Genomic DNA, 43861 nt, shown 5'->3' with positions numbered 1-43861 from the left:
GCAAATGCCTTTTGTAGCTATTAATTGCAGCAGCTTTACCGGCGAATTGTTGGAAAGCGAATTGTTTGGATACAAAGCAGGTGCCTTTACCGGAGCTGTAAAAGACAAAAAAGGGTTATTTGAGGAAGCTCATCACGGCAGCATATTTTTAGATGAGATAGGCGAGATGAGCCTGGAGCTTCAAGCCAAACTTTTGCGCGTGCTGGAAAGTAAAACATTCATTAAACTGGGCGATACACAAACCACCAAGGTGAACATTCGCATTATGGCCGCCACCAATCGTAATCTTCAAAAGGATGCCGAAGAAGGGAGGTTCAGGCTGGATCTGTTTTACCGTTTATCAGTTTTCACTATCAACCTCCCCTCTTTAAATGAACGTAAAGATGATATTGAACTTCTGGCCAAATACTATCTTAAATTCTTTGCAGACAAGGCAGGCAAAGTTGTTAATATGCCCCATGAGTTTTTAAACTTGCTTGAAAGGCATCAATGGAAAGGCAATATCCGTGAGTTGAAAAACGTAATGGAGCGTGCAGTAATATTGGCTGATGATACCCTTACCCGCGATACATTGCCCCAGCAGTTTAACAATCAAAATGCTGACAGTAACGCTTTTGACCTGCAAAGCATCGAGAAACAGCATATAAGTAAAGTACTAAATTATACCAAAGGCAATAAAACCGAAGCTGCACGATTATTAGGAATTGGCTTAACTACCCTTTATCGTAAAATAGACGAGTATGGCTTGTAGGTAACTTTCTCTTAGTCGTATCCATATTAGATATTTAACAGCTATCTTTTCATATTGATAATTGACCATTTCATTTTGGATTGTTTTTTTGTTTCAGGGTTATTGCATCCAGGCTTGGTCACAATTTAATAAACTCATAAACAAATACTTAAGCAATCATTCAAAAAATTGGCATCTGTATAGCTATTACTAAATAAAAAATAAGAAGTGGGACATATTTGCATAGGCAAGCCGCACTCAAATTATGACAGGTGATATTTAGAACAGCTATATTTAACGGGTTGCAGAACAATATTGCAAAAACAGAAACTGATTTAATGATATAATCATGAAAGTAAGAACAAAGCTCCGGCTGGGATTTGGCTTTTTATTTATAATAGTGTTGCTTTTTGGCGCAACAGCCCTGTTCTATATCCGCGATATATCTGAAAATGCCAAAGGTATTCTCAAAAACAACTATGAATCTTTAAGCTTTGCCCGCGAGATGCATACTGTTTTGGATGATAATGATTTACCGTTTAGCATAGCAGCCACCACAAAATTTAACCAGTACCTTTTAAAACAGGAACATAACATAACCGAGCCTGGTGAAGAAGAAATCACCAAAAACTTACGCAATACTTTTGAATCATTTAAAAAATCAAAAGAAAATGCTGTAAACACACAATTTATAAGAGACATAAGGCATAACCTGCGAGAAATAGAAAGATTAAACATGCATGCTATTGTACGTAAAAATGACAATGCCCGTGCATCTGTAAACAGGGCTACATTATTTTTAGGTTTAGTGGGCACTTTTACCTTTTTGGTACTGTTTAGCTTTAGTGTAAATTTCCCTGGTTTTATTGCTGACCCTTTACGTGCATTGCTGGAAGGTATCCGTGAGATTGGACAAAAAAACTACAGCAAGCGCCTCCATTTTGAGCAAAACGATGAATTTTCTGAAGTGGCAAATGCTTTCAACCAAATGGCCGCCCGCTTAAACGATTGGGAGAACAGCAATTTGGCTACCGTTATATCTGAAAAGCGCCGCATTGAAACTATAATTGAGCAAATGCAGGATGCCATTATTGGCATAAACGAAAAACAAGAAGTACTTTTCATGAACGATACCGCCCGTAAAACTTTAAATATTACGGATGATAAAGTAATAGGCCAAAACACTGATCAGCTTATAAAAAGCAATGACCTTTTTAAATCTATTCTGAAAAATGATGCCACCATTAAACCCTTTAAAATAGTACTGGGTGGCAGGGAATTGTTCTTTCAGATGCAAAGCAGCGATATTGTAGTGCCTAACATGGGCGAAACAAAAGGCGTGCTTCAATTGGCAAATCAATCTGCCGGCAAAGTATATATCCTCAAAAACATCACCGAATTTCAAGAACGCGATGAGGCTAAAACCAATTTTATAGCCACTATATCTCATGAGTTGAAAACCCCCATTGCATCCATAAAAATGAGCCTGAAATTGCTGAATGATCAGCGCGTAGGTGCCATTAATGCCGAACAGGAGCAACTCATTAACCATATTAAAGACGACAATGACCGATTGCTTAAAATCACCAGCGAACTGCTTGAATTATCTCAGGTAGAAACGGGCAATATCCAGCTCAACTTTGTACCGGTAAACCCAATGCAAATAGTTGATTATGCCATAACTTCTATCCAATTCCTGGCAAATCAAAAACAGGTAAAACTGGAGATCTTAAAGGATGAAAAATTGCCCGATGTGCATGTTGATATAGAGAAAACTGCCTGGGTACTGGTTAATTTTCTATCCAATGCATTACGTTATAGCGCCGAAAAATCAAAGATCGTTATACAGGTAAAAACACAGAATGGCCTGGTTGAATTCTCTGTAAAAGACTTTGGTAAAGGTATTGATGAAACATACCAGAAACGCCTGTTCGACCGTTATTTTCAAGTACCAACAGATGGACAAAATAAATCAGGTTCGGGTTTGGGCTTAGCAATTTCTAAAGATTTCATTAATGCGCAAGGCGGGCAAATTGGACTTGAAAGTGAAATTGGAATGGGTAGCCGGTTCTATTTTAGTTTGCCGGCATAATTTGCTGCTAATATTTCTAAAAAATTCAAATCATTTTTATAATAAGAGCATTAAATTCAGAATTTCTCCAGTATCTGTAGTTATATATACGCCAGTTTATAATTACTATGGGTTCAGAAAAATTGGTTAACAATGCAGCAAAGTTCGTAAAAGCATTACTTGATAGGCAGCTACCTCAAAACATGCATTTTCATAATTTGCAACACACCCAATACGTTGTAAACGCGGCAACTCAAATTGGCCTTCAAAGCAAAATAAGCAAGGGAGAAACTATTGTTTTAAAAATAGCAGCGTGGTTTCATGACACCGGCTATTGTTATGCTTATACCGGGCACGAGGATAATAGTATTGCTATAGCTGCAACTTTTTTAAAGCAGGAAAATTGTGATGAAAATTTTATTAATAACGTTGTAGCCTGTATTAACTCAACAAAAATGCCTCAAAATCCGCAAAGCCTGCTGCAGGAGATTATGTGCGATGCAGATATGTATCATTTAGCGGACGATGCTTATTTAAACTTTGCCTTGCGTTTAAAAATGGAATGGGAAGTAAAGTTGGGCAAAAAATATAGTGATGAAGAATGGAAAGAGCTAAACCTTAATTTACTGATAAAGCATAAATATTTTACAGAATACGGTAAATCTGTTTTACAGGATCACAAGCTTAGCAATATAGATAAGCTGCTAAAGCTTTAATTATTTATTTCCTCTAATTTATTAAGCTCTTAATTAAAGGCGGTTTGCTTTTAAACAGATTCATTTTTTTATAAGTCGATTAAAGGGCTTAACCGACTTATAAAAAAATGAACTGGCATAAGGTTAACGCAAATTAAAAGAAACCATGGCCCTAATTGTATAACCGTTTTGAGATGCAAGTGTACCAACATCTCTTATGGCAGTTGAAGAGATCACCGTACTGCGGGTTGCATAAAAAACGGGGCCACCACAAACTGAAAAAGAAAACCTCGAATTATTTGGAGTCATATTTATTGATGGGCCTACTAACAGCTTGGCACCGCCTTCTGCTTCATCAGCTTCCCAAAAGCCTTCCAGATCTTCGCCCACGGCCTCTACGCCGGCAAAAAACGGGCCTGTGATACGGTGTTGAAAGCCAACACTGGTAACCAGGTCAATACCATCGCGTGCTTTATCAAAAGCCTTTTCAAATCTTAAGTTACCACCTAAGCGCCATGAAGCTAGATCAACAGAAGCAGTAACCCTGCTAAAGATGGCAGCCACATTAGTAAAATCGCGATTCACACCTAAGCCTAAACCAAAACGTGCGCCGTGCGTTTGCGTTCCTCCAACAAAATCATGTAATACTTCGGCCTGTTGCGAGCTGTTTACACTGCCATTACGGGCAAAACCCAAAGCGGTGTTTGCGTAAAAGGTAAAACGGTTGCCCAGGTAACCCTTTATAGCCAGTTGGTGGTCCATACCATCATAACCAAACGGACCGGTTGCACGTTCGCCATAACTGCTTGCATAATTTACACTCCATGCAGGGGCATTTGCGGTGAGTGTATTAACTGAAAACATAAAAGGCTGCGGTGCAACTTGGGTTGATCCAAACGTTTTCATATCTGAACCGTTTTGCGCCTTTGCTGAAATAGCAATCAGCACAAGTAATAATAAGGTAAATGTATTTTTCATATAATTAAAGAATTAGAGCTTTAAAGTTTATTTGCATTCAGTTTTGGATTTTGGCTGGCATTAACCTGGTAAGTAGCTATTTGGTTGTTTACTGAAACCTCTACAATGCGATAACCTTTGTACTCGGTGCCCCAGTTGCCGCCAAAATGCGAATCAAATAAATGGGGTAATTTCCCGGTATAACGGATGCCATCTAATGAATGGTCATGCCCATGAAATGTAGCCTTAATATTGGGGTAACTATGCAGCAGCTCAATAATTTGAGGGCAATCAACAAATATGCCTTTATCTTCGGGCAGCCACTGGTGCGGAGGGATATGTAATATCACAAACACAATACTCTTTGTTTTGAGCTGATCTAATGAGGCCTTTAAAAAATTATAATCAGGGCACACATAGCCTCCCTTTGTATCTGCAGTGTTAGCAAACACAAAACCAATATCACCTTTGTCTACAACGTACTTGTCTTCATAACCAAAAACGTTTTTCCATATTGCAGCATCAGCAAAATCATGATTACCGGGGATGGTATAATAAGGCACAGGCAATTTATCCAGATAGGTCTCTTTAACTTTTTTCAACAGATCTGGCCGGTTATGCACCAGGTCCCCGTTTATGATCACCATATCCAAATGATTCTCTTTATGCTCCTTACCCAACCATTTTACCAGATCGGCATAAAATACGTCCGATTCTGTACCTGGCTGTGCATAATGCCCGTCTGAAGCAATAGCAAAACGCAGTTTAAAATTTGCAGCACTATCAGGATTATAAACAGGCTCACCTGCAAATGAATTAACAGCGGGCAAAAGGTTAATACCTGCTATCCCTATCAGGCCCGACTTGATGAATTTTCGTCTATCGCTCATGTGTTCATTAACTTATTAAGATTGTTAAACAATACCACCCATTAACGGGTCTGTTTTGGTAAGCGCACCGGTTTCAACGCGACCGGCAAAGCGCTCTTCAAATGTGTTATTACCGTTCAGCTTTACGCTGATATCATACCATTGAAAACTTTTTGCAAGATCAATAACTACAGCGCTTTTGCTGTTGGCGGCAATTGTTCTATCAATACTGCCTGCTTTATAACTATTGTCATTTATAACTATGTGGTGTGGCTTGCTATCATTATTAATAATGTTAACCACCAGGTTACCTGTTAATTTGCCAGCACCGGCTTTGCTTCTTTCGTAGCTACAGGTTATTTTTATAAGCGGATTGCTTTTATCGCCAATAAACTCCCGGTAAAAGCCATTAGGGCCATGAACGCGAAGATGGTAACGGCTGTTTTCAAAAGAGTTAACAGGCCAGTTATAAGTTAAATGATCACCCGCGGCAACAGCAAACGACCAATTTCTGGAGATCTCATCTTTGCTGGTTTCGTCGTTAAATTTAACAGGGGCATACACGGTAAATGGCGAACCTGCGGCATCTTTACCAAAAATCGTATTGCCGGCCGCAAGCTTTATTTCAAAACTCTTTTTATTGTCACTTAAACCACCATCGGTATATAGTTCATAAGGCAGCGCACATGCAGGGCGTACACCTTTTTCCTGTAACGCTAACGATGGTTGTGTACTAAATTGCGAGATCTCTGACTCCGATACCTTTTTAAAGCCGGCAGGGTCTTGCTTAAATTTAGCGTTATAAATGGTTTTTACATTGGTATCCCTGTTCAGAAATGGAATCTTCTCTAATTGGGTACCATTGTATGGGGTAAATGCCGAATTAAGGTTACCGCAAATAGTACGGCGCCATTCACTGATGTTGTTTAATTTAATTTGCTTACCAAACTTTTTGTTTACAAACCCTTCCAAAAACTGCAGGGTAGAAGTATGATCAAAAACTTCTGAACACACCTTACCGCCCCTGCTCCATGGAGAAGCAATAACCATTGGCACCCTAAAACCAAGGCCTACAGGTGCTTCGCGGGCTTCCTTTTTAGGTATACCCTGCTTTAATTCGTTTGCCAGGCGAACATGTTCAATTTCGGTTTCTATTCCGGCTGTGACCTTACCGGTTCCCGGTATTTTATTATCAGGAATAGAAAAAGGCGGAACGTGGTCAAAGTAACCATCGTTCTCATCATAGGTAACAATAAATATGGTTTTTTTCCAAACCTCGGGGTTCTTTGTCAGGATATCCAGTATCTCGGATACAAACCAGGCACCATACCATGGCGCACTTGGGTGATCTGAAAAGTTTGCAGAAGGTGCAAGCCATGAAACTACCGGAAGTTCACCCTTATTTACATCCTGACGAAACTGGTACAGGAAATCTCCCTTAGGCACTGTTACCTTGCGCTTTTCACCTTTGTCATCATAGGTCATTTCTATGATATCTCTATAATCCGGGTCGCCTGAATTTATAGTGAAGGCGCGCTTGTACAGGCTCTTCTCTTTTGCAGATAACTTTTCATAGCTCTCTTTATTCCATTTGGTAAGTTCGGCACGGGCATTATCCAATACTTCCTGTTTCTTTTTTATGCTTACGCTTATCTTAACATTTGTAGTATCCTGCCCCTGTAGCTTTAAGATCTCATTAGGCAGTGTTTCAACCTGGGTTTGCAAGCCTTGTATATATTTCTCAGAGAACTTAACATTATAAGCTTTAAAGAACTCTAAAAGGTTACAGCCAAAGTTAGCCAGCCAACTTCTTTGTTCGCCTGTAAAGCCGCCACCCGTACTTAACTCATTCTGATAAAATTTCCAGGGGATATTATTTTGCTCCAGTAGCTCAGGGAAAGTTTCCCAGGGCAGTTTTGCCGCGCTATAATCTGTATTGCGAATATTTGCTTTGGGGATACCATCTTCTTCATGCGTAATTTTACCCGTCCAAAAGAAAGAACGGTTAGGTGTAGTGCTGGTCATGGCCGAACAAAAATTCTGATCGCACACGGTAAAAGCATCGGCCATACCATAGTTAAAAGGGATATCCTCCCGGGTATAATAGCCCAGCGTTAATGGCATATCCGCATAGCTTTTATTGCCAGATCGTTTTGTGGTGAGCCATTTATCAAACTTGCCAAAGTTATTTGCATCTACCTGGCTTGAACGCGAATGCGGCAACGCCCCCATCCAGGTAACTTTTGAATTTTTTATATCGAGCCTAAAAGGCGAATAGGTATTACCTACGGCATCCGTTTGAAACCATACCGGCTTTTGATCAGGTAAACTTATAGCCCTTGGATCATTAAACCCCCTTACCCCCTGCAGGGTACCAAAACAATGGTCAAAAGAGCGGTTTTCCTGCATAAGTATAACTACATGCTCTGCATCCAGATAAGTACTGCCCATTTCAGGGTTTATTGCCATTGCCCGTTGTATAGCAGATGGTAACAGGTTCATCATGGCAGTGCTACCTGATAATAAGGCCGCTTTTTTTAGAAACTCTCTCCTCGAATCCATTTATATATTTTTATGACCGTCTAAAATTCAGTGTTGCTATTTTATTACCAGGCCCGGGTAAAGTATACCATCTAAATCTTTTAATTGCAGGTCTAACAAGCTGGCTACTATCGGGGCAATATCTTCCAAACCCATTTCATGAATTATTTTCTTTTTACTTAAACCCGCTCCAAAAGCCATAAAACCGGTTTGTATCTCCGAAAAATCAGGATAGTGCCCATGAGTACCACCATTGCCTGCCCGTACAATTTCCCCGTCGGTAGCATTACTGAATGATACACCCGGTATAGCGGCCAATGCCAACATAACCCGCGGGTCGGCACCGGTTTTATCCAACTCTTTACGATTTATTATCCGAAATAGTTTCTTTTGTGCCGATGGCAGATCATTTAAAATAGCCTCTACCTGTTTCAATGTTTTTTGGTCGTTTTTATCCTTCAGGTATAAAAATGTAGAGCCGCCCTGCTGAAAGAACTGTGCTTTCCACTCCCCTTCCTGTAATGTTTTGCCTACAAGGCCAGCTTTAGCCAGCTGTACATTTGGTGCCATTTGCGCATTTATATCTACAAAGCCATGATCGCCAACAATTAAAAAAGCAGTACTATCTTTAATACCCGCCCGTTCGGTAGCTTCAATTATCCGCCCAATGTTCCGGTCGATATTTGCTACCGCTTTTTTCACATCAACACCCATCCTGCCCTCAGCATGCGCGTAATGATCTACACATACCAGGTGGATGGTAGTGAGGTTTGGCTTATAGGTTTCTATCAAATAAGAAGCCATCCGGGTGAGGTTCTCATCCGTGCTCAGGTGCCCATCCAAATCCTGATTATATAGCTTGCCGGTAGCATTCTTTTCCATTTCTTCAAACAAACCCGCAGGCATGGAATATTTACGAAAAGGCGCCAGCGGATCGGTAAGCTTGGTATCGCGTGCCGCATCGGGCATATTATAATCAACCGGTGCGTTTACAGAAACAGGCCAAAGTACCGAAGCCGTCTTTAATCCCTTTTTGTGCGCGGCATCCCAAAGGGTTTCTGTTTTAATCCTGCGGGAATCTGTATAGCCCAGTTCACCTACCTGCTGTTTGGTTTCAAAAGGTGTGTTGTAATACACCCCGTGTTTAGCCGGAAATTTTCCTGTTATGATAGTGGTATGTGAAGGATAGGTAACGGTAGGGAAATCACCGCGAACGCCATCCGCATAAATTCCATTGGCGGCAATTTCCTGCAGATTAATAGCATTCCATGAGGGGTCTTTGTAAAATTCGGGGCGGAAACCATCTATGCTGATCATCACAACATATTTTGGTTTCTGTGCAAAAGCAGTAAAGCTGCTAACGAGTAAAAGGGCTGTTATTTTAAGATATAATTTCATTTCTATTTTAGTGACGGCATTGCAATTTTGAATATTAATGGCATTTAACTTTATTACTGATACCACCTTGCTTTAACCTTCATCCCAGGGAAGTAAAAACTACGTACCGGATCAGTAACCTTAATCGTCGTCATCTTTCTTTTTCTTTTCAAGGATTACGAACGCGCTCCGCTTAGGGGCGGGCATTATAGATTTTTCACCTTTTATAGATTTCCAGATCACCTCGTTCATATCCCTATCGGGAACTTTATCTTCATTCGCCAAATTAAACGACTCTGATCGTTTACTGCTTTCATTTACCGCTACATTGCGCAAATCAATATCTACCAATGATGGTATCAACTTATATGGCGTAAAGTCTGGCTTACTGGTAAAGCACTCATACATAGGCAAGGCAGCAGCATCATACTGGCTCATGGGCGGCAGCCCTAAAATTAACTCTATGGTGCGCAGCATACCTGATGTAGAATACATGCTATGAATAACAGCATTACGCTTCACGAACGGACCGGCAACATAAGCCGGAGAACGATGTGCGTCAACATGATCAGGCCCCGCCTGGGCATCATCTTCAAGGATAAACACAACAGACTCCTTCCAGATTGGGCTTTGCGCTAAATGTTCTAAAATGCGGCCAACTGCCAAATCATTATCAGCAACCGAAGCAATAGGTGTATAACTACCTTTCTTTTGGCCGCTGGTATGGTCGGCAGAAATTCGCAGGGTGTTAAATTGGGGAACAGCATTAATGGTCATTAACGAATCAAAATCATGCTGCCATGCATCGGCACGAACCTGATCTTTAATATTCATGTTAAACCCGGGTGAATGAGGGCCCATATGGCCTTCTAATGATTTAATTGAAGCTTTATTATAAGAACCAAACTCACCATAGCTTCTATAAGTTACCCCCGCACGTTTGCAGTAATCCCATATATAACCATCACGCGTACCAGCAGCAGGGCCATTGTATGCCGGGCCGCGCGCACTATAATTAGTTTGCCATGTTTTTTCTATAATATCAGTAGCATATGCGGCCATGCTCCAGTTATGCCCGTCTTCGCTAACTTCGGCATCCACATAAAAATTATCAAGCAACACAAATTGCTTGGCTATGGCATGCTGATTTGGAGTAATGTCTTTACCGAAAATACATAATGAAGTATCTCCGTTGCCTTCAGGCACGTCACCCAATACCTGATCATAAGTGCGGTTTTCTTTAATGATATAAAAAACATGCTTTATAGGCGATTTTTCGCCGGCTTTACGGGGGATTGGGTTACCCGCCTCACCATCTGCCTGTATGGTTCTTTTTTCATTAAACGGTGTGTTAGCGTATACCTGTTTAGTAAAAACCTTTAATTGCTCGGGCTTAGGGCTGTCAATAAACGATATGGAGCCTTTAAATAAACCACCTATATATTGTATTTTGCTATTAGCAGTAAGGCCCACATGCTCCCCTATGTTATTATTTTTTAAAAAAGGTTGAGGGCCTAACGGATTTGCTTTAGATGTTAAACCTTTACCATTGGCAACTATTATTTTATTTCCCAGCATTTTTACGTTTGTAGGGTACCAGCCCACTGGTATAAAACCCATACTTTGGCTGCTCCCCGGCTTGGTAACATCAAATACAGCTAAGCAATTATTATCAGCATTTGCTATATATAACCTGCTTTCATCAGCAGACAGTGCCAGCCCGTTTGTGGTTGAACCAGCTAATTTAGTAGGATAAAGTACTGTTGAAATTGTTTCGATAACCGTATTGGTTTTAGTATTGATAACAGAAACCGTGTTATCATTGGCGTTGGCTACAAAAAGGCAAGTCCCCTTTTTATTTGAAAGCAGTTCGTTAGGATGGTCGCCGGTGCTTATTGTAGTTTCTATATTTTCTGATACGGTGTTGTAAACTGCCACCTTTGCATCGCCCCATAAAGAGATATACATGCTTTTTTCGCCCGGCATTAAAATACAGCTATAAGCTATGCCCGGTAATTTTACCTTCTTTAAAATGGCGTGCGTAGCCTGATCTATAACATATAAACTGCTATCATTTTTTGTTACCGCATAAAGGCGGGTATTGTTTTTATTAACGGCAAGCCCTGTTGGGCATATGATGCTTTTTGGCCATGGGTTACCTAATCTGATGGTATCTGCCTTACCCAGTTTATTGTCCTGCAAGTGAAAATCTAAGATCCAGTTATCATATCCACCAGATACAAATAGCTCTTTTTCGTTATGACTAAATACCAAACCATACCATGATTTGCCTAATTCCTTTGTATCAAGAACCTTCTCTGTTTGCGGATCAATCAGTTGTACCGATTGTGTACTTTGCCCGTTGTTGGTAACAGCCAGTAAATGGCCGCTTGTACTTAACTGCATGTTTAAAGGAAGGTCTCCGGTAGGTAATGATCGCCCGGCAGGGCTTAGTTTCCAGCCATTTGGTAACAAAACTTGTCCTGTTTGTTTGATCTTACCCGGCGTTTGAGCCATGGCCGAAAAACAAAAACCAATGAGAAGGATAACAGGCAACGCCTTTTTGATTGATGGAAATTTATCAGGTAGCATAAGTATGAAATAAGAATTTAGAATTGATGCCGGGGTATATCATTGTTAACGAATACGAAAATGTTTCTTCAGATGTAATTCTAACAACTGCTTGTAAAGTAAGCCCATTAACATTAAGCCTTTGTTAGCCGAAGATTAAGGAAATTATCAATACTGGTTAAAACAGGCCGGGATAATCTAAAATTATCTCGTCAACACCCAGATTATTAAGGATTTCCATTTATTCTTTAGTGTTCATCATCCACGGGATAGCAATCATATTATTTTTGTGACATTGCTGTACCAGGTCTTTATTTATTACTTTACTCATGAAATCACCATGAATTTTTAATAATCCCTTATAAATACACATTGCGTAATACGTTTAAACATATTACGCAATGTGCCGTTTTTTAATTTTAACCTTAAGGTTATTAGTATCCCGGGTTTTGTGTTAGATCGGGGTTAATGCCTATTTCTGGTTGAGGAATAGGGAACAGGAATTTTTGGATGGTAATATTAAAAGCATTTGCTGGCAAAAAGCTGTAAATAGTTTTAGCCTTTGCTGCATACGCGGTCATAATTGCCAGGCCATCAGCACTGCGCTGCAGGTCATGAAACCTTTTATTTTCAAATGCCAGTTCTACTCTTCTTTCATGTAAAATGATAGCCCTTAACGCTGCCTGGTTTGTTTCTGTAATGGCAGCCAAACCCGCTCTTGCACGCACCAAATTCAGGCTGGTTAAAGCAGTTCCGGATTTGCCTTGTTCATTCTGTGCTTCGGCCAGTAATAAAAGCGCCTCTGAATAGCGGTATATAGGCCAGTTATCATTAGTGTTATTTGCGGCTACGTATGGTGGGTGCAGATATTTCTTAGCATATGGCACGCCCACTTTACCCGCGGCCGGCGTATAATTCACAATACTCTTATTAGCGCTAATAGTTAAATAATAGCTGGAATTATAAGTACCCTCAGCAACACCAATAGATGCATCTAAACGCTTGTCGCCAGTCTCATAAGAGCTAATCAGGTCCTGTGTAGGTGTGTTCCAGCCGCCAATACCGGTAGTGCCGGTTGCAACGGTGGTAATAAGCGCGGTAGATGTGGTTCTGGGTAAGAACAGGTAAATAAAGTTACTTGGCTGTGTACCTACTGCTGTACCTTCCAGATATTGCACCTCAAAAAGCGATTCTTTACTGTTTTTATTTGTTGTTGAAAATGCATCGGCATAATTCGCGTTAAGCGCATAATTCATGGCCGGCAGTGTAAGTAACAAGGCTTCAGCTTCTGCATACTTCTTTTGCGCCACATATACATCGGCCAGCAGCATAGTTGCCGATCCTTTTGTGGCCTCGCCGCTTTGCGGGAACTTGGCCGGCGGCAGCAGTTCTTTGATGGCGTCACTTGCATCAGCAACAATCTGGGCATACACCTGATCAGCAGTTGCGCGTGGTAAAAAGGCATCCTCTGCTTTAGTTACCTCTTTTAAGTATAAAGGCACGCCACCAAATAAACGCACAAGTTTAAAGTAGTTCCAGGCGCGTAAAAATTTGGCTTGCCCATCAACATTGGCTATTACAGCAGCGGTTGCTTTTGCCGCTTTTGGCAATCGCCCAATAATGATATTAGCCCTGGAAATACCCGTGTAGCAATGGTAATATACCGCGTTAACATAGTCATTACCAGAAGTGTTAACCCAATCTGATACGTTCTCTCTGTAAACAACAGCAGTACCCCTGTCTGTTGGAGCAGGCTGGTAATGTGTATTATCTGACCGCATCTCTGAAGTAAAATAATCATTCACCAACAGATCGCGTAATGGAACATAAGCGGCAGCTACACCCTGTTTTATTTGTGCATCCGTTTGAAAAAAATCATCAGGTGAAAGTGAATCTTCGGGGGTTAGGTTAATAAAGTCCTTTTTGCAGGATGATACTGCAAAAGCTAATAACGCAATTAATATATATCGCTTTTTCATGTATTGTAATATTGAAGATTATTTGAAAGTTGTTGTTAGGCCAATAGAGAATGTTCTGGGTATTGGGTAGGCATTTTCATCAACACCAATTCCTGATAGTGCATCAGAACCTGTAATGCCTATTTCAGGATTTGCGCCCGAATATCCGGTTATGATAAAAGCTTGCTGTACAGATGCATACACTCTTAAATTCTTCAACAGTAAATTGTTTTTTAATTTAATATTGTAACCTAAAGCAATATTCTTTGCTGTTAAATAGGAACCGTCTTCAATCCACTGGGTATTTACAGAACGGCCAATGCCTGTTGTTCCGGTTTTCGTTCTTGGATAAACCCCTGAACCCGGGTTTTCCGGCGATCTCCAATGATCTAACGCAGCAGCAAGCGGAACCCTTGAACCATCCATATTGGTTAAATACGCCCATTTGGTAGCACCTAAAATATCTCCACCAACCTGGCCGGCCATTGTAATGCTCAGATCAAAGTTTTTGTAGTTGAAGGTGTTTGTTAAACCAAAAGTAAAGTCTGGTGTAGGGTCTCCAATAAATGTACGGTCGTTCACATCATCAATAACACCATCTCCGTTCAAGTCCTTCATTTTAAGCGTGCCAACATCTGATAAGCCATTGTCAGTTAACCCGGTGCTTTGATATTTAGCTGAGCTGGCCAGGTCTGCAGCGTCTTTATATAAACCTAAGTTTACAAATCCATAAAACTCACCTAAGTGATGCCCAACCTGGTGGCGATAGTAATCAGACGTAACCGTATTGTTTCTGCGGAGGTATCCCGGAGAAACCAGGTTTTTGATAAGGTTTCTTGCAAATGAAATATTAAAATTGGTATTCCATTTCAACTTCCCGGTTGTATTTACAGTATTCAAAGTAATTTCATGGCCCCAGAATTCAAACTGGCCAATATTAAAGTTGATGGTTGTAAAGCCGGATGCCCGTGGTATTGGCCTTGGCTGTATTAAACCATCTGACATCTTGTGGTAATAATCATAATTAATGGAGATACGGTTATTAAGTAAATTTAACTCCAGGCCTATATCAAATTGTTTGTTTCTTTCCCAGGCAAGTTCAGAGTTGCCTAATGTGCCGATAGTTTGGCCTTGTACCAGGGTCCCGTTCACTAAGTAATTATATTTACCTAATGATGGAATAGCCGTAAAGTTCCCAAAGTTGTTATTACCTGTTACACCATAACTGGCACGGATCTTTAAAAGATCTATAACCTTTAAATTCTCCATGAATGATTCATCGCTGATGATCCATCCTGCAGATACTGATGGGAAATAACCATACTTATTATCGGTACCAAACCTTGATGAACCATCACGGCGTAACGCACCTTGTACCAGGTATTTTCCTTTATAGTTATAATTTAAACGGCCAATAGCTGATAGCATTGAGTATTGTGTGGTGGCGCTGCTGCCTGCAGTTATAGATGTTGCCGCACTCAAATACGGAATATCATCACTTGGGAAACCTGTACCGCTTATTGAATTACTTACCGATTCAAATTTTTGAGCAGAATAACCCACTAACGCTTCAAAATGATGATCTGTCGCGAATGTTTTTTCATACTGAAGATTGCTTTCTGCTGTGTAAGAGAAATTATCAACAGAACTGCTTAAACCGGTAGACAGAACCGTATATGGGAAAGCTGAATTTAAAGCTGCCTGGGGCGAGAACTGGTTACGTGTTTCGGCACCTTTATCAACACCAACATTGGTTTTTAAACTTAGGCCGGGTAAAAATTCATAATTGATATAGCCATTTGCCAGTATACGGGTTGTAAGGTAATCGTCTTTAGTTTCCTTAAGTAAAGCAAGCGGGTTAACATATGCAACCATACCCGGGGAGTATGCACCAACAGTATAACTGCCATCCGGCTGATACGGGTTAACAATAGGGCTTGCCTCAAAAATTCTTTCATAAAAACCGCCCGCACCATCTGAGGTTAGCCTGTTATTATGATCCATTCTGTAGCTGGGTGCTAAATTAAACCCTATTTTAAGTTTTCTTGCACTGCCAATAGACATATCATGGTTTATGCGCAGCGATAAAAGCTTGGTGCCTGTATTGATTACCACACCTTCTTGTGCCTCATACCCAAGTATTACAGCTGTTGACGATTTTTCGCCGGCAGACCGGATACTTAAACTATGGCTTTGTATAGGGGCCGTACGGGTTAACAGCTTAAACCAATTAGTGCCTTCGCCATAGCGCGAAACATCACCTTTATAAGCATCCGGATAACTGGCGGGGTTAAAACTTGGTTCGTATTTTAAAGCGTCGTCATAATGCTCCTGCATAAACTGCGCCCACTGCGTTCCGTTCATCACCTTTGGCACACTCCCACTCGGAATTTTCTGCAAACCATAATTGCTGCTAAATTCAATTAATGCATCACCTGGTTTAGCATGTTTCGTAGTGATCAAAATAACGCCATTAGCCGCACGTGAGCCATATAATGAAGTAGCGGAGGCATCCTTAAGAATGGTAAATGTTTCAATTTCATCAGGGTTGATGTTATTGATGCTCCCTGTTATTGGCAAGCCGTCTATTACAAACAATGGCTGGTAATCGGTACTGATTGATGCCGCGCCACGAATCCGGAATGAAATACCCCGGCCTGGCTGGCCGCTGGTAGCGGCTATATCAACACCCGCAACTTTGCCTTGTAACTGCTGGCCAAATTGCATAACCGGCATATCGCTTAAAGCCGATGCGTTAACCTGTGAAATGGCATCGGTAACCTCGCGGCTGCGTTGCTTACCGTAACTAACTGTTACTTCCTTTAAATCGGTTGCTGTTGGTTTTAAGCTAATGTTTATGGTTTGCTTATCGCCAACTGTAACTTCTACAGTTTCAAAACCTATAAGTTTGAAAACCAAAACCGAAACTGAAGAGGCATTAATTGCAAATTCGCCGTTAGTATTTGTTGCAATGCCTGTTTGTGTACCTTTAATTGATACTGTTACACCAGGCAGGGTTTCATTACGTTCATCAAATACTTTTCCTTTAATTGTTTTTGTTTGCTGGCCAAACACCAAGGTGCTGCAAAGCATAACAAAAAGTAAAAAAAAATGCCTTTTCCTGAAAATAGCATAGTAAAATTTTTCTTGCATAAAGCTTAGTTTAAAAAAAATAAATAATCAGCTCATTTAGTTGAGCCTATTTAAAAAGTATATTTAATGGGAGTTTGAGGGAGAGATTTTTCAAAAAATGCTTAGGGGATTAAGTGCATTATTTGCTATCTTTTAAATACTTATCATTACCTATTAAATTTTTTGCAATGATACACGGGATATGTAAACAGTATTTCAACGAAATGTTATTATAAGAACAACATCTTTTGAAAGATCTTGCCTTTATGTTAAGCCAGGGTTTCCATTTATGTTAATGAAAACAAATTTGGTAACATTCAAAATTATTTAACGCACAGCATATCAGCCAGGTAAAATAAAACTGTCTTTGGTGGGGAATGGTAGGCCGTATAATACCGCCGGTTTGATTAAAAACCAGATAAGTTTATCAGATATTAATTTATTATTCTATACACTTAAGTAAAAATGGTTATGCCAGGCGGGTTAATTTAACTGCAAATTATCAGATAAGAACCCGCTTAAAGTTTTCAGGAAAAATCAACAATGGCACACGGATACTTTTTGCCAATTGCGGTGCATTGCTAATTTTAAACAGCTTAGTAAAAAAGGGTTCCTGACGATGAACCATAGCCATAATATCAATATGCCCATTTTCTGTAAGCCAATTTACCCCTTCATTAACATTGGAACTTTGAATGCTGCGGTAATAAATATTAGGATAATCAACTTTACAGGTAACATCGCTTAAAAAATTATCTATTCTTTTCTGCTCTGTATGAATGTTATTATCCTGTATTACATAAGTTATTAAAATTTCAGCATTAAATGGGCGTGCAAAGCAAGCAAGTGATGTTAGAATTTCTATATCCTGGCTGCTTAGATCTGTGGCAAATGAAATCTTTTTTATCCCTTTACAATCCGCGTTTGCAGGTATAACAAGTAATGGGAAATCAAATTTTTCAATCATTTTTTTACTGTTGCTCCCTAAAAAGAACCTACTGAATGACCCTGCTCCTGACATCCCTATTATAACCATATTGGTTTTATTCTCGTTTGCCAAATTCCTAACATAGTCGGCCACTTCTCCAACACCGCTGGTATAGCTAAATTTGGGATGAAAGGAATTCTGGTCATCCATTGCTTGTTCTTCCTGCGATAGTTTCTTAACTAAATATTCCAACTCTGTCTCCGCATTTTTTTTTAGTGAATCATAATCTTCTAATGGCCATGCCGCCTGAGCACCCACTACAGATTCTGCTGGCACTTTAATTGCTGTACAAAGTATAATTTCTGCCTTAAGTTTTTTTGCAAGATGAATTGCGTAACGGGCAGCATTATCTGCCGCCGGCGAAAAATCAGTTGGGATTAGTAATGATTTCATGGATGAAATTTATACCCAAATTTTAGAATAACAAGGCTTAAATAGAATGATGAAGATCACAATTGAAAAAGAATAAAAATGATTTATATCATTCTTTTTGATTGAATTTCAAGGCATTTTTACTATACAAAAACATTAAAATGCATTTTTATGAAAACCATCTTAGTACTCACTGATTTTTCTGATAATGCAAGGAATGCTGCAAATATTGCATTGGATGTTGCTATCAAATTAGATGCTAATTTGCTTCTTTTAAACTCCTACTTTACTCCAACTCCTATTATCCCTGCTTATGAAGCAGGAATTTGGCCCGAAGAAAATATGACTACTTTGCAAAAAGAGTTTAAAGATGATCTTGCAAGTGAGAAAATAAGGTTGCTTACTATTCTAAACAACAAGTCAAATCAACTCTCTGTTAAAAGCATTTTAACAGAAGGTGACCTGGCCCAGAATATTAAGCAAGTTGTGAAAAATAAAGATATCGACCTTATTGTTATGGGCGGACGCAATAAGCCCGATCTCGATTTTTTATTTGGCTCGGATATAAAGGCAGTTATACAAAAGGCCGACTGCCCGGTATTAATTATACCAAACAATATCAATTCCCTGAAATTAAATAAAATCACTTTTTCTACGGATCTGGAAATGGCCGACTTAAAATCCATTGAAAAGCTAGTTCAGCTTCTAAAAACCTTAAACTCTCACATAAAAGTAGTTCATGTATCAAAACCAGTGCTGATAGCTGATTTTAAGAAAGAAGATCATACACCAGCATTTATGGCGGGACTGGATTTTTTAAACTTAAAGAATGTATCCTATCACAATTTAAGAGGTGAAAATATAATAGCTGAATTAGAACAATTTAATGATGATACTGATGCCGGTTTAATGGCAATGGTTTATAAAAAGCACTCGTTGCTTTGGAATATATTTTTTAACAGCCATTGTAAGACCATGATAGATTCGCAAAAACTACCTTTACTTATTTTCCCTGAGGTATGATTTGTAAAAGCCTGGCAAATTATTTCATGCTTATTGGCTGGATAACCCCGTATATGGCCATCTCCAGGTCTTTATCTAAATTGTATATATCTTTATAAATAACCAGCTCGCCTTCTTTCATTTCGCAAGTGAGATATGTAATTTTAACAGGTACCGCTTTTTTAAGGTTAAATGTTTTAGTTTGAGTGGCGTGAATTGATCCCTGCATAGCACGGACCTTGTTTGCAGTACCATCATTAACTAATAATTTAGAGGCTAACAATTCAGCATGTTCTACACGGATGCAGCCATGGCTAAGTGCTCTCTCATCGTTATTAAATAGGTTTTTATAGGGTGTATCATGCAGATATACATCGTAAACATTTGGAAACCGAAAAACAATTAACCCCAAAGCATTGTCGCCCCCGGCTGATTGCCGGACATAGTATTTGCCTGGGTCTTCTTTAATTTTTATCAGGGATGATTTATCGGGATGTATTAACAATTCTTGATCATCATAGATCGAGTAATGGTTTTTTGCTAAATAGTTACTATCCTCAATGGCTTTAGGAAGCAACTCATCGGTAAATATCTTAGCCGGCACTCTCCATTCAGGTGCAGTTGTAAAATATCGGATAGCGCTTTGCAGGGTGGGTGTAGGGCTTTGCGCTTTTCCTACAATCACTTTAAAAGTATCTATAACACCCGCATGATAGAATTTTAATAAATAAGAAGGGATGTTGATTTGTATACAATTGCTGCTATCAATTGCCGCCCACCTTAAGCGCTCCATATTAATAGCCATTTTACGAATATTCGCTTCCGGAAATTCATAACAATCATCAATATATATACCGGCTACAAGATGCATATAGTTTTGCAGCTTTTGGTAGGTTGCATCTTGCGGTTGAGCGCTGATAATAACCTGCATAAAATCTTTATCGGCTGTAGCTTTTGCAAGCAGATCTGTGGCTTTAAAATCTATTAACTTACCATCATCAATTTTACCCTCATCAATTTTTAAAGCCGGATACTCCGGGTTGAACTTCCCGTAATGCAAATGGTTAATAAATGTTAACATAGCATCTGTTAACATAATATCAAACCGTGCTTGTTGAGGTATGCTTACTGTATTGGGCCGTTCCAAAATATTATGCAGCCTGTCATAAAGCAGCTCTTGTGGATGATAATCATTGTGGATAAGTCCAAATTGTTTTACGCAATCAATCATAAGCATAGCTGCCCATGTTTGTTTACCATCATCATTACTTAAAACCCAATTTGGCTCAAACATTCTTTGAGCATAAAAACTTTTAGTTGAGCCCGGATAATTTAATGCCAGCGCACCCTCGTTTAATTGCCTTTTAATTTCTACAGAAAGTTCCGTTTCACTACCGTTAAGAGAGGGTAGTTTTGATGCTCCCTTAGCAGTAACTATTGCAAGCATTAAAACTACCAGGAACATACATGTCAACAAAATTGTATTTGCTGTTTTAAGCGGTTTATAATCATTCTTCAGTTCCAATTGCTTTCTCATAACCCTATCAGTTGTTAGTACAAAATTCCTTAATGTCAATCAAATAAATAATGACCAAGATCACCTTATACCTTGATTATGAACAGGTTTATTACACCATAAAAAAGGCGCACATTTGAGAAATGGCGCCTTTAGTAAAATTTGAGAGAGACTATATTATGATATGATCATTATGAAATATCAATACGGAAAAACTAACAAGGGAACGGTGATGTGATCAGGCAAAATTTCATTTATATACCTGCCAAATATCTCTTCAAAATGAAACCTATGGTTAACCAATGCTAACAAATCATTATGTAATCCATTAATCATTACATCAACGGCTTTTGTAATATCTCTTTCCTTTGTATTATTAAAAAACAGGCGGTCGTAATGTACGTTGTTGTATATTTCACCTCTAAAAACGCTTGAAGCATACTCCTCATCCATATGAGGCAAACCCTTTGCAGAGAGATGCGTAACTGAAATATCAGCATTAAAAAACTTTCCTAACTCGGCTAAATACCTAATAATTTCAATCCGGCAATATCTCAGGTCAGATACGTAAACAATTCTTTCAATATGCTTTGCCTTCCAATTAACGGGCACCAGCAGTACCGGGCATATAACTTTATTAAGTAAGCAGTTAATATTTAATATAGTGGAATTATCATTTGGCAAAACAAAATTCATTCCTTTTATAATTAGCCAAATGTTTTGTCTGTTTATTTCTTCGGCCATGCAGCTTTCCTTAACTCCATAAAAATCAATCTCCTTTATTACCGGCATAAAGCCGCCTGGTAAATTAGGGCCTGCCATTTCCTGTCCATAATCGTTCTCAAAATGATGCTGCCCTATCAATATTCCATTTACCTCCTTTAACCTAATTTTCTTAGGCACAATATCGGGCTGATAAACATTGGCTATCAATATTTCAGCTTCTGTATTATGTGCAATTAACAAGGCCAGTTTATATGCATTTTCTGCTTCGGCAGAATTGTCATTTATTACAAAGATGGTTTTCATAGAATTGGCTTTAGTAAACTATTGTAAAGTTTATGAATCTACGCTCCAGGAACTATGATAATCGTCACAAAACAATGTGGGATAAATCATACATTACTTATAGGTTAACACCAGATAATTAAATTTGATTACATAAAAAGTGACCTTTATCATCTTTTATCTTGAAATTGATTATATATTGCATTAAGCCCTTTGTTCATATTTGTGATAAGGATCATTAAAGGGTAATTTAGTTCTATGAAAAATGCGGCTTTATTAAATGCTATTATTGAAAATGCAATTGACGGAATTATCACCATAGATGATCGTGGATTAATTGAAACTATAAATCCTGCTGCATGTAAGCTATTTGATTATACTCCTGAAGAAGTTATAGGCAAAAATGTTTCTTTCTTAATGCCCCCACCTGATCGTACCCAACATGATGAATATCTCAGGCGTTACCAGCATACCAAAGTCCCCCATATAATTGGTATTGGCCGCGAAGTAATGGGTTTACGTAAAGATGGTTCTGTATTCCCGTTCAGGCTTGGTGTAAGCGAAGTTCAATATTCAGGCAGGGTGATCTATACAGGCTTTATACATGATTTGAGTAAACAAAAACAAGCCGAAGACCAGTTGAAAGAATATGCATCGCATTTAGAAGAACTGATAGATGAGCGTACCATATCATTAAAAGAAACCGTTCAGGCATTGCAAAAGGCCAAGGAAGAAGTGAGTGTTTCTCTTGAAAAAGAAAAAGAGCTGGGGCAACTTAAAAGCCGGTTTGTTTCAATGGCTTCGCATGAGTTCCGAACGCCATTAAGTGCTGTACAGCTTTCAGCATCATTAATTGATAAGTACGCCCAGCCACTTAAAAGCGAAAACATTAGTAAGCATGTGGCCAGAATAAAAAATGCGGTTGGTAATCTTACTACCATACTTAACGACTTTTTATCGCTCGAAAAACTTGAAGCCGGCAGAGTTGAGCCCAGCTTTACCCCATTTGATCTGGTTAAGTTAGCTGAAGAAATTACGGAAGAACTGCAGATGGTGGCTAAACAAAACCAAAATATTATTTATCAGCATACGGGTAAGATCAGTACTATAAGCCTGGATCAAAATCTGCTTAAAAACTGCATCATCAATCTAATAGCAAATGCCATAAAGTATTCGGGCGAAAACACCTTCATTGAATTTACTACAGAAATTACTGATTCTGCCTGTATTATAACCATTCAGGATAACGGTATAGGAATACCGGATGCGGATCAAAAGCATTTGTTCGAGCCATTTTTTCGGGCGCATAACACAGGAAATATCCCCGGAACGGGCTTAGGACTAAACATTGTAGCGCGTTATACCAGTTTAATGAAAGGAAAAATTCATTTCAAGAGCATTGTTAACCAGGGCACATTATTTACACTTTCATTTGTTACATCATGAGCAAACAAATTCTAATTATTGAAGATAATAATGATATAAGGGAAAATGTAGTTGAAATTTTGGAACTGGCAGGCTTTCAGGTATACCAGGCCAATAATGGTAAAACCGGGGTTGAATTAGCAATTAAGCACAAGCCCGATATTATTTTGTGTGATATTATGATGCCTGACCTGGACGGCTACGGTGTTTTATACATGCTCGCCAAAAACCCCGAAACTGCCGCGATACCTTTTATATTTTTAACTGCCAAAGCTGAACGTATTGATTTACGCAAAGGGATGGAAATGGGTGCTGATGATTATTTAACCAAACCCTTTGATGACATTGATCTTTTAAGCGCTATTGAAAGCAGGTTAAAGAAAAGGGATCTTCAACAAAATTTTTATAGCAATTCTTTAGATAAATTAAATAACCTGATATCAAAAAAGGGTGGCCTGGCAGAATTAAAAAAAATCATATCTGAAAGAAAAAGCCGTCAATTTAAAAAGAACCAGGTCATATATTATGATGGCGATAAAGGGACCGGGTTATATATTGTAATTAGCGGCAAAGTAAAGACAGTAAAACTGGCCGAAGATGGCAGGGAATTAATGACCGGCATCTACTCGGCAGATGATTATCTTGGGGCAAACGCAATGTTATCTAATGAACCATATTCAGATACTGCCTCGGCTTTAGAAGATACCCTCGTATGTGTTATCCCTAAAGAGCAGTTAGATGAACTGATAAATTTATACCCGGAAGTGGCAAGGGAATTTATTAATATCCTGGCAAATGATGTGCGCGAAAAAGAAGAACAATTACTTCAGCTTGCATACCATTCAGTAAGGAAACGGATGGCAGAAGCTTTATTGCGATTGTACCGGCAAGGCAATGATAATGAAAGCTTTAAAGTAAGCCGGGAAGATATGGCAGCAATGGCTGGTATGGCTACAGAAACCGTTAGCCGCACCCTTACAGATTTTAAGGACGAAGCCCTCATAGAAAAGAAAGGCAGTTTAATTACAATTTTAGATGTAAAACGCCTTGCTAAGATGAAAAACTGATTAACATCACTTTTAAGATTGATATGGCTCAACTTTAAGCTTAATATTTTACGATAATTTTGTTTCAAATTATTAGTGGATGAAAGCGGTAGTATATAGTGTAAAGCCATTTGAAAAGAAATTCCTGGCCAAAGCAAATCAAAAAAAGCATGATATAACTCTTATATCAAACCCTTTAAGTTTAGAAACAAGCATTTATGCCGAAGGTAAAGATGCGGTTATAGTTTTTACTAATGATGATGTTTCTGCTGAGGTGATAAAGCGCCTGGCTTATTTGGGAATTAGGTTTATTGCTACCCGGTCTGCCGGAACGGATCATATAGACAGGGAAGCTGCGGGGCAATACGAAATTAAAGTAGCCAATGTCCCTCACTACTCACCGCAAGCCATTGCCGAACATTCTGTGGCGCTTGCGTTCGCATTAAACAGGAAACTTATTAAAGCAGATAAGAACAGCCACCATTTTAATTTTAAAAATGACGAACTGATAGGGTTTAATTTTTCGGGTAAAACTGTTGGGTTAATTGGCCTGGGTAACACAGGGCTTGCTGCAGCTGCAATTTATCACGGGTTAGGCTGTAACGTAATTGGTTATGATCTTAATTTCCCTACAGATACCTCCATCATTAAACAAGTATCATTAGAAGATTTGTATGCTTTATCAAATATTATATCATTGCATGTACCGCTAACACCCGCCACAAAACACCTGATAGATAAAGATGCCCTGGATACAATGAAAGACGGGGTAATGCTTATAAATACTTCAAGAGGCGCCCTGTTAAAAACAACGGATGTTGCTGCAGCACTGCAAAGTGGTAAAATAGGTTACCTGGGGCTTGATGTATATGAATTTGAAAAAGGGCTGTTTTTTGAAGATCATGAAAATGACACGGTAAAAGACATATTGCTTACAGAGCTTATGCAATATGATAACGTATTGGTTACTCCGCACCAGGCTTACCTTACAGAAGAGGCTTTACAAGAAATTTCTAATCAAACAATAAAAAATCTTGACCTCTGGCAGCAGAATAAATGTGTAGGAAAAGCCTGTGCCTGTGCTAAAAACTGTCAAACGGTTCTTTAATAAAAATATAAAGCCGCTGAACATTGCTAATAGATTGTACTTAAGTAAATTTGTATTGTGTTTGGTATAAAAATTAATGCCATGAAAAGTTTACATTTTAATTTTAGCCACCCTGTTAATGGCCATGCATGCTTAATGCCATTAACAAGCCCAAGAGGCACCTATCATCGCATCAAAGTTGTTAGCGCCGATGATAATTCACTAGAGGTTCCTGTTACCAACTGCCATGAAGGTAAATGGAAGTTAATTTTAGATTGGGAGTATGATGGAAGACATTTTTCATTTAACGAAGAATTTGAAATTACCGGCATTAAAGGATCATAGCAAGTTTTAGTTTGCTTCAGTATTTAAACTAAAATAAAATACAGAGCCAACCCCTTCTTCGCTTTCAACCTCTATATGGCTATTATGGTAGCGCAAAATCTCAGATACAAGGTATAAACCAATACCAAAGCCTGATACTGTTTTAATTTTTTCATTTTTAGAACGATAAAAACGCTCAAACAATCGTTTTTGATCTGTTTCACTAATACCTACCCCCTCATCACGCACATATATTTTTACTTTTCCCGGTTGTTTCTCGCAACCAATTATTATGGTGCCCCCTTTGGGCGAATATTTAATAGCGTTACTTAGTAAATTCATCAGTATCTGGCCTATTTTGTCCCGGTCAGCATATAGCGTTATATCCTCACAATCCTGTAATACAATGTTGTGATTGGAAGAAAGATATTGCGCATCACTGGCTGTTTCTTCAATAACCGGGTGCAAAGTAAATATTTCTTTATGTAATGATATCTTTCCTTCTTCCAGCCGGGCAAGGCTCAGGAAATCCTGTATCATTACCGTCATTTTCTTTGCCTGTACATCAGCCCTCGTTAGTGCATTAATAGTAAACTCATCCCCTTCTTTTTTAGCCTTAGCCAACAGAACCTGCAAATAAGATTTCATAGAAGTAAGCGGTGTTTTCAATTCGTGGCTTACCATCGCTATAAAATCATTTTTTCGCAATTCCTCCTGCTTTCTTTCAGTTATATCTCTCGCTATCTTTGATAAACCTATAATTTTGCCTTCAGTATTAATTACCGGCGATATAGTTAAAGAAACATCAAGCAAACGTCCGTCTTTGGTCATCCGTTTTGTTTCAAAATGCTCTACACGTTCACCTCTTCTTAACCGGGAAAGTATATGTGGCTCTTCATCCTGCCGATCTGGAGGAATTAAGCGAAGGATTGACTGGCCTATTATTTCATCCTCTGTATAACCAAATGTTCGTTTAGCCGATTCATTCCAGCTGGTAATAATACCATCCAGTGTTTTACTTATAATAGCATCATCTGAAGTCTCAATGATCGCTACAAGCCTGGCGCTCTTTTCCTGCGCAAGCTTATGATCTGTTATATCTATTATTGTACCTATAAAATGTTCTGCTTTCTGCTCTTTAAAATAAACTTTCCCTTGTGATCTAATCCAGCGGGGTTCCCCGTCATCAAAGCGAAGTATGCGAAAGGTTACATCATAAAGCCCGTTATCCGGAGAGTGCAGGGCCTTCTCAATTTCCTGCATCACAAATATTTTGTCTTCCTCGTGAATATTGTTGATAAATAAATCAAAGGTGACTTTCTCCTCCGGCGAAATGCCATAAATTTTACGGCATTGATTAGACCATATCAGTTCATCAATTTGTGGTTTGTAGTCCCAGGTACCCATTTGAACAGATTCCATTGCCATTGTTAACCGGGCAGCACTTTCCTCCATCTGTTGCGGTATAAGCGCTAACTGATGTTCAAGTTCTTTTTGTCTTTGTAATGATGTAGCAAGTTGTACTTTTAAGGTTTCGATATCTTCCATAATTTAAAGCCAGGCATCATATAATAAGCACTTCTACCGGGAAAGATACTAATTTTTAAACGGCAGTTTCCACATTTAATAATGTGGAAACTCCAATTACCGAGTTTTAAATTAGAAAAATACCACAGCTTTTGTACCATTAGATAATGATGTTACATAACGCCAGATATACTTAACTTGTTTTTGATAATAATGCGGGATATGGAACTATATTTACACTGGTTTACTTTTATTTTAACCAATGCAATAAAAGATATAAGCAGAGATGCAATTTTGAATATATGGATTCATAATTCTTGCAAACTTTTGTTTCCCCACAAGGATTCGAACCTCAATTGTCTGAACCAGAATCAGAAGTGCTACCGTTACACCATAGGGAATTATATTGTAGTAATTCAAATGCAAAAATATAAAAATTAAACAATACATTATGTTTAAATCATGATATAGCGGTTTTTTGGTTTAAGGCCATTGTCTTATATTCGCCATGTATACGCTATTTATGAATAACATATCTTTCCGTAATAAAATACCCTGCCTATTTATCCTGCTTGCTGCAGCAATTATATTAAACGCCTGTAACAGCAATAATAAAAAAGGCGGTAATAATAACAGCAGCAATAACAAAGTTGACGAATCGGTTAAGCCTACTTTTAAACAGCATTGGGGAAAGGGTTTTACGGAAGTACGCCGGACTTTTAAAAATGGAATGTCATTTAGTGATTATGGCTACCAGCTGGAGCCCGATTGGCGCTTAACCTTCCTGTCTGATGATTCTGTAAACATTTACAACCCTGCTACCAAAACATGGGGAAACGCCCCTATCCTGTTTGATCATGATTCTATTTTCAACATAGCATGGTCATACCTGCGTTTAAAAAAACAAACAAAAGACAGTATCATTTTTCAGGTGATGAAGGTAGAGGGCCGGATACTCACACGTGAACAGTCTGTTGTATATATGACCCTTTACGCCAATGACTATATCAAAAACGCATTGCATACTACTGCTGACAGCCTGATACATCCCAGCCGAAAAGATAGCCTGTTTGTACAACAGATGGTAAAAAAAGCAAATGCCGATACTTCTAAGGCATTTGCAGGGCGGCAGCCCGCGGTGTTTAAAGCACGCAACAAACTATGTACTATTACAAGAGAAACTACCACTGCCGAAAACAGAAAGGAATCGGGTTTGCTGGCAGATTACCTTTTACCCGAGTATGATGTAGTTATTAAAAATGCTTACGAAGATTTTAGCTACTCATTCACGGTACTGGTTGATGCAAAGGGAAAACTGCTTTTTGTAAGATCGATCAACTTTAGTTTTGCCGAGTTTGAAGCACAAACCAATAAAACATTGCGGGCCATTGTTAATGGTTATTTATCTGCATATTTAAATGTTACCTCCGCCTCAACACTGGGCTTGCCGCACTCAAGTATTGTTATTATGCATGTTAAAGGCATAAAAGGGAAGTAAACAGGATTATTCTTTTCAACCTATATATTCCACCAGTACGTCCATTTAATAGTTAGCTGGCGGTTTTTAACTGTAAATGGTGATGGGATAGAATTGTCGCCGTAAACAATAAAAAAGTCTGAAGCAGGTTTGTAGCGCCATTGCAGGCGGCTGTTTATATTCATGTTTCTGGCCTGCTCATTATATTGTACAAAGGTGGTAAAGTACAAGGTATTGGTAAAGGTAACATCTGCCCGCGGGCCAATAAGCCAGAACTTGTTACGCCCATATGGTTGCGGCAAACGCAAATCGCTGTATGATAAGTTAAGCATCAGGTTTACATAGGGCTGAAAGCGGTAACCCACCTGGCCGGTTAGGCTAAGGCGGTTGCCATTGTCATAATATCCGCCACGCAAAACATCAAACAGGTAAGTAAATACACTTTGCGGTTTCGATGCATATTGCACATCAACGGTGTTCCAATGGTTTTCGGTACCGGTGGCCAGGTTTATCTTGCCGTTATTGGTAGGGTCAAACGGGCGAAGCAGCCTTACATAAGTATCTAACCCGGAAACGGTGATAGTGCTGCGGTTGCGGAAAGTGATCAGGTAGCTCAGGATGCTTTCGTTATCGGTACGTTTAAAGTGCTCATCAAAAAAATAAGTACTGGAGAGCTGCACCCCATGCGACAATACCACGCCCGATTTTGGGAAAAAGTTATGCTGTACCAGCGGACTGATCTTGTTATAACCCACTCTTGGCACATAACCTACTTCGGCATTGTAATTTTTGCCAACATATTGTTGCTGAAGGGCAAATGTCCAGTATTTACTTAGGTATTGCAGGTTACCGGCTTCTACAAAGTCGTGCCCGTTTACGCCGGGTGTGAATGATTTTAACCCCAAAAACTTGCCGGTCCATAAGTTGTTTGATGATGCCAGGTTATATTCCATCCCAAAATTACGGTTATAACCGGGTGTTGTGTTACCTGCAGACGGGGCGCTGCCTGTAGCATCTTTATTAATAAACATAAAGGCAATGTTTGATCTGGAGAACACACGCCGCTGGAGCGTTACCACACCAAAATTTTGCCCGGGCAAATTATCTGTACCCGACTGGCCCGTTTGCACATCCATAACCCCTACCCGCCAGTTCTTGTCAATCTTACCCGTCATCCGCGTACCGAAACGAATGGGCGCATTAAGCCCTATCCTGCGCGAAAAGAACGGACGGATATCGGCATAGCCAAAATTGGAAAAGAGGTCACCGTTTTCCAGAAAAAACTGCCGCTTTTCCGGGAAAAACAGTTCATATCTGTTCAGATTTATTACCTGCTGATCTACATCAACCTGCGAAAAATCGGGGTTCACGGTCATATCCAAATTGAGCGATGAGGTGAGCGCTACCTTAACATCGCCCCCAATATCTTTACGGTAAGAAGCCTTTGTCCCGTTCTGAAAATCTTTAGTAACACCGCCCAACACATATGGTATTACCGATACGTTACTGCTGGCCACGGGTGGTTCCTCGTCCCAAACTATAGTACCCGTATAAGCCAGCGCGGCTGTAGGAAACTGCCGCGGCACAGGTGCCCAGCTTGATTTTTCTGTGGTGATCAGATCATTCCGGCTAAAATTTATCCCCCACTCACGGATGCCCTTTTTATAACGGATACTTTTAAAAGGGATGGCCGCCTCAAATACCCACCTATCCGGGTAGTTTTTTACTGCCGAATACCATTTATTATCCCAGCTCAGGTCAACCTTGCCGCCTTCATACATAGTGCCATCCCATTGGGCCCCGGCCGCGTTTGCGCCAAAGCTAAAGCCATCTGTACGGGCATCAAAGGGGTCCATAAAAAGCAAAAAGTTATCATTCTTTTGAAAGGCAAAATCGCGTTTAAGCGATTCAACCATATACGGCCCCGGTGTTGGTGTATAGCATACCGCAATAAGGTACAGGTTGTTGTTATCATAACTCATCCTTACGGTTGTACGCACCTTGGCAAAGCTGGTATCCATAGGCAAGGTCATGAAAAAGTTAGCAGCCGAATCGGCATTTAGCCAGTCGGCCTCATCCATTAAACCATCTATTTTTATGGGCGATGTTGCCCGCCTTATATGGAGCTTGTAATTAGCGTTCTTTTTTTGCCCGGATACATAAGTGTTAAACATGCAAAGGCATAACAGCAGTAAGATAAATTTTCCTGTAGACAACTTGGTATGGATAATTGGTTGTGAGATAATACCACCGCTAATGTGTTAACGGTACACAATAATATAAATATTAAATTAAAATTTATTACCATGCAGCTGCAATTAATCCAATTTTTAAAGCCATTGCAATATTGTTACATTGCACAACCAAAAACACATTTACTATGAAACCATTTTTGTTCCTGCTGGTAATGTTTACAACAGCTAACTGCTTTGCGCAAGACGCGAAATTTATGCAGGAAAGGCCGGTAACCTTTAAAAACCCAAAAGCGCTATCCTTACCAAAAGGGTATTCGCAGGCCGCCGAAATTGATATGGGCAACAGCCGGATGATCATTATGGCAGGCCAGGTAGCCTTAGATAAAGCAGGCAATTTGGTAGGTAAAGGCGACCTTGCCAAACAAGCAAACCAATGTTTCATTAACATAAAACACATTGTTGAAGATGCGGGCGGCACCATGAATAACATAGTAAAGCTAAATTATTATATAAAAGATGTATCAAAAGTGCAGTTGCTGCGCGATATTAGAGATAAATACATCAACACAAAAACGCCACCCACAAGCACACTGGTTGAGGTGAGTAAACTGTTTAGAGACGATATTTTACTGGAGATAGAGGCTACAGCGGTTATACCAAAGAAGAAGTAATATGGAAAACAATTTGCAGCAGCTTTATGGCAATATTGATATTTACCTGTTTGATCAATTACTAAAAGGCCGTTTTGAAGATTGCCGGAAAGTACTCGATGTAGGGTGCGGCAGCGGCCGAAACCTCACTTACTTTCTGCAAAATGGGTATGATGTTTATGGCATTGACCCAAACCCGGAGGCTGTAGCCCAGGTTCAGTCGCTGGCTGAGGCGCTTGCGGAAGGTAATATTCCTGCCGGGAATTTTACCGTGGCCAATGCCGAGGACCTGCCTTTTGAAGATAACACCTTCGACCTGGCAATTTGCAGCGCCGTACTCCATTTTGCCGAAGACAGCAATCATTTTGATGCGATGCTCCGTTCCATATGGCGGGTGTTGAAACCCGGAGGGCATTTATTTACCCGGCTGGCATCTGATATTGGCATTGAAAATTTGGTGATCCCTTTAAAAAATAGTCGCTATGCCCTGCCCGATGGCTCCGAGCGCTTTTTGGTGAATGAGCAGATATTAATGGAATATACTGATGTATTAGGCGGCGAGCTTTTTGAGCCAATAAAAACTACCAACGTGCAAAATTTAAGATGCATGACCACCTGGTGCGTAAGGAAATTACACGTACCTGAATCATCGCCAGTTGGACGAACGCTGGTAATTTAATCCCCCTCTCCTTTAGAGGGGGCCGGGCTGAGGCTTTTATTTCAACCCCGACAAGTCACCTTCTAAATCTTTATCCCAGTTGCCCGTTTTAGCGGCAGCATTATAGGTTGATTGTAAAAATTGCCTTAAAGTTTCTTCGGGGTTGGCTGATTGCTGCACAACCTCGTACGTTAAAAAGTACTCACCCATTTCATTGCTGTAAAATGCTTCGGGCGGGCTTACTTCCTGCTTGCCAAAATCATCCGGCGTAGGGTAACAGTATGAATAAAATGCAGGCTGAGGAAACTGCTCGCTACCCGGCCAAAAACCACAGGAACTAACCTCATGCGAATAGGCCTCCTGCATAACGGCTACAGGTATATTTGGCGCACCACCCGGGTGCTTTGGCGCAGGCCTTCCCGAGAAACGGGTAACCGCCAGATCAAACGCTCCCCAAAAGAAATGTACCGGGCTGCACTTACCTAAAAAGCCGGCCCTAAAATCAGTAAACACATTATGTATGCGAATGAGTGCCAGCCAAATGGTGTGCATAGCATCGGCATTGTAGGTACACGGCGCGGTGTTATCCTCAAAAGGTATAGCAGGATCAACCTCATTTGGCACAGGGTAAATTTCAACATCTATGCCGGCTGCTTTAAGGTTGCCATTTAGCTCGTTATAAAACGCGGCAATAGTTTCGGCACCTAAAGCCGATGAAATCTTTGCGCCTGTACTGGTGGTTATATGCAGCTGGTGGTTTATAAAGTCAAGATCAATCTGGAACACACCGCCTTCATAGGGGATGCTGCCGGTTGTTAAGCCTGTTGCACTCACATACAAGGTAACATGCCAGGAGTGGTTTATCCAGGGTGTTTTCTTTAGCCTAACCTTGCCTATCATCTGCGTCCACATGTGCACGGTGGCAATGGTATCTTTCAGGTAGTGGTAGTCCAGCTTGGGCCAGTTGTTAATGGTTTGATCGCTCATATTATAAAGATAAGCAAATGAGTTAGAAATGTGTTTTAGTCCGAATTGTCATTTTTCACACTTGTTAAAAGTGACGGTTATTTATGCCCTACAAAAAAAGCGATGAGCTTTTTAGGCCCATCGCTTCCGAAACTATTCACTTAAATTAGACGTCGCGGGTAGATTCGAACTACCGTTAAAGGTTTTGCAGACCTATACCTATCCTCTCGGCCACGCGACTTTATCTTTCAGCCGTTATTTGTTGGGCTGTGGCGTTAACCTTAAATAAGGTCTCACCTCTGTAAATCCTTTAGGGAACTTAGCAGGAATATCTTCTGTTTTTATAGATGGCAACACTACTACCTCTTCGCCGTCTTTCCAATCGGCAGGGGTAGCAACACTGTGGTAAGCGGTTAGCTGTAATGAATCAATTACCCTTAAAATTTCCTGGAAGTTTCTGCCGGTTGATGCAGGGTAGCTAATGATCAGCTTTATTTTTTTATCGGGACCAATTACAAACAACGAACGAACGGTGGCGGTTAATGAAGCATTGGGGTGGATCATATCATAAGCCTCAGAGATCTCGCGGTTTTCATCACCAATTATGGGAAAGTTAACCTCTACACCCTGCGTTTCGTTAATATCATTTATCCAGCCTTTGTGAGATTCCACACTATCCGTACTCAAGGCAATCACCTTTACATTGCGTTTATCAAACTCCTCTTTAAGTGATGCGGTTTTACCCAGCTCAGTGGTACAAACCGGTGTATAATCTGCCGGGTGCGAAAACAGCACTCCCCAGCTGTCGCCCAGGTATTCGTAAAAATCAATTTCACCCTGTGATGTCTTTGCTTTAAAGTTTGGGGCATCATCGCCAATTCGTAAGCTCATAATTTTAAGTTTTTAAATGTTTTTAAATATATAATTGCACAGTATAAAGCTATGCAATTGCAAACATCATTTCAATATTGATACCCGGGAAAGCTTTTTATGGAGCTTCTTTTTAGCGGTAATTAAAACAACGTATTTATGTTTTATCAGTACTTATCCGTAAAAAGAAGCAAAGAGAAAATGTTTTAAGCAAAACACTCTATTTCTTTTAAATCAGCTTATCTGTCTCCGCATATTGCGAAGCAGGAATTAGCACCTTTTACAAGCGTTTAAGCCGGTACAGGTTGCTAAGACATCATAGGGCCTTTCCCTCCGTCTTTCTGGATAAGTATATTTAAAGAACGATTAACAGCACAAAAGTATATATTAATTCTATAATTCCTATAGACTTTATAATATTTTTTATTTTAAGATTATAATTGACTGAAAAACAAGGAGAAAAATTTAGAATAGAAGTCTGCCAATTGCGAACTTTACACATGTCACTGCGAGGCTTATGCAGGGGTAAGTGCATTGGAAAGCCGTGGCAATCTCGTAGCGGGACAAGCCTATGCATTGGCTACGAGATTATTAATGGGTTTTATTCCCCTTTACGGAATTAATGAGCTCCCTTCGGTCGGTTGTCCGCGTCGCTACGCTCCTCGCAATGACACGGTTATATATTATCAAGCATCGCACCTACTTTTCTATCAGGAGATTGCTTCGTACCTCGCAATGACGCCTGAGGGAAATTAATGAGACATTTGAGATATTATAGTACTATTTACGGCTTGTGGGTTACAGTAAGATTGGCAAACTCACCATCAGAATTGTTGCCTACCCATAATCCAAGCTTGCCGGTTTTTGTGGTGCTGAGCATTTTCACTTCGAGGCTGGCCTCAGGGTTACCATTTACAAACACCCTCACCTGGGGGTATTCTACCACAATTTTAGCATGGAACCACTCATCTGCCTTTGGTGCCGGTTCTATTGCCTTTTCGTACTGGCCATTGTACTTTTCACGTAAAATTTCCCAATCGTAATTTGGCAGCGATTCGTACTGTACGGCGTGTATTTTCCGCACCGGGTCTGCGGCTCTAAAATTGAACGGCCTAAAATAAATTACGTCCTCTGTAGGGGCTACATCCGTTCCGTGGAAAGCAACCCCAACAAAACTTTGCTGCAGCACGTCCTTACCTTTTATATCAAGCTCAATAACCCCGTTTGAGAATGTTACACCGTTTAACCAGGCCACACCATCATTTTCGCGGGCAGTAAGTTTAACTCCTGTTTTACCGGCTATTTGCAAAGGGCTTGCTTCACGGTTTTGTACATCGAGTTGTTTATTGGCCAGCATTTGCTGCAGATCATACTTAACTGTTTTTTGCTGTGCGGAAGCAGTTAAAATACCTAAAGCTATAATTAAACAGCTTGCAACTAAATTTTTCATAATTATTTACCGTTTAGTTTTTTGATCAACGCTACTTCTTCGGGCTTATAAGGTTTCCCGTCCTTGCGAAAAATATCATGAAACCATAGTTTCGGTTCCGAGCCATCAGGTATTGGGTTGTCCCAGGCGTAAATAGTATTTGTTTTACCCATTACAAAACCCCAGTTAAGTGCGCCAACGTTTTCCTGTTTCAGCATAGGCATAATATTTTCAAAACGACTGCCACGTGTGCGGGCCATGTATTCGGTACATATTAATGGTTTACCGTGTGTTTTTAGCAGTTGAATAGTTTTCTGATGCGATTTCTCGTCGGTGTAATCGTGGTAGGTTACAATATCTGAATTTAGCGCCTGGAAGGCATTCAGCTTTTCAAAACTCCAATCCCACAAACCTGCAGATATGGGCTGATCCGGGTTAACCGTACGTGCCCAGCTAAAGATCTGCTTGAGCAAACCTATTGATTTATCTTTTTTGGCGCTATTACCGGGCTCGTTGTACAGATCCCACAGCAGGATGCGCTTATCATGCTTAAAGCTGGTCATAACATCTTTAACATAAGCCTCCAGCATGGCGGTTTCACCAGGTTTTGATTCCCTGTTACCGGGATCCTGCAACCAGCCCGAGTTATGGATGCCTGTTTTTGGCGCCGGTTGCAAACCAATTTTGGCATTAGCGTTCCAGCAATCGTCAAAAAACACAAACATGGTTTGTATATGGTGTTTATTGGAGATAGTAAGATATTGGTCAATCCGTTTTTTGAAGCCCGCTTTATCCTGTTGCCATGCAAGGCTGTATAAAAACACTCTCATAGTGTTAAAACCAATACTTTCGGCGTAGCCTAATTCTTTATCTATAGTGGCAGGGTCAAACGTACCGGCCTGCCACATTTCCAACTGATTAATTGCTGTGCTTGGAATAAAATCGGCACCTGTCATCCATTTATGCTGTGCATACCATGTATTCGCTTTAGCTGCCGACCACACTTTGCCAACAGCTGCTTTTTGCGCGAACGTATTAGTCGTTAAAGAAGCCGTTAGTAAAACTACCGCAAGTAATTTAAAGAATTGGTTTTTCATGGTTGATAATTGGTAAAGTAAAGATAACAAACTTTAAATATGCAGACTAAATTTACTCCATAAGCAAAAAAAGTATTGATCAGAATTACCTGAACAATACTTTTTATACAATTTCCTGATTATTACTTTAAAACCCTTTTACTCGATATAGCTTTCCAATATCTTGAAGCCTGACGTTGTTTTTAGCTCTATTTTATCTATAGTTTTTGGCAGCAGTATGCACTCTCCCATTTTTACCGGGTAAGCAAGGTTGTTATGCTTAATAGTGTATTCGCCGGCTACGCAAACATGTATCACAAATGAATCAAGGGCCGAGTAATCCTTTTCGGTGCCGTGGGTAAAATCCATTATATTGGTAGTAAAGTACGGGCATTTCACCAGCTCAACATCCTCATCTTTTTTAGGCTGATATTTGGTTTTATATTCCGGGTAGTGTTTGTAGTCGATAGCTGCAAGGGCTTCTTCTGTATGCAGTTCGCGTTTGTTGCCTTTATCATCCACACGGTCAAAATCATAAATGCGATAGGTAATATCTGATGTCTGCTGAATTTCGGCTATCAATAAACCTTTACCAATGGTGTGCACACGGCCTGCAGGTAAAAAGAAAACATCTCCTGCTTTAACATCTTCCCTATTCAGGATATCCATTATATGGCTGCTGTTTAAGGCTTCAACATATTCTTTTTCATTCATTTCGCGGTTAAACCCGGCAATAAGGGAAGAACCCGGATCTGCCTCTATAACATACCACATTTCGGTTTTACCAAAAGAGTTGTGGCGTTTTTTTGCCAGTTCATCATTTGGGTGTACCTGTACGCTCAGGTCGTCATTAGCATCAATAAATTTGATCAGTAAAGGAAAAATATTACCGAAATGCTCATACACTTTTTTACCTACCAATTCATCTTTAAACTGCTCCAGGAGGTTAGCCAGCGACTGACCTTTCAGTTCACCACTTTCAACAACCGAAACATCAGATTTTACGCCCGATATTTCCCAGGTTTCACCGCAGTTAGGCAAGTCGCCAATATTTTTATGCAGGTAGGTCTCAATTTTGTGGCCGCCCCAAATCTTGTCTTTGAATATGGTTTTAAATTTTAATGGATATAATGATGACATGGTAGTATATTCTTGTTTACGGGGCTAAGTTATTAGTTAATTATTAAAATGATTGTGAAAAGTTAATATTATGTTTGGTTAATAATCATACATCATTCAATGAAGAAGGCGGTCCTTATTATCATAATACTCTTCAGTATATCATCCTGTAAATGGGACAACAAAAACAGTTCCGTTTGGACACAGGAGTACGAGTTAAAGTTGACGAGGGAAATTAACGACGCGATAAGTGAACGGTTACCTGATGATGATAAACGACAAAAACTTGTTGCTTTTATTATTAAGCGATTAAAAGAAGAGTTGCCAAAAGGCGTAGAATCTGTATCAAAAGATAGCCTGCAAATATTGAGCGAAAAAATAGGTAAGGAATATGGTTATGCCAATACTAACAATGATAGCGGCATAGTGCCAAAGCTTGTACCATGGACACCGGCAATTGAGGAAACCATCCACGAAGTTTTGTTAAAAGACGTAAAAGAAACGGATAAAAACGAGAGCGAGCTTTTATTTAAATGCGTAATTGCTAAATTGAAAAAAACCAATCCCGACTCAGTGATGATACCTATTTCACACGAAACCACACAATCAGTCGCCAAAGATTGTTTCTTTGAAGTTGGCAGTGGCAACAAATAAAAAAAGGCCTGTAAATACAGGCCTTTTTAAAATATACTCGGATAAAATTACTTACCCAATTTTACTTTTAAGTTTTCGTTTATAGCTTCCAAAAACTCTTCGGTATACAGGTAATCTGTACCATGTTCTACTTTTGGTTTTATGGTAATGGCCAAATCTTTGGTCATCTTTCCGCTTTCAACTGTCTCAATACAAACTTCCTCTAAAGCTTTGCAAAAGTTTACCAGTTCCTGGTTGTTATCTAATATACCACGGAATTCTAAACCGCGTGTCCATGCAAAAATTGATGCGATTGGGTTAGTTGATGTTGGGCGGCCGGCCTGGTGCTCGCGGTAGTGGCGGGTAACCGTACCATGGGCTGCTTCAGCTTCCATTACGGTGCCATCAGGAGTAACCAATGTTGAGGTCATTAAACCTAATGAACCAAAACCTTGCGCTACGGTGTCGCTTTGTACGTCGCCATCGTAGTTTTTACAAGCCCAAACAAAGTTACCGTTCCACTTAAGGGCCGATGCAACCATGTCATCAATTAAGCGGTGCTCATAAGTGATACCGGCTTCAGTAAATTTAGCTTTATACTCTTGTTGATAAATTTCTTCAAAAATATCTTTAAAACGGCCATCGTATTTTTTCAGGATGGTGTTTTTGGTTGATAAGTATAAAGGCCAGCCTTTCATTAATGCCTGGTTAAAACAAGCATGGGCAAATCCTTTTATAGATTCATCTGTATTATACATAGCAAGCGCTACGCCATCACCTTTAAAGTTATATACTTCAAATGATTGCTCCGCACCGCCATCTTCCGGGGTGAAAGTAACGGTTAGTTTACCTTTGCCTTTGGTAACAAAATCAGTTGCGCGGTACTGATCGCCAAAAGCATGACGGCCAATACATATAGGGGCTGTCCAGTTTGGCACCAAACGCGGAACGTTTGCCATAACTATAGGTTCGCGGAAAACGGTACCATCTAATATATTACGGATGGTTCCGTTTGGTGAACGCCACATTTGTTTAAGGCCAAACTCTTCTACACGCTGCTCATCAGGTGTAATGGTGGCACATTTAATACCTACGCCATATTTTAAAATAGCATGGGCAGCATCAATTGTAACCTGGTCATCTGTTTCATCGCGATACTCGATACCCAGATCATAATATTTTATATCCAGTTCAAGATACGGGGTTATCAGTTTATCTTTTATAAATTTCCAGATGATGCGTGTCATTTCATCACCATCCAGTTCAACTACCGGGTTTTCTACTTTAATTTTTGACATACCTCTTTTTATGGTTATTTTCTGTTTTAACGGTTTCAAACTTACATAAAATTTTATTTCAAAAATTTTACCCCGCAACATTAAATAAAATATTTCACGAATACGTTTGCATTACGCCCTTACCTGCAATTTGTTATTGTTAATTCCCCTAAACAATTAATTTAAGCGTATTATTGCTTTTTAAAAGTTTGATGCTATTTTTATAGAAATTTAATTACCGGTTATTATCCGCAGTACCCTCACATATGATAAAGTTGCTTTTTAAAACAACACTCTTCACACTGTTGCTATGCTTGGTTACTTTGTTATCAAAGGCACAAATTGGATATGACTATGCACAATATGATATTGGTTTTGGTGGCGGCATCAGCCGGGTTTACGGCGATGCCGAAACTGCAAAAAACACACCATATGGGCTGGTTAATTTTACTTATAACCACACCCCGTATGTTAATTACATTGTAGAGGCGCAAGGCGGTATTTTAGAAGGTGGCAGCGGGGCAACATTATCTGGCAGGTATTTCAGAAATGTGTACAAAGCAATCACTTTTAGAGGACAGCTACAAGCCGGTGAGTTTATTAATTACTCGGGCAGCAGGGTCTTTAATGCCTTAAAAAATATTTATGCATCCGCAGGTTTTGGATATATAATTAACGATATCAGATCAATAAACCGCACCTCGTTTGTATTGCCTGATTACACTACCCCCGGCGAAATTGATGCCCATGAACTTTTCCTCCCTGTAAAACTTGGCTACGAGTTTAAAGTTTTTAACCGTTATGATGAACCCTCTTTCAAGGTAGATATTGGTGCCCAGTACAACTATGATTTTGGCGATAACCTGGATGGTTTTGATGCCGGCCTCAGTAAGGATAAATTTATACAATATAACATAACCCTAAAATTTGCCATCGGTGGTGTTACATCATACCGCAAAAAAATAGCTTATTAAGTTTAGTTAAATTTATAACTCCGGTTGTTTTTGGCAGGGTTTTTAATGTATATAACATAAAAACTAAAACCTATGATACCCGAAGATTACAACCCGGAATTTAGTGTTGACCCTGAAGATTTGAACAACACATCAGATGATGAATTAAACGAGACTGGCGATAGTGAAAATTTGAATTACGATGAAACTATCAATAGCTACGAATACGATGTAAAGAGTGATAACCCTGATTATGATCACCCGGACCCATATGATACAACTGTAAAAGATGGCGAAGACATGAACTCCACCTATGACGAGGCCAACCCATACGATGTAAACGGTGAGTATGATGCCAACCGTTCAATAGAAACAGATGTTGATACACTGGGAATGCATATAGATAGCGGAAAAATTGTTGGAGTTAACCCAAGGGACGCCGCTTTGGCACACACTAAAGAAGATGACCGCGACGACCTTGATGAAGAAGGTTATCCTAAAAACGATACACCTTTGAAAAAATAAAATAGGAGGATAATAATCCGCCTATTTTTTATATCTAATCAAACTCCAGATTAAATCTGTTTTTCAGATCAATTAGCTGTGGGTTTTTGGCTGCCATGTACTGAAACTTTTCGGCGGCAGTATAGGGTTTACGTACGGTGGTTGTTTCCTCTACCCTGGCATTTACCTCAATGTTAAAGTTCTTTAAACTGGTACGTAAAAAATTAAGCAGGTAAGGGCGCTCATCCCTAAAAGCCATTTCCTGAATTTTGTTGGATACCAATACCTCAAAATTTTCAGGGCCTAATACTAACGGTGTAATAGCGGTAAAAATGGTATATAACGTTGCCGGTTTACCATCCGCTTTTAACTTTGCGCCGTGATTAGTCCACAGTTGTAAAAACTCATCAATTGTAAAGGGCTGTTTATCATTACCTTTCAAGTACGGATCTTCTTCTTCTAAAGCAGCCTCTTCAAGCTTTTTTGTCAGATCTTTTAATGACGGTATTTTAACCGATGTAGTTGTAGAATGTACATTGGCTATAAACGGCTTTGGCTTTTCGGATGGCGGTGCTTCTATTGATTCTGCAACCGGGGTTATATTAGTTTCAGGCGCAGGTTCTTTTACAGGCGGCGTTCTGTTATAAATAACCGGGGCATCCCTCACTACCGATACCTCATCTTTTACAGGATCAGGAGCAACATTTACTGCGGAATCAGGTTTTTTTTTTAACTCCCCGTTTGGGGCAGCAGCTTGTTCAGGTAACGGTGCGGATGCTATATTAAACACCGACTGCAAATGGCTCATCTTTAACAAGGCCAATTCTACCTGTAAGCGCTGGTTCTTACTTAGCTTATAACTGATATCGCACTGGTTGGCAATATTCATGGCCGATAACAGGAACGATACACTTGCCGCCTGCGATTGCTGCAGGTACCGGGCTTTTATACTCTCGCTAACTTCCAGCAGTTTTATGGTTGATACATCTTTACTCACCAGCAAATTACGGAAATGCTCTGAAAGGCCCGATATAAAGTGTGCCCCGTCAAACCCCTTTGAAAGGATCTCATCAAACAACAGCAGTGTTTGGGCGCTGTCTTCGCCTAACAATTTATCGGTTATACTAAAGTAGTAATCGTAATCAAGTATGTTAAGGTTATCAATAACCGACCGGTAGGTAACGTTACCGGCAGAGAAGCTCACTATCTGGTCAAACATAGAGAGCGCGTCGCGCAGGCCTCCATCTGCCTTCTGGGCTATAATATGTAGGCCGTCGGGCTCATAAGTAATACTTTCTTTTTGGGCGATGTTTGCCAGGTGCCCGGCCATATCATCCACACGGATGCGGTTAAAATCAAAGATCTGGCAACGGGATAATATGGTTGGCAGTATCTTATGCTTCTCGGTGGTAGCCAGTATAAATATAGCGTAGTTAGGTGGTTCCTCCAGCGTTTTCAGGAAAGCATTAAATGCCGCCTGCGATAGCATGTGTACCTCATCAATAATATATATCTTGTAACGTGCCGCTTGCGGCGGTATGCGCACCTGCTCTATCAGGCTGCGGATATCATCAACAGAATTGTTTGATGCCGCATCCAGTTCATGCACGTTAAAGGAGTTACCATTTTGGAAAGAAAGGCAGCTGTCGCACTCGCCGCAGGCCTCGCCATTTGGTTGTAAATTGGTACAGTTAATGGTTTTTGCCAGGATACGGGCACAGGTGGTTTTACCTACTCCACGCGGCCCGCAGAATAAAAACGCCTGTGCCAGCTGATTATTTTTAATAGCGTTTTTTAACGTATTAGTTATATGTTGCTGGCCAACAACGGTTTCAAAGGTTGCCGGGCGATATTTACGTGCTGAAACAATGAAATTATCCACAGGTATAAAGGTAGCAAGAAATGCTTTAACTTAAAACCTCAAATAATGATTGTGAGTAAATTCAAATAGCCACCTATAACTGATCACCATTAGGCATATGGTCATCTTCTTCCGGATCGGGCTCACCTAAATCGTCATCAACCTGTATCTCATGCAAATCGTTACGTGATTCTGTCTGATCGTCAAAATCTTCATCCTCTTCATCATTCCAGTCGCCGTCCACAGGCTCATCATCTTAGCCCGGGCCCTGCAAAAACAGGGTGTCATACTTAAAAACTGAATGGTCTGTACTTTGGTACCTGCTTTCAGAAAACTCCATAATTGTTAATTTTTATTAAAACTACAATTTATAGCAGTTACATGTTTTAAAATGCAGCACATTTAATATAATATAAACATACGCTTAACAAAGCATTGGTTTAGCTATAAAGCTATTTGACTTTTCAAATATTCTTGCTACATTTGCAGCCCCGTAATAGCGGGTAATTAATTAAAAATCAAATAATAATGCAACAGTACGAAATCGTGATCGTTCTAACCCCGTTGTTATCAGATGAAACTGCTAAAGAGGCAATTGCCAAATACAGCAAAGTTTTAACTGATGGCGGAGCCGAAATTGTCCAGGAGGATAATTGGGGTTTGAGAAAATTAGCGTACCCTATTCAAAAGAAAACTACAGGGTACTATCACTTAACTGAATTCAAGGCTCCGGGTGATTTAATTAACAAACTGGAAGTTGAATTAAGGCGCGATGAGCGTGTTTTGCGCTTCCTAACCATTGCTTTGGATAAACATGCCATTGCTTACAATGACAAAAAACGCAGCGGTGCTTTTAACAAGAAACCTGCGGCTAAAGTGGAGGAAAACAACTAATGGCAAACGACCAAATTAAATACGTTACCGCTCCAAAAGTGGAGGATAACCGTAAAAAATACTGCCGTTTCAAAAAGAATGGTATTAAGTATATCGATTACAA

Annotated in this window: 35 protein-coding genes, 1 tRNA gene, 1 pseudogene and 1 riboswitch; of the genes and pseudogenes, 16 read left to right on the top strand and 21 right to left on the bottom strand. The window is 39.8% G+C overall.

Annotated features, from left to right (window positions below; all coding sequences use genetic code 11):
• The 3 genes from WC743_RS25415 to WC743_RS25405 form a co-directional block, all read left to right on the top strand.
• Positions 1–751 (top strand): sigma-54 interaction domain-containing protein (locus tag WC743_RS25415; protein WP_373016362.1); only part of this gene is annotated, 751 nt, incomplete at its 5' end.
• A gap of 328 nt (positions 752–1079) precedes the next feature.
• Positions 1080–2822 (top strand): ATP-binding protein, encoded by a 1743-nt coding sequence (locus WC743_RS25410; protein WP_373016361.1) that lies wholly within the window; start codon positions 1080–1082, stop codon positions 2820–2822.
• 107 nt (positions 2823–2929) lie between these two features.
• Entirely contained in the window at positions 2930–3517 is a 588-nt protein-coding gene (locus WC743_RS25405) for an HD domain-containing protein (protein ID WP_373016360.1), read from the top strand.
• 123 nt (positions 3518–3640) lie between these two features.
• On the opposite strand, the gene WC743_RS25400 is transcribed toward WC743_RS25405, so the two are convergent.
• The 8 genes from WC743_RS25400 to WC743_RS25365 form a co-directional block, all read right to left on the bottom strand.
• Positions 3641–4474, bottom strand: coding sequence for a hypothetical protein (locus tag WC743_RS25400; RefSeq protein WP_373016359.1), 834 nt, complete (start codon positions 4472–4474; stop codon positions 3641–3643).
• A 20-nt stretch (positions 4475–4494) separates the two neighbouring features.
• Positions 4495–5343, bottom strand: a complete 849-nt coding sequence (locus tag WC743_RS25395; RefSeq protein WP_373016358.1) for a metallophosphoesterase — start codon at positions 5341–5343, stop codon at positions 4495–4497.
• Between the two features lie 24 nt (positions 5344–5367).
• Positions 5368–7884 carry a phosphocholine-specific phospholipase C gene (locus tag WC743_RS25390; protein WP_373016357.1) on the bottom strand — a complete coding sequence of 839 codons (2517 nt, stop codon included), beginning with the start codon at positions 7882–7884 and terminating at the stop codon, positions 5368–5370.
• Positions 7885–7920: 36 nt separating this feature from the next.
• Complete coding sequence (locus WC743_RS25385) at positions 7921–9261, bottom strand: alkaline phosphatase family protein (RefSeq protein WP_373016356.1); 1341 nt, start codon at positions 9259–9261, stop codon at positions 7921–7923.
• Positions 9262–9381: 120 nt separating this feature from the next.
• Positions 9382–11832 (bottom strand): bifunctional YncE family protein/alkaline phosphatase family protein, encoded by a 2451-nt coding sequence (locus tag WC743_RS25380; RefSeq protein WP_373016355.1) that lies wholly within the window; start codon positions 11830–11832, stop codon positions 9382–9384.
• Between the two features lie 413 nt (positions 11833–12245).
• The gene (locus tag WC743_RS25375; RefSeq protein ID WP_373016354.1) at positions 12246–13790 is read right to left on the bottom strand and encodes a RagB/SusD family nutrient uptake outer membrane protein; all 1545 of its coding nucleotides are present in this window, start codon (positions 13788–13790) and stop codon (positions 12246–12248) included.
• 18 nt (positions 13791–13808) lie between these two features.
• Positions 13809–16922, bottom strand: coding sequence for a SusC/RagA family TonB-linked outer membrane protein (locus WC743_RS25370; protein ID WP_373016353.1), 3114 nt, complete (start codon positions 16920–16922; stop codon positions 13809–13811).
• A gap of 481 nt (positions 16923–17403) precedes the next feature.
• A complete protein-coding gene (locus WC743_RS25365) occupies positions 17404–18282 on the bottom strand; it encodes a universal stress protein (RefSeq protein WP_373016352.1) in 879 nt (292 codons plus the stop codon).
• A gap of 150 nt (positions 18283–18432) precedes the next feature.
• On the opposite strand from WC743_RS25365, the gene WC743_RS25360 reads away from it, so the two are divergent.
• Positions 18433–19284, top strand: coding sequence for a universal stress protein (locus tag WC743_RS25360; protein ID WP_373016351.1), 852 nt, complete (start codon positions 18433–18435; stop codon positions 19282–19284).
• Positions 19285–19303: 19 nt separating this feature from the next.
• Here WC743_RS25360 and WC743_RS25355 read toward each other — a convergent pair whose 3' ends face one another.
• Positions 19304–20800, bottom strand: coding sequence for a L,D-transpeptidase family protein (locus WC743_RS25355; RefSeq protein ID WP_373016350.1), 1497 nt, complete (start codon positions 20798–20800; stop codon positions 19304–19306).
• 180 nt (positions 20801–20980) lie between these two features.
• Positions 20981–21808 (bottom strand): hypothetical protein, encoded by an 828-nt coding sequence (locus tag WC743_RS25350; RefSeq protein WP_373016349.1) that lies wholly within the window; start codon positions 21806–21808, stop codon positions 20981–20983.
• Positions 21809–22045: 237 nt separating this feature from the next.
• On the opposite strand from WC743_RS25350, the gene WC743_RS25345 reads away from it, so the two are divergent.
• The 4 genes from WC743_RS25345 (at position 22046) to WC743_RS25330 (ending at position 25690) form a co-directional block, all read left to right on the top strand.
• Positions 22046–23233 (top strand): PAS domain S-box protein, encoded by a 1188-nt coding sequence (locus tag WC743_RS25345; protein WP_373016348.1) that lies wholly within the window; start codon positions 22046–22048, stop codon positions 23231–23233.
• A complete protein-coding gene (locus WC743_RS25340) occupies positions 23230–24279 on the top strand; it encodes a response regulator (protein ID WP_373016347.1) in 1050 nt (349 codons plus the stop codon). The genes WC743_RS25345 and WC743_RS25340 overlap by 4 nt, the downstream gene beginning before the upstream one ends.
• A 79-nt stretch (positions 24280–24358) precedes the next feature.
• Positions 24359–25366 carry a 2-hydroxyacid dehydrogenase gene (locus tag WC743_RS25335; protein ID WP_373016346.1) on the top strand — a complete coding sequence of 336 codons (1008 nt, stop codon included), beginning with the start codon at positions 24359–24361 and terminating at the stop codon, positions 25364–25366.
• Positions 25367–25447: 81 nt separating this feature from the next.
• Positions 25448–25690, top strand: coding sequence for a hypothetical protein (locus WC743_RS25330; RefSeq protein WP_373016345.1), 243 nt, complete (start codon positions 25448–25450; stop codon positions 25688–25690).
• A gap of 6 nt (positions 25691–25696) precedes the next feature.
• On the opposite strand, the gene WC743_RS25325 is transcribed toward WC743_RS25330, so the two are convergent.
• Positions 25697–27217: a PAS domain S-box protein gene (locus WC743_RS25325; RefSeq protein WP_373016344.1), complete on the bottom strand. Its 1521-nt coding sequence runs from the start codon at positions 27215–27217 to the stop codon at positions 25697–25699.
• Between the two features lie 502 nt (positions 27218–27719).
• Here WC743_RS25325 and WC743_RS25320 point away from each other — a divergent pair.
• Entirely contained in the window at positions 27720–28694 is a 975-nt protein-coding gene (locus WC743_RS25320) for a hypothetical protein (RefSeq protein WP_373016343.1), read from the top strand.
• A 20-nt stretch (positions 28695–28714) separates the two neighbouring features.
• On the opposite strand, the gene WC743_RS25315 is transcribed toward WC743_RS25320, so the two are convergent.
• Complete coding sequence (locus WC743_RS25315; RefSeq protein WP_373016342.1) at positions 28715–30847, bottom strand: DUF5916 domain-containing protein; 2133 nt, start codon at positions 30845–30847, stop codon at positions 28715–28717.
• A gap of 206 nt (positions 30848–31053) precedes the next feature.
• Here WC743_RS25315 and WC743_RS25310 point away from each other — a divergent pair, with 206 nt between their 5' ends.
• The gene (locus WC743_RS25310; RefSeq protein ID WP_373016341.1) at positions 31054–31539 is read left to right on the top strand and encodes a RidA family protein; all 486 of its coding nucleotides are present in this window, start codon (positions 31054–31056) and stop codon (positions 31537–31539) included.
• Position 31540: 1 nt separating this feature from the next.
• Positions 31541–32197 carry a class I SAM-dependent methyltransferase gene (locus WC743_RS25305; RefSeq protein ID WP_373016340.1) on the top strand — a complete coding sequence of 219 codons (657 nt, stop codon included), beginning with the start codon at positions 31541–31543 and terminating at the stop codon, positions 32195–32197.
• Positions 32198–32233: 36 nt separating this feature from the next.
• Here WC743_RS25305 and WC743_RS25300 read toward each other — a convergent pair whose 3' ends face one another.
• The 6 genes from WC743_RS25300 to WC743_RS25275 form a co-directional block, all read right to left on the bottom strand.
• Entirely contained in the window at positions 32234–33163 is a 930-nt protein-coding gene (locus WC743_RS25300) for a DUF5996 family protein (RefSeq protein ID WP_373016339.1), read from the bottom strand.
• A 149-nt stretch (positions 33164–33312) separates the two neighbouring features.
• Positions 33313–33383 (bottom strand) — tRNA-Cys (locus WC743_RS25295).
• A 14-nt stretch (positions 33384–33397) separates the two neighbouring features.
• Entirely contained in the window at positions 33398–34033 is a 636-nt protein-coding gene (locus tag WC743_RS25290) for a peroxiredoxin (protein WP_373016338.1), read from the bottom strand.
• Between the two features lie 215 nt (positions 34034–34248).
• Positions 34249–34364: riboswitch (SAM riboswitch) on the bottom strand.
• 432 nt (positions 34365–34796) lie between these two features.
• On the bottom strand, positions 34797–35462 hold the full coding sequence (locus WC743_RS25285) for a family 16 glycoside hydrolase (protein ID WP_373016337.1): 666 nt from the start codon (positions 35460–35462) through the stop codon (positions 34797–34799).
• A 2-nt stretch (positions 35463–35464) separates the two neighbouring features.
• Positions 35465–36538, bottom strand: coding sequence for a glycoside hydrolase family 2 TIM barrel-domain containing protein (locus tag WC743_RS25280; RefSeq protein WP_373016336.1), 1074 nt, complete (start codon positions 36536–36538; stop codon positions 35465–35467).
• A 138-nt stretch (positions 36539–36676) separates the two neighbouring features.
• On the bottom strand, positions 36677–37657 hold the full coding sequence (locus WC743_RS25275; RefSeq protein ID WP_373016335.1) for a type I phosphomannose isomerase catalytic subunit: 981 nt from the start codon (positions 37655–37657) through the stop codon (positions 36677–36679).
• Between the two features lie 99 nt (positions 37658–37756).
• Between WC743_RS25275 and WC743_RS25270 the strand changes: the two genes are divergently transcribed.
• On the top strand, positions 37757–38290 hold the full coding sequence (locus tag WC743_RS25270) for a hypothetical protein (protein WP_373016334.1): 534 nt from the start codon (positions 37757–37759) through the stop codon (positions 38288–38290).
• Between the two features lie 47 nt (positions 38291–38337).
• On the opposite strand, the gene WC743_RS25265 is transcribed toward WC743_RS25270, so the two are convergent.
• Complete coding sequence (locus tag WC743_RS25265) at positions 38338–39567, bottom strand: NADP-dependent isocitrate dehydrogenase (RefSeq protein ID WP_373016333.1); 1230 nt, start codon at positions 39565–39567, stop codon at positions 38338–38340.
• 245 nt (positions 39568–39812) lie between these two features.
• On the opposite strand from WC743_RS25265, the gene WC743_RS25260 reads away from it, so the two are divergent.
• Both WC743_RS25260 and WC743_RS25255 read left to right on the top strand, forming a co-directional pair.
• Positions 39813–40520, top strand: coding sequence for a hypothetical protein (locus tag WC743_RS25260; protein ID WP_373016332.1), 708 nt, complete (start codon positions 39813–39815; stop codon positions 40518–40520).
• 72 nt (positions 40521–40592) lie between these two features.
• Positions 40593–41024 carry a hypothetical protein gene (locus WC743_RS25255; RefSeq protein ID WP_373016331.1) on the top strand — a complete coding sequence of 144 codons (432 nt, stop codon included), beginning with the start codon at positions 40593–40595 and terminating at the stop codon, positions 41022–41024.
• Positions 41025–41058: 34 nt separating this feature from the next.
• Here the strand turns inward: WC743_RS25255 and WC743_RS25250 are convergent, their stop codons facing one another.
• On the bottom strand, positions 41059–42885 hold the full coding sequence (locus tag WC743_RS25250) for a DNA polymerase III subunit gamma/tau (protein ID WP_373016330.1): 1827 nt from the start codon (positions 42883–42885) through the stop codon (positions 41059–41061).
• 73 nt (positions 42886–42958) lie between these two features.
• Positions 42959–43108, bottom strand: a complete 150-nt coding sequence (locus tag WC743_RS25245; protein ID WP_373016329.1) for a hypothetical protein — start codon at positions 43106–43108, stop codon at positions 42959–42961.
• A gap of 284 nt (positions 43109–43392) precedes the next feature.
• On the opposite strand from WC743_RS25245, the gene rpsF reads away from it, so the two are divergent.
• Positions 43393–43758, top strand: a complete 366-nt coding sequence (rpsF, locus tag WC743_RS25240; protein ID WP_162429306.1) for a 30S ribosomal protein S6 — start codon at positions 43393–43395, stop codon at positions 43756–43758.
• Positions 43758–43861 (top strand): annotated as a pseudogene (locus WC743_RS25235) (30S ribosomal protein S18); the annotation flags it as partial. The gene rpsF and the pseudogene WC743_RS25235, both read left to right, overlap by 1 nt.

It is taken from the genome of Mucilaginibacter sp. (genome assembly GCF_041660805.1).
Taxonomy (GTDB): domain Bacteria; phylum Bacteroidota; class Bacteroidia; order Sphingobacteriales; family Sphingobacteriaceae; genus Mucilaginibacter.
This window is presented reverse-complemented; position numbering and strand designations above follow the sequence as displayed.

Coding starts and splice junctions, on each gene's coding strand:
- WC743_RS25380 (WP_373016355.1), bottom strand. CDS start 11,832: ATGCTACCTGATAAATTTCCATCAATCAAAAAGGCGTTGCCTGTTATC.
- WC743_RS25350 (WP_373016349.1), bottom strand. CDS start 21,808: ATGAAAACCATCTTTGTAATAAATGACAATTCTGCCGAAGCAGAAAAT.
- WC743_RS25260 (WP_373016332.1), top strand. CDS start 39,813: ATGATAAAGTTGCTTTTTAAAACAACACTCTTCACACTGTTGCTATGC.
- WC743_RS25355 (WP_373016350.1), bottom strand. CDS start 20,800: ATGAGAAAGCAATTGGAACTGAAGAATGATTATAAACCGCTTAAAACA.
- WC743_RS25270 (WP_373016334.1), top strand. CDS start 37,757: ATGAAGAAGGCGGTCCTTATTATCATAATACTCTTCAGTATATCATCC.
- WC743_RS25410 (WP_373016361.1), top strand. CDS start 1,080: ATGAAAGTAAGAACAAAGCTCCGGCTGGGATTTGGCTTTTTATTTATA.
- WC743_RS25255 (WP_373016331.1), top strand. CDS start 40,593: ATGATACCCGAAGATTACAACCCGGAATTTAGTGTTGACCCTGAAGAT.
- WC743_RS25405 (WP_373016360.1), top strand. CDS start 2,930: ATGGGTTCAGAAAAATTGGTTAACAATGCAGCAAAGTTCGTAAAAGCA.
- WC743_RS25275 (WP_373016335.1), bottom strand. CDS start 37,657: ATGTCATCATTATATCCATTAAAATTTAAAACCATATTCAAAGACAAG.
- WC743_RS25345 (WP_373016348.1), top strand. CDS start 22,046: ATGAAAAATGCGGCTTTATTAAATGCTATTATTGAAAATGCAATTGAC.
- rpsF (WP_162429306.1), top strand. CDS start 43,393: ATGCAACAGTACGAAATCGTGATCGTTCTAACCCCGTTGTTATCAGAT.
- WC743_RS25385 (WP_373016356.1), bottom strand. CDS start 9,261: ATGAAATTATATCTTAAAATAACAGCCCTTTTACTCGTTAGCAGCTTT.
- WC743_RS25395 (WP_373016358.1), bottom strand. CDS start 5,343: ATGAGCGATAGACGAAAATTCATCAAGTCGGGCCTGATAGGGATAGCA.
- WC743_RS25265 (WP_373016333.1), bottom strand. CDS start 39,567: ATGTCAAAAATTAAAGTAGAAAACCCGGTAGTTGAACTGGATGGTGAT.
- WC743_RS25325 (WP_373016344.1), bottom strand. CDS start 27,217: ATGGAAGATATCGAAACCTTAAAAGTACAACTTGCTACATCATTACAA.
- WC743_RS25280 (WP_373016336.1), bottom strand. CDS start 36,538: ATGAAAAACCAATTCTTTAAATTACTTGCGGTAGTTTTACTAACGGCT.
- WC743_RS25290 (WP_373016338.1), bottom strand. CDS start 34,033: ATGAGCTTACGAATTGGCGATGATGCCCCAAACTTTAAAGCAAAGACA.
- WC743_RS25375 (WP_373016354.1), bottom strand. CDS start 13,790: ATGAAAAAGCGATATATATTAATTGCGTTATTAGCTTTTGCAGTATCA.
- WC743_RS25400 (WP_373016359.1), bottom strand. CDS start 4,474: ATGAAAAATACATTTACCTTATTATTACTTGTGCTGATTGCTATTTCA.
- WC743_RS25305 (WP_373016340.1), top strand. CDS start 31,541: ATGGAAAACAATTTGCAGCAGCTTTATGGCAATATTGATATTTACCTG.
- WC743_RS25285 (WP_373016337.1), bottom strand. CDS start 35,462: ATGAAAAATTTAGTTGCAAGCTGTTTAATTATAGCTTTAGGTATTTTA.
- WC743_RS25340 (WP_373016347.1), top strand. CDS start 23,230: ATGAGCAAACAAATTCTAATTATTGAAGATAATAATGATATAAGGGAA.
- WC743_RS25390 (WP_373016357.1), bottom strand. CDS start 7,884: ATGGATTCGAGGAGAGAGTTTCTAAAAAAAGCGGCCTTATTATCAGGT.
- WC743_RS25365 (WP_373016352.1), bottom strand. CDS start 18,282: ATGAAATCATTACTAATCCCAACTGATTTTTCGCCGGCGGCAGATAAT.
- WC743_RS25320 (WP_373016343.1), top strand. CDS start 27,720: ATGAATAACATATCTTTCCGTAATAAAATACCCTGCCTATTTATCCTG.
- WC743_RS25370 (WP_373016353.1), bottom strand. CDS start 16,922: ATGCAAGAAAAATTTTACTATGCTATTTTCAGGAAAAGGCATTTTTTT.
- WC743_RS25330 (WP_373016345.1), top strand. CDS start 25,448: ATGAAAAGTTTACATTTTAATTTTAGCCACCCTGTTAATGGCCATGCA.
- WC743_RS25310 (WP_373016341.1), top strand. CDS start 31,054: ATGAAACCATTTTTGTTCCTGCTGGTAATGTTTACAACAGCTAACTGC.
- WC743_RS25300 (WP_373016339.1), bottom strand. CDS start 33,163: ATGAGCGATCAAACCATTAACAACTGGCCCAAGCTGGACTACCACTAC.
- WC743_RS25360 (WP_373016351.1), top strand. CDS start 18,433: ATGAAAACCATCTTAGTACTCACTGATTTTTCTGATAATGCAAGGAAT.
- WC743_RS25335 (WP_373016346.1), top strand. CDS start 24,359: ATGAAAGCGGTAGTATATAGTGTAAAGCCATTTGAAAAGAAATTCCTG.
- WC743_RS25315 (WP_373016342.1), bottom strand. CDS start 30,847: ATGTTTAACACTTATGTATCCGGGCAAAAAAAGAACGCTAATTACAAG.